Source organism: Pantoea sp. NPDC088449 (assembly GCF_044753225.1).
Taxonomy (GTDB): domain Bacteria; phylum Pseudomonadota; class Gammaproteobacteria; order Enterobacterales; family Enterobacteriaceae; genus Pantoea; species Pantoea floridensis.
In genome coordinates this window covers 461,719-519,389 of sequence record NZ_JBIVMT010000004.1, presented here as the reverse complement: position 1 = coordinate 519,389, position 57,671 = coordinate 461,719, and the positions used below count along the sequence as shown (strand labels likewise).

The 57,671-nt window shown below is 56.1% G+C and carries 43 protein-coding genes and 3 tRNA genes (1 of these 46 running past the window's edge); 13 read left to right on the top strand and 33 right to left on the bottom strand.

The window, feature by feature from the left end; genetic code table 11:
* The 3 genes in view from gudD to ACIP6T_RS19635 are tightly spaced (at most 10 nt apart) and all read right to left on the bottom strand, a layout consistent with a single transcriptional unit that may run on beyond the window.
* Nucleotides 1-589: the beginning of a glucarate dehydratase gene (gene gudD / locus ACIP6T_RS19645; RefSeq protein WP_400458498.1), read on the bottom strand. 743 nt of this gene lie to the left of the window's left edge; 589 of the gene's 1,332 nt are visible here — the first part of the coding sequence; it begins with the start codon at nucleotides 587-589; its stop codon lies beyond the left edge, outside the window.
* A gap of 10 nt (nucleotides 590-599) precedes the next feature.
* Entirely contained in the window at nucleotides 600-1,946 is a 1,347-nt protein-coding gene (locus ACIP6T_RS19640) for an enolase C-terminal domain-like protein (protein WP_097096226.1), read from the bottom strand.
* Nucleotides 1,947-1,955: 9 nt separating this feature from the next.
* Entirely contained in the window at nucleotides 1,956-3,302 is a 1,347-nt protein-coding gene (locus tag ACIP6T_RS19635) for an MFS transporter (protein WP_097096225.1), read from the bottom strand.
* Between the two features lie 508 nt (nucleotides 3,303-3,810).
* Here ACIP6T_RS19635 and garD point away from each other — a divergent pair.
* Nucleotides 3,811-5,370: a galactarate dehydratase gene (gene garD / locus ACIP6T_RS19630; RefSeq protein ID WP_400458495.1), complete on the top strand. Its 1,560-nt coding sequence runs from the start codon at nucleotides 3,811-3,813 to the stop codon at nucleotides 5,368-5,370.
* A 141-nt stretch (nucleotides 5,371-5,511) separates the two neighbouring features.
* Here the strand turns inward: garD and ACIP6T_RS19625 are convergent, their stop codons facing one another.
* From ACIP6T_RS19625 to syd, 4 genes are all read right to left on the bottom strand, one after another.
* Complete coding sequence (locus tag ACIP6T_RS19625) at nucleotides 5,512-5,958, bottom strand: flavodoxin (protein ID WP_097096222.1); 447 nt, start codon at nucleotides 5,956-5,958, stop codon at nucleotides 5,512-5,514.
* A 13-nt stretch (nucleotides 5,959-5,971) separates the two neighbouring features.
* On the bottom strand, nucleotides 5,972-6,751 hold the full coding sequence (gene truC, locus ACIP6T_RS19620; RefSeq protein ID WP_400458492.1) for a tRNA pseudouridine(65) synthase TruC: 780 nt from the start codon (nucleotides 6,749-6,751) through the stop codon (nucleotides 5,972-5,974).
* Nucleotides 6,751-7,077, bottom strand: a complete 327-nt coding sequence (locus ACIP6T_RS19615; protein ID WP_097096219.1) for a YqcC family protein — start codon at nucleotides 7,075-7,077, stop codon at nucleotides 6,751-6,753. The genes truC and ACIP6T_RS19615 overlap by 1 nt, the downstream gene beginning before the upstream one ends.
* Nucleotides 7,078-7,667: 590 nt before the next feature.
* Nucleotides 7,668-8,216 carry a SecY-interacting protein gene (gene syd, locus ACIP6T_RS19610; RefSeq protein WP_400458490.1) on the bottom strand — a complete coding sequence of 183 codons (549 nt, stop codon included), beginning with the start codon at nucleotides 8,214-8,216 and terminating at the stop codon, nucleotides 7,668-7,670.
* Between the two features lie 62 nt (nucleotides 8,217-8,278).
* Between syd and queF the strand changes: the two genes are divergently transcribed.
* The 3 genes from queF (at nucleotide 8,279) to xni (ending at nucleotide 11,472) form a co-directional block, all read left to right on the top strand.
* Nucleotides 8,279-9,124 carry an NADPH-dependent 7-cyano-7-deazaguanine reductase QueF gene (gene queF / locus ACIP6T_RS19605; RefSeq protein ID WP_097096216.1) on the top strand — a complete coding sequence of 282 codons (846 nt, stop codon included), beginning with the start codon at nucleotides 8,279-8,281 and terminating at the stop codon, nucleotides 9,122-9,124.
* A gap of 186 nt (nucleotides 9,125-9,310) precedes the next feature.
* Complete coding sequence (gene ppnN / locus ACIP6T_RS19600) at nucleotides 9,311-10,675, top strand: nucleotide 5'-monophosphate nucleosidase PpnN (RefSeq protein ID WP_345828479.1); 1,365 nt, start codon at nucleotides 9,311-9,313, stop codon at nucleotides 10,673-10,675.
* 38 nt (nucleotides 10,676-10,713) lie between these two features.
* Nucleotides 10,714-11,472: a flap endonuclease Xni gene (xni, locus tag ACIP6T_RS19595; RefSeq protein WP_400458487.1), complete on the top strand. Its 759-nt coding sequence runs from the start codon at nucleotides 10,714-10,716 to the stop codon at nucleotides 11,470-11,472.
* Nucleotides 11,473-11,889: 417 nt separating this feature from the next.
* Here xni and rlmM read toward each other — a convergent pair whose 3' ends face one another.
* From rlmM to ACIP6T_RS19575, 4 genes are all read right to left on the bottom strand, one after another.
* On the bottom strand, nucleotides 11,890-12,990 hold the full coding sequence (rlmM, locus tag ACIP6T_RS19590) for a 23S rRNA (cytidine(2498)-2'-O)-methyltransferase RlmM (RefSeq protein WP_097096211.1): 1,101 nt from the start codon (nucleotides 12,988-12,990) through the stop codon (nucleotides 11,890-11,892).
* Complete coding sequence (locus tag ACIP6T_RS19585) at nucleotides 12,983-13,378, bottom strand: DUF423 domain-containing protein (RefSeq protein ID WP_008109570.1); 396 nt, start codon at nucleotides 13,376-13,378, stop codon at nucleotides 12,983-12,985. Before ACIP6T_RS19585 ends, rlmM begins: the two co-directional genes overlap by 8 nt.
* Nucleotides 13,379-13,427: 49 nt before the next feature.
* The gene (locus ACIP6T_RS19580; protein WP_097096210.1) at nucleotides 13,428-14,345 is read right to left on the bottom strand and encodes a transcriptional regulator GcvA; all 918 of its coding nucleotides are present in this window, start codon (nucleotides 14,343-14,345) and stop codon (nucleotides 13,428-13,430) included.
* Nucleotides 14,346-14,678: 333 nt separating this feature from the next.
* Nucleotides 14,679-14,903: a YgdI/YgdR family lipoprotein gene (locus tag ACIP6T_RS19575; protein WP_097096208.1), complete on the bottom strand. Its 225-nt coding sequence runs from the start codon at nucleotides 14,901-14,903 to the stop codon at nucleotides 14,679-14,681.
* A gap of 206 nt (nucleotides 14,904-15,109) precedes the next feature.
* On the opposite strand from ACIP6T_RS19575, the gene csdA reads away from it, so the two are divergent.
* Nucleotides 15,110-16,315, top strand: a complete 1,206-nt coding sequence (gene csdA / locus ACIP6T_RS19570; RefSeq protein ID WP_400458573.1) for a cysteine desulfurase CsdA — start codon at nucleotides 15,110-15,112, stop codon at nucleotides 16,313-16,315.
* A gap of 4 nt (nucleotides 16,316-16,319) precedes the next feature.
* Entirely contained in the window at nucleotides 16,320-16,775 is a 456-nt protein-coding gene (csdE, locus tag ACIP6T_RS19565) for a cysteine desulfurase sulfur acceptor subunit CsdE (RefSeq protein WP_097096207.1), read from the top strand.
* Here the strand turns inward: csdE and tcdA are convergent.
* Nucleotides 16,763-17,569 (bottom strand): tRNA cyclic N6-threonylcarbamoyladenosine(37) synthase TcdA, encoded by an 807-nt coding sequence (tcdA, locus tag ACIP6T_RS19560; protein WP_400458483.1) that lies wholly within the window; start codon nucleotides 17,567-17,569, stop codon nucleotides 16,763-16,765. The genes csdE and tcdA overlap by 13 nt on opposite strands.
* Nucleotides 17,570-17,597: 28 nt before the next feature.
* Nucleotides 17,598-18,746, bottom strand: a complete 1,149-nt coding sequence (mltA, locus tag ACIP6T_RS19555; RefSeq protein WP_345828467.1) for a murein transglycosylase A — start codon at nucleotides 18,744-18,746, stop codon at nucleotides 17,598-17,600.
* Between the two features lie 204 nt (nucleotides 18,747-18,950).
* Here mltA and ACIP6T_RS19550 point away from each other — a divergent pair.
* The 3 genes from ACIP6T_RS19550 (at nucleotide 18,951) to ACIP6T_RS19540 (ending at nucleotide 19,286) form a co-directional block, all read left to right on the top strand.
* A tRNA-Met gene (locus ACIP6T_RS19550) sits at nucleotides 18,951-19,027 on the top strand.
* Nucleotides 19,028-19,080: 53 nt separating this feature from the next.
* Nucleotides 19,081-19,157: transfer RNA gene (locus ACIP6T_RS19545), tRNA-Met, on the top strand.
* Nucleotides 19,158-19,209: 52 nt separating this feature from the next.
* Nucleotides 19,210-19,286: transfer RNA gene (locus ACIP6T_RS19540), tRNA-Met, on the top strand.
* A 72-nt stretch (nucleotides 19,287-19,358) separates the two neighbouring features.
* Here ACIP6T_RS19540 and amiC read toward each other — a convergent pair.
* Nucleotides 19,359-20,594: an N-acetylmuramoyl-L-alanine amidase AmiC gene (amiC, locus tag ACIP6T_RS19535; protein WP_141400241.1), complete on the bottom strand. Its 1,236-nt coding sequence runs from the start codon at nucleotides 20,592-20,594 to the stop codon at nucleotides 19,359-19,361.
* A 214-nt stretch (nucleotides 20,595-20,808) separates the two neighbouring features.
* On the opposite strand from amiC, the gene argA reads away from it, so the two are divergent.
* Complete coding sequence (gene argA, locus ACIP6T_RS19530; RefSeq protein ID WP_176519152.1) at nucleotides 20,809-22,155, top strand: amino-acid N-acetyltransferase; 1,347 nt, start codon at nucleotides 20,809-20,811, stop codon at nucleotides 22,153-22,155.
* 97 nt (nucleotides 22,156-22,252) lie between these two features.
* On the opposite strand, the gene recD is transcribed toward argA, so the two are convergent.
* The 12 genes from recD to rppH all read right to left on the bottom strand — a co-directional run bounded on the left by recD (nucleotide 22,253) and on the right by rppH (nucleotide 40,568).
* Complete coding sequence (recD, locus tag ACIP6T_RS19525) at nucleotides 22,253-24,091, bottom strand: exodeoxyribonuclease V subunit alpha (protein WP_400458481.1); 1,839 nt, start codon at nucleotides 24,089-24,091, stop codon at nucleotides 22,253-22,255.
* On the bottom strand, nucleotides 24,088-27,627 hold the full coding sequence (recB, locus tag ACIP6T_RS19520; RefSeq protein WP_400458479.1) for an exodeoxyribonuclease V subunit beta: 3,540 nt from the start codon (nucleotides 27,625-27,627) through the stop codon (nucleotides 24,088-24,090). Before recB ends, recD begins: the two co-directional genes overlap by 4 nt.
* Nucleotides 27,624-30,521 carry a pitrilysin gene (gene ptrA, locus ACIP6T_RS19515; RefSeq protein ID WP_400458477.1) on the bottom strand — a complete coding sequence of 966 codons (2,898 nt, stop codon included), beginning with the start codon at nucleotides 30,519-30,521 and terminating at the stop codon, nucleotides 27,624-27,626. The genes recB and ptrA overlap by 4 nt, the downstream gene beginning before the upstream one ends.
* Before the next feature lie 106 nt (nucleotides 30,522-30,627).
* Nucleotides 30,628-34,008, bottom strand: a complete 3,381-nt coding sequence (gene recC, locus ACIP6T_RS19510) for an exodeoxyribonuclease V subunit gamma (RefSeq protein WP_400458475.1) — start codon at nucleotides 34,006-34,008, stop codon at nucleotides 30,628-30,630.
* A 115-nt stretch (nucleotides 34,009-34,123) separates the two neighbouring features.
* A complete protein-coding gene (locus tag ACIP6T_RS19505; protein ID WP_400458473.1) occupies nucleotides 34,124-34,465 on the bottom strand; it encodes a prepilin-type N-terminal cleavage/methylation domain-containing protein in 342 nt (113 codons plus the stop codon).
* The gene (locus tag ACIP6T_RS19500) at nucleotides 34,398-34,820 is read right to left on the bottom strand and encodes a DUF2509 family protein (protein ID WP_097096197.1); all 423 of its coding nucleotides are present in this window, start codon (nucleotides 34,818-34,820) and stop codon (nucleotides 34,398-34,400) included. Before ACIP6T_RS19500 ends, ACIP6T_RS19505 begins: the two co-directional genes overlap by 68 nt.
* Nucleotides 34,817-35,356: a prepilin peptidase-dependent protein gene (locus ACIP6T_RS19495; protein ID WP_400458472.1), complete on the bottom strand. Its 540-nt coding sequence runs from the start codon at nucleotides 35,354-35,356 to the stop codon at nucleotides 34,817-34,819. Before ACIP6T_RS19495 ends, ACIP6T_RS19500 begins: the two co-directional genes overlap by 4 nt.
* A complete protein-coding gene (locus tag ACIP6T_RS19490) occupies nucleotides 35,347-35,817 on the bottom strand; it encodes a prepilin-type N-terminal cleavage/methylation domain-containing protein (RefSeq protein ID WP_097096194.1) in 471 nt (156 codons plus the stop codon). The genes ACIP6T_RS19495 and ACIP6T_RS19490 overlap by 10 nt, the downstream gene beginning before the upstream one ends.
* A gap of 197 nt (nucleotides 35,818-36,014) precedes the next feature.
* On the bottom strand, nucleotides 36,015-36,809 hold the full coding sequence (thyA, locus tag ACIP6T_RS19485) for a thymidylate synthase (RefSeq protein WP_097096193.1): 795 nt from the start codon (nucleotides 36,807-36,809) through the stop codon (nucleotides 36,015-36,017).
* Nucleotides 36,806-37,687 (bottom strand): prolipoprotein diacylglyceryl transferase, encoded by an 882-nt coding sequence (gene lgt / locus ACIP6T_RS19480; protein ID WP_097096192.1) that lies wholly within the window; start codon nucleotides 37,685-37,687, stop codon nucleotides 36,806-36,808. Before lgt ends, thyA begins: the two co-directional genes overlap by 4 nt.
* Before the next feature lie 94 nt (nucleotides 37,688-37,781).
* The gene (gene ptsP / locus ACIP6T_RS19475; protein ID WP_097096191.1) at nucleotides 37,782-40,028 is read right to left on the bottom strand and encodes a phosphoenolpyruvate--protein phosphotransferase; all 2,247 of its coding nucleotides are present in this window, start codon (nucleotides 40,026-40,028) and stop codon (nucleotides 37,782-37,784) included.
* Nucleotides 40,029-40,040: 12 nt separating this feature from the next.
* Nucleotides 40,041-40,568, bottom strand: a complete 528-nt coding sequence (rppH, locus tag ACIP6T_RS19470; RefSeq protein ID WP_007890933.1) for an RNA pyrophosphohydrolase — start codon at nucleotides 40,566-40,568, stop codon at nucleotides 40,041-40,043.
* 683 nt (nucleotides 40,569-41,251) lie between these two features.
* Between rppH and mutH the strand changes: the two genes are divergently transcribed.
* The 3 genes from mutH to ACIP6T_RS19455 all read left to right on the top strand — a co-directional run bounded on the left by mutH (nucleotide 41,252) and on the right by ACIP6T_RS19455 (nucleotide 43,447).
* Nucleotides 41,252-41,938: a DNA mismatch repair endonuclease MutH gene (gene mutH, locus ACIP6T_RS19465; protein WP_097096189.1), complete on the top strand. Its 687-nt coding sequence runs from the start codon at nucleotides 41,252-41,254 to the stop codon at nucleotides 41,936-41,938.
* Nucleotides 41,939-42,043: 105 nt separating this feature from the next.
* On the top strand, nucleotides 42,044-42,262 hold the full coding sequence (locus ACIP6T_RS19460) for a YgdI/YgdR family lipoprotein (RefSeq protein WP_097096187.1): 219 nt from the start codon (nucleotides 42,044-42,046) through the stop codon (nucleotides 42,260-42,262).
* Nucleotides 42,263-42,406: 144 nt separating this feature from the next.
* Entirely contained in the window at nucleotides 42,407-43,447 is a 1,041-nt protein-coding gene (locus ACIP6T_RS19455) for an NADP(H)-dependent aldo-keto reductase (protein WP_097096186.1), read from the top strand.
* A gap of 81 nt (nucleotides 43,448-43,528) precedes the next feature.
* On the opposite strand, the gene lplT is transcribed toward ACIP6T_RS19455, so the two are convergent.
* From lplT to ACIP6T_RS19420, 7 genes are all read right to left on the bottom strand, one after another.
* Nucleotides 43,529-44,719 carry a lysophospholipid transporter LplT gene (gene lplT, locus ACIP6T_RS19450; RefSeq protein WP_097096184.1) on the bottom strand — a complete coding sequence of 397 codons (1,191 nt, stop codon included), beginning with the start codon at nucleotides 44,717-44,719 and terminating at the stop codon, nucleotides 43,529-43,531.
* Nucleotides 44,716-46,866, bottom strand: a complete 2,151-nt coding sequence (gene aas, locus ACIP6T_RS19445) for a bifunctional acyl-ACP--phospholipid O-acyltransferase/long-chain-fatty-acid--ACP ligase (RefSeq protein WP_400458467.1) — start codon at nucleotides 46,864-46,866, stop codon at nucleotides 44,716-44,718. The genes lplT and aas overlap by 4 nt, the downstream gene beginning before the upstream one ends.
* Before the next feature lie 201 nt (nucleotides 46,867-47,067).
* Nucleotides 47,068-48,471 carry an efflux transporter outer membrane subunit gene (locus tag ACIP6T_RS19440; protein ID WP_400458465.1) on the bottom strand — a complete coding sequence of 468 codons (1,404 nt, stop codon included), beginning with the start codon at nucleotides 48,469-48,471 and terminating at the stop codon, nucleotides 47,068-47,070.
* Nucleotides 48,472-51,576 carry an efflux RND transporter permease subunit gene (locus ACIP6T_RS19435; RefSeq protein ID WP_400458463.1) on the bottom strand — a complete coding sequence of 1,035 codons (3,105 nt, stop codon included), beginning with the start codon at nucleotides 51,574-51,576 and terminating at the stop codon, nucleotides 48,472-48,474.
* Nucleotides 51,573-54,746, bottom strand: a complete 3,174-nt coding sequence (locus ACIP6T_RS19430; RefSeq protein WP_345828442.1) for a multidrug efflux RND transporter permease subunit — start codon at nucleotides 54,744-54,746, stop codon at nucleotides 51,573-51,575. Before ACIP6T_RS19430 ends, ACIP6T_RS19435 begins: the two co-directional genes overlap by 4 nt.
* Entirely contained in the window at nucleotides 54,743-55,984 is a 1,242-nt protein-coding gene (locus ACIP6T_RS19425) for an MdtA/MuxA family multidrug efflux RND transporter periplasmic adaptor subunit (protein WP_400458461.1), read from the bottom strand. The genes ACIP6T_RS19430 and ACIP6T_RS19425 overlap by 4 nt, the downstream gene beginning before the upstream one ends.
* Nucleotides 55,985-56,126: 142 nt before the next feature.
* Nucleotides 56,127-57,527, bottom strand: a complete 1,401-nt coding sequence (locus tag ACIP6T_RS19420; protein ID WP_400458459.1) for an efflux transporter outer membrane subunit — start codon at nucleotides 57,525-57,527, stop codon at nucleotides 56,127-56,129.
* Between the last annotated feature and the right edge of the window lie 144 nt (nucleotides 57,528-57,671).

Below are 57,671 nucleotides of genomic sequence, written 5' to 3'. Positions count from 1 at the left end.
CGTATTTTTCGTAGGCCGCTTCCGCCAGACGCACTACCGTTTCCGGCGTGAGCGCCTCTTCATGACGCAGACGATACCAATCGCATTTGTCATTTTCCTGGCTCTGATACGGCAACGCGGTTTTCTTGCGATCGCCGACGTAGAACAGGTAGCCCAGCATCTCAACGCGATCGCGCTGCTGGCCATCGCCAAGCAGTGATGCAACGTTAACGCCTAAATGCTGACCCAGCAGATCGAGCAGCGCCGCTTCAATGCCGGTCACCACGTGAATGGTGGTACGCAGGTCGAAGGTTTGATTACCGCGCCCGCTGGCGTCGCGGTCGGCAAAGGTGCTGCGCACCAGATTGAGAATGTTTTTGTATTCGCCGACGGTTTTCTGCACCACCAGCGCTTCAGCCTCGACCAACGTCTGACGAATCTTTTCGCCGCCAGGGATTTCCCCCACGCCGGTATGCCCGGCGTTATCTTTAATAATGACAATGTTGCGGGTAAAGAACGGCGAATGTGCGCCGCTCAGATTGAGCAACATGCTGTCGTAACCGGCCACTGGGATGACCTGCAGCGATGTAATTTTCGGTGTCTGACTCATTTCCTGCTCCTTAGACTTTATCGCGACCGAAGGCCGGACGCTTGCGGTCGAATGACCAATTGGGCACCAGATACTGCATCGCAGTGGCGTCATTACGCGCGCCAGCCGGCAGTGATGTGTACAGCGCGTTAGCCTGATGCAGGCGATCCCAATCCAGCTCGACGCCAAGGCCCGGCTTATCGGGCACGGCGATTTTGCCGTTGCGAATTTGCAGCGGCTCTTTGGTCAGGCGCTGATCGCCTTCCTGCCAAATCCAGTGCGTATCAATGGCGGTGGGTTTGCCAGGCGCAGCCGCGCCCACGTGGGTGAACATCGCCAGCGAAATATCGAAGTGGTTATTGGAGTGACAACCCCAGGTTAAGCCCCAGTCATCGCACAGCTGCGCCACGCGCACCGCACCGCTCAGCGTCCAGAAGTGCGGATCGGCCAGCGGGATATCGACTGAGTTAAGCATTACCGCGTGGTTCATCTCGCGCCAGTTGGTGGCGATCATATTGGTAGCCACCGGCAACCCGGTGGCGCGGCGAAATTCAGCCATCACTTCACGCCCGGAGTAACCCTGCTCAGCACCGCACGGATCTTCGGCGTAGGTCAGCACATCGCCCATGCCCTTACATAAGCGAATCGCTTCATCGAGCGTCCAGGCACCGTTGGGATCAACGGTGATACGCGCATCGGGGAAGCGCTTTTTCAACGCCGCCGCCGATTCAATCTCCTGTTCACCGGGCAGCACGCCGCCTTTGAGTTTGAAATCTTTGAAGCCGTATTTGTCCTGTGCCGCTTCCGCCAGACGCACCACGGATTGCGGCGTCAACGCTTCCTGATGACGCAGGTGATACCAATCGTGGCTAGCCCCTTCGCCGGTCAGATACGGTAAGTCGGTTTTACGACGATCGCCGAGATAGAACAGATAACCCAGCACCGTCACTTCATCGCGCTGCTGGCCCGGACCAAGCAGCTCTGCCACCGGCACGCCAAGGCATTGGCCGAGTAAATCGAGCAGCGCCGCTTCCAGCGCAGCAACCGCGTTGACGCGCAGTTCGAAGGTCCAGGCGCCTTTGCCGAAGGTATCAAAGTCCGCCGACTGATTGCCTTTGTGCACCTGCTGCACCAAGCGATTCATGCGTGCCACCTGCTGGCCTTTAACCTGCGGAATCGCCTCAACCAGCGTTTGGTAGATGGTTTCGCCGCCGGGCGCTTCCCCCACGCCGGTATGTCCCGCACTATCGGTGAGCACCACAATATTGCGGGTGAAGCAGGCGCTGTGCGCGCCCCCGATGTTCAGCAGCATGCTGTCGTAACCGGCAACCGGAATCACCTGCATTTCGGTGATCACCGGCGTGCTTTGCGTAGTCATAGTCCGTCCTTATGCTCGGGTTTTCAGTTCGACGCGTTTGATATCGCCCGCAATCACCAGGAAGCTAAACGCGGCGACAAAGGCATGGATACCGACATAAATCAGCGCGCCTTCAAACGATCCGCTGGTGGCGATGATGTACCCGATGGCAATCGGCGTGACGATGCCGGAGAAATTACCGAACATGTTGAACAGACCGCCGCTCAGGCCACTGATCTCTTTCGGTGCGGTATCCGCCATCACCGCCCACCCCAGCGCACCAATGCCTTTCCCGAAGAACGCCAGCGCCATGAAGAACACCACCACCCATTCGGTGTCGGTGTAGTTACACATCACCATCGAAATGGAGAGCAGCATGCCGAGCACAATCGGCGTTTTACGTGCGATATTCAGCGAGCCGGTTTTACGCATCAGGTAATCGGAGATCACTCCGCCCAATACGCCGCCGAGGAAGCCGCATACCGCCGGAATCGAGGCAATAAAGCCGGCTTTCAAAATCGACATGCCGCGCGCCTGCACCAGATACACCGGGAACCAGGTAATAAAGAAGTAGGTTAAGGCGTTGACGCAGTATTGGCCGAGGTAGATGCCCAGCATCATGCGGGAAGTGAGCAGCTGTTTAATCTGGAACCACTTCTCGCTCCAGCTCACTTTGCGTTCGGCTTTTTTGGCATCCATGTTGATCAGCGCACCGCCCTGCTCCATGTACTCCAGTTCGGCTTTGTTGACGCCCGGATGATCGGTGGGATCGTGGATCACTTTCAGCCAGATGAAACTGAGGATGATGCCCAATCCGCCCATGAACCAGAACACGTGCGCCCAGCCCACTTCTGACACCAGCCAGCCCATGATTGGCGCAAAGATTACCGTGGCGAAATATTGCGCCGAGTTGAAAATGGCCACCGCTGTGCCACGCTCCTGCGCCGGGAACCAGGCCGCGACGATGCGGCTGTTGCCAGGGAAGGAAGGTGCTTCTGCCAGCCCCACCAGGAAGCGCAACATAAACAGCGAAACGATGATGCCAAAGCCGCTGAACACGTCGACAAACCCTTGCAGCAGGGTAAACAGCGACCAGGTAAAGATGCTCCAGAAATAGACGCGTTTCGAGCCGAAGCGGTCAAGCAGCCAGCCGCCCGGAATCTGACCGATAACGTAAGCCCATGAGAACGCTGAGAAGATGTAGCCTAATCCGACTGAATCGAGGCCGATCTCTTTAGACATCGCCGAACCGGCGATCGAAATGGTGGCGCGGTCACCGTAGTTGAACGAGGTAACGATAAATAACATCACCACAATCCAGTAACGGGCGTTGGTGCGCTTTTGCACCGCTTCCGCTGTCTGGCTGAAACTATTCATGATGCACTCCTGAAATATAGCGTGAGCTACATTCGCTCTGACTGCATACACATCGCGTTGGGTATCAGAGAGAAGTTGGGTTAAACACGGCGATTTTTATAGTGGCAATACGATGATGCGTCGTGACGAATAACCTAACGTTGAAGAACGAGAATCAGTATAGGAACAGCCAGGCGGCGATACACTGGAAGAACGCATGAGGATTTGGGGTGATTAGTACTGTTTTTGTGGCATCTGCACATAACGCTGCGGCGTGGCTCACGGAACGGTTCGTTACCCCGTAAAGTTGCTCATTAAACGCACAAGCTAACGATACTTTGTGAGTCCCTTCACTTGCTTTTGGTGAAACGAACCAAATTACCGTGATAAATCCCCTTAAAGCCAGTCAGTTGCACAATGCGTAGGCCAATACCCCTGCATATACTGAGGCTGGCAAAAAACGATGACGTGATGGAAGCATTCTTAAACCGCGCCGCTATGTACCGCGCGACGAACTGGAAGGTGAGCAATGAACCGTCCTCTGACTGAAAAACCGCTCTATATCAAAGTACACGATGCCGATAACGTGGCGATCGTGGTCAATAATCAGGGATTGCCGTCCGGCACACGTTTCGACGACGGACTGCAGCTAACCGAACATGTGCCGCAGGGGCATAAAGTCGCGCTGAGCGATATCCCACAGGATGGCGCTATCCTGCGCTACGGTGAAGTGATTGGCTACGCGCTACGCCCGATTGCACAAGGCAGCTGGATTGAAGAATCGCTGGTGGCGCTACCCGAAGCGCCGCCGCTCAACAGTTTGCCGCTGGCAAACAATGTGCCGCCCGCCCTGCCACCGCTGGAGGGTTATACCTTTGAGGGTTATCGCAACGCCGATGGCAGCGTAGGAACACGCAACCTGCTCGGTATCACTACCAGCGTGCACTGCGTGGCTGGGGTAGTGGATTACGTGGTGCAGATCATTGAACGAGATTTGCTGCCGCGTTATCCCCATGTCGATGGCGTGGTGGCGCTGAATCATCTGTATGGCTGCGGGGTCGCGATCAATGCGCCTGCCGCGGTGGTGCCGATTCGCACCATTCATAATCTCGCGCTCAATCCTAATTTTGGCGGTGAAGTGATGATCGTCAGCCTCGGCTGCGAAAAATTACAGCCGGAGCGTCTGCTGACCGGTACGCCGGACGTGCAGGCCCTTTCGCTCGATGATAACGACATTGTGCGTCTGCAAGATGAGCGACTGGTGGGCTTTGGAGCGATGGTGGATGAAATCCTGCAGGTCGCCGAACGTCATCTGAAAAAGCTCAATCAACGCCAGCGGGAAACCTGCCCGGCCTCTGAGCTAGTGATCGGCACGCAGTGCGGCGGCAGCGACGCCTTCTCCGGTGTAACGGCGAATCCGGCGGTAGGCTTTGCTTCTGATTTGCTGGTGCGCTGCGGCGCGACGGTGATGTTCTCGGAAGTGACTGAAGTGCGCGATGCTATTCATCTGCTGACGCCACGCGTGGTGGATGAAACCGTTGGCAAGCGGCTACTGGAAGAGATGGCGTGGTATGACGATTATCTCAGCCAGGGCCAGACCGATCGCAGTGCAAATCCCTCACCGGGTAATAAAAAAGGTGGGCTGGCAAACGTGGTTGAGAAAGCGCTGGGATCGATTGCCAAATCGGGCCGCAGTCCGATCGTCGAGGTGTTGTCGCCAGGCCAACGTCCAACCCAGCGCGGGCTGATTTATGCCGCGACGCCCGCCAGTGATTTCGTATGCGGCACGCAGCAGATGGCATCGGGTATTACGTTGCAAGTGTTCACTACCGGGCGCGGCACGCCTTACGGTTTGGCGGCGATTCCGGTGATTAAAATGGCGACGCGCAATGCGCTGGCCGAACGCTGGCATGATTTGATGGATATCAATGCCGGAACCATTGCGACGGGCGAAGAGAGTATTGAGCAGGTCGGCTGGCGATTGTTTGAGTTGATTCTGGATATTGCCAGCGGGCGCAAACAAACGTGGTCAGATCGATGGGGGATCCGCAATCAGCTGGCGGTGTTTAATCCTGCGCCGGTGACGTGATTGCCCCTCACCCCAGCCCTCTCCCGCAAGCGGGCGAGGGAGCAGTCCGTGCGAAGTCGAAATGAAGTGCATCTCTCATACCAATCCGCGATCGGTTCCCTCTCCCGCCTGCGGGAGAGGGTTAGGGTGAGGGCAAAGCAATTACAGCAACTTACCCCAGCTCTCCACCCACGGTGACGTTACCGATTCTGGCTCAGGATGTTCCGTCGCATCCACCAGCAACACCTCTCCAACACGCTTGGCGCTTTGATCCTGCAAGGTGACATCGAAGGTTTTACCGGCACCGCAGAAATTGTCATAGCTGCTGTCGCCCAGCCCAATCACGCCATAACGTAGCTCAGGCTGATAACCGAGATCATCACGCACCGCGACATACAGGCGGGCAATGTTGTCCGGGAAGTCGCCCTGACCGGTGGTTGAAGTCACGATCAACACCACGTCTTTGCTGTAAGCCTGCCAATCCGCCAGCGACGGATCTTCAAATACCTTCACCTCGTGGCCCTGCTCTTCCAGCACCGTCTGTGCTTCTTCAGCCACCAGCAGCGCATTGCCGTAAACCGTACCTGTAAAAATGCCAATCTTTGCCATCTTGCCGCTCCCTTTATTCTGTCGGCTTATCCTGGACTGCATCAAGGGCAAACTCAACCCTGGGAACATCAGGGATCTGATCCTGCCAGCCAAACTGCTCGAGCATCTGCTGCCAGACGCGGTCCAATCCGGCACGGATTACTAGCGGCTCACCGGTTACCGGATGCGTGAAGCTGAGCGCGCTAGCATGCAACATCAGACGGTTAAGCCCAAAATGCGCCGCCGCGCCACGATTCTGCCGCAGATCGCCATGTGCACTGTCGCCAATAATCGGGTGCCGCAAATGCACCATATGACGACGCAGCTGATGCTTGCGGCCGGTATGTGGCGCCATCTCCACCAGCGTATAGCGCGCGGTGTTATAACGACTGATTGCGACCGGCATCTCAACGTGCGCCAGCGCCTGATAATCCGTTACCGCTGGTTGTGCTACGGGTTCTTGCGTGGCGAATTTGTCGGCAATCTTATCCAGCTCTTCCACCAGCGGATAATCCAGCGTCGCACCACCTTCAAGCCAGCCGCGCAGCACCGCATGATAGGTTTTCTGCATGTGATGCTGCTCAAACTGTTGCGCCAGTAAATGGGCAACCTCGCTTGATAAGGCCATCAGCAGCACGCCGGACGTTGGGCGATCGAGACGATGCACAGTGAAAACGTGCTGACCAATCTGATCGCGCACCGTTTGCATCACCACCACTTTTTCGTTGCGGTCGAGCCAGCTGCGATGCACCAGCCAACCAGCCGGTTTATTCACCGCGACCAGCCATTCATCTTGATAGAGGATTTCGAGCATCAGACAGCAGCGTCCTGGAAGAGCGCATCAAACTCATTGAGAACCAATAATAACGCAGCATAACCGGGCGTATCGTTCGGCAGTGCCACTTCATAATAGGGTGCGATAGCGAAGTTTTGCGGCAGTGGAGCACCGCTCTCGAGCAGCGCATAAAAACGCGGCATCAATACCCATTGCAGCCACTGCAGCGGCTCCATGGTGTCGAGACAGAAAGGCTCGGTACTGGCGAAGGCATTCGCCTCAGGCGATTGCGTCTGCCAATGGTCGTGCTCGCGCATCACCGTTTCGACCTGCTGCAGGCGCTGAATAATCATTTGCGACGACATGCGCCACCTCCAGAGAAAAATTGGGCGGCAAGCATATCATCAGTCACGCGATGCGCAAAAAACGCATAAAAAAAGGGAGCACTGTTGTTACAGTGCTCCCGGTTTTCGTTCGCAGCATTCCAGCCACCGCAGTGCTCCCTGCTCATCCATGACAACTTTTCCTGCGCTATCCATCGCTTGTCATCATGACATGAATCCTTAGCATCCTGGCCCGCCACAATCCGCGTGGCTCTCATTCTCCGTCCTGGAGGTGTCCCTGACTCAATCCTGAGTGTCCTGCTTCATCCTGAAGCCTTCCATGTGCCGTAAACTCCGTTACGTTCCCGCCTCCTGGCTGACTTTCTCCTGAACGTCTCTTAATCCTTAGCATCCTGCCAGTGGTGACTATTCTCCCAGAAACCATCACAATAACAACCAGGTAAGAGGTGTTAATGGATCAAGTCCTGTCTTGTTTTTCAGATTGATACCATAAGTTCATGATTCACAATCTTTTTACATCTCCGGTTTCCGGAAGTCTGCAGAATGATCAAGCGATCTCTTACACCTCACGTGAGAGATCTCTCACAGCAGCCACGCGAAAAATCTGTAACTCATCCACTAACCGGTTGTAAATCATTAAGAAATGTCTTAATGCTTTGTGACAATACCTCACGCTTTTTAGTACCAGGCTCTTCTAGAATGACCTCCCCGGTAAGATTACACAGGGCAATCACCTCACTCTCTGAGTCGGTTGTAGCGACAAATAGGGTTGGCGCTTGTCTTAAGCGGCGCTTCATAACCAAGTGCCCAATCAGATTCTCCTGCAAGCGAGTGAAATCAGCCTCGCTCCATACCTGCAGCAGCGTCACCGGCTGCTGCTCAAATGTGGCCGTCATATCGCCGGCAAATTGCGTGGTATAGAACGCCGTGATTTCGGGCTGCAGCTGAATATCCAGCGCACGCTCTACTGCTTCAAGCGTAGCGGGCAGAGTAAAGGGCTGCGGCTGCCACAGCACGCGATCGTTCAGCGTGCTGATAATACATTCGGAAGGAACGCCAAGTAGATCTGTGCTGGCAGGTAAATGCCCTGTGTGTTGCTGCCAATGGCTAACGTAGCGGGCGGTAAACTCACGCAGAGCCTCTGCGGTTTGCTGCATCATTCATATTCTCGTCGGTGTTGGGTTACACTTATCCACTTTGATGAAATTTAGTGGTAACCGTTATGTCTTCTGAAAACCGCGATCCGGCACTAAGCGGCCTGACCTTAGGCAAGCCCACGGCTTATGTCGATCGCTACGATAACACGCTGCTGCAATCCGTACCGCGCAGCCTGAACCGTGAACCGCTAGGACTTTACCCTGATAGTCTGCCTTTTACGGGCGCAGATATCTGGACGCTGTATGAACTCTCCTGGTTGAATAGCAAAGGCGTACCGCAAGTGGCCGTAGGTGAAGTGGTACTGCGCGCCGATAGCCAGAACCTGATCGAGTCCAAGAGCTTCAAGCTTTATCTTAACAGTTTTAACCAGACAGTTTTCGCTGACTGGGGCGAAGTACGCCAGACGTTAGAGCGCGATCTCAGCGCCTGTGCCAACGGCGACGTCAGCGTGGCACTGTTTCGTCTGAACGAAGTGGAAGGCCAGCCTATTGGTCACTTCAGCGGTGAAGTGATTGACGAACAAGATATCGAAATTCACGACTACGCTTTCAATGCGGATTATCTGGCGCAGGCAACAGGACGCGAGAGTGTCGAAGAAACGCTGGTCAGCCATTTGCTGAAATCCAACTGTTTAATCACCAATCAACCCGATTGGGGATCGGTGATGATTCGCTATAAAGGTCCACGTATCGATCGCGAAGCACTGCTGCGTTACCTGATCTCCTTCCGCCAGCACAATGAGTTCCATGAACAGTGTGTTGAGCGCATTTTCAATGATATTCAGCGCTTTTGTCAGCCAGAAGCTTTAACCGTTTATGCGCGCTATACCCGTCGTGGTGGCCTGGATATCAACCCATGGCGCAGCAACGTGCCCTTCTCTCCGGGATTTTCCCGCCTGGTTCGCCAGTAACAGATTGCGAGACGCCTCGCAGGCCGCTGCACGGATGCGCGGTTCCTCTTGAGCATTCACGGCGGACAACGTTACTCTGGTGAAGGCGCGATCGTTACAGCAGGCGCGACCAGGGATTTTCGTCACTGCGCTCAATACGTTAAGCGTAGCGTCATCAGTCACGCATTTGCGTGTAAAGGAGTTCTCTTGATTACACATATCAGCCCCCTTGGCTCGATGGATCTGCTTTCACAACTTGAAGTCGATATGCTGAAGCGCACGGCGAGCAGCGACCTGTATCAGCTTTTCCGCAACTGTTCTCTTGCGGTACTTAATTCTGGTAGCCAGACCGATAGCAGCCACGAATTGCTTTCACGCTTCGAAAACTTTGATATCAATGTGTTGCGCCGTGAACGCGGTGTGAAGTTAGAGCTCATCAACCCGCCGGAAGAAGCCTTTGTTGATGGCCGTATCATCCGTTCGCTGCAGGCCAACCTCTTCGCCGTGCTGCGTGACATTCTGTTTGTAAATGGTCATCTCTCCGCGATCGAGCGTTTCCAGCCAGAAGATACCGAAGATTCCGCGCACATCACCAACCAGGTATTCTCGATTTTGCGTAACGCACGCGCACTTCATATCGGCGAATACCCGAACACAGTGGTGTGTTGGGGTGGCCACTCCATTAATGCGGTGGAGTATCAATATTGCCGTAATGTCGGCACCCAAATGGGCCTGCGCGAACTCAACATCTGTACCGGCTGCGGGCCGGGTGTGATGGAAGCGCCAATGAAAGGTGCCGCGGTTGGCCATGCACAGCAGCGCTATCATGACAGCCGCTTTATCGGCCTGACTGAACCTTCAATCATCGCCGCTGAGCCACCGAATCCGCTGGTTAATGAATTGATCATTATGCCGGATATCGAAAAGCGCCTCGAAGCCTTCGTGCGTATCGCCCACGGCATCGTGATTTTCCCCGGCGGCGTAGGGACGGCCGAGGAGCTGCTGTATCTGCTGGGTATTCTGATGAATCCGCACAATCGCGATCAGGTATTGCCGCTGATTCTAACCGGACCAAAAGAGAGCGCCGATTACTTCCGCGTGCTGGATGACTTCATTGTTAACACGCTGGGTGAAGACGCGCGTAAGCATTACAAAATCATCATTGATGACGCAGCTGAAGTGGCGCGTTTGATGAAGAAGGCCATGCCGCAGGTGAAAGAGTATCGTCGCGAAACCGGCGATGCATACAGCTTCAACTGGTCAATTCGTATCGCCCCCGATCTACAGGTGCCCTTCCTGCCAACGCACGAGAACATGGCTAACCTGAAGCTGTTCCCGAATCAACCTGCCGAGCAGTTAGCGGCAGACTTACGTCGCGCCTTCTCCGGGATTGTGGCCGGTAACGTTAAAGAGGTGGGTATCCGCGAGATTCGTGAAAAAGGGCCGTACAAGTTGCATGGCGATGCGGATCTTATGCACCGCATGGACGAACTGCTGCAGGGCTTTGTTGCGCAGCAGCGTATGAAGCTGCCGGGCAGTGCTTACACGCCCTGCTATGAAATCATCAAATAACCTCTCAGGAAGGCAGCCTGCGGGCTGCCGCTATCGCTATGTCGCTTCATCTTCTTATCATTGATGCATTAAACCTGATTCGTCGCCTGCATGCCGTTCAAGGCTCGCCGTGCCGTGATAGCTGTGTTGCGGCTTTGCATCAGCTATTAGGTCACACACAGCCCACGCACGTGGTGGCGGTTTTTGATGGCGTTGAGCGTCAACCGGGTTGGCGTCATCAACTTCTGCCGGATTACAAAGCGGGCCGCCCGCCAATGCCAGACGATTTACATCATGAAATGCCGGCCTTACAGGAAGCCTTTCGCGCCGCGGGCGTCAGCTGCTGGGTAGCCGATACCGATGAAGCCGACGATCTCGCCGCTACGCTGGCGGTAAAAATGGCGGATGCCGGTCATCAGGCGACGATTGTGTCCACCGATAAAGGCTACTGCCAGCTGCTGGCACCCAATATTCGCATTCGCGACTACTTCCAGAAGCGCTGGCTGGATGTACCTTTTATCGAGCAGGAGTTTGGTGTCTCACCGGTGCAGTTACCGGATTACTGGGGATTATGCGGCATCAGCAGCAGTAAAATCCCGGGCGTTCCAGGGATTGGCCCAAAAAGCGCGCGCGAGTTGTTAATGCAGTTTGGCTCGCTGGATGCGATCTATCAGCAATGGGAAAAAGTACCGAGCAAGTGGCAGGGAAAATTGCAGGAACAGCGGGAAATGGCAGAAATTTGTCGGCAAGTATCAACGTTAAAGCGGGATTTGGTGTTGCAGGGCAATCTCAACACGTTGAGATATCAAGCTAAATAGCGGTCGCCATAAATGGCGACCCTACGAAACAGTTCGTTATCAAACGCATCCGGGGGTTTCGTTATCAAACGCATCCTGGCGTTTCGTTATCAAACGCATCCTGCGTTTCGTTATCAAGCGCATCCTGCGTTTCGTTATCAAACGCATCCTGACGTTTCGTTATCAAACGCATCCTGCGTTTCGTTATCAAACGCATCCTGCGTTTCTTTATCAAACGCATCCTGGCGTTTCGTTATCAAACGCATCCTGCGTTTCGTTACCAAGCGCATCCTGCGTTTCGTTATCAAACGCATCCTGCGAAATAATTTGCGCTACAGCAAGGCGGCAAGTGCGCGAGTCCCCGGGAGCATACATCAGTATGTGACCGGGGCGAGCAAACGCAGCCAACGCGGCTGTAGCGCAAAGTATGAAGCAGGATTAGCGCTCGTCGCGACGGCCGCCAACTGCCGCCCAAAGACGACGTACATGAACGGTGACTTCTTCGCGATCGTGATACAGCTGGCGTGCCTGGATTTGCGCATTGATGCCCTGCGCTTTCAGCGCGTCATCAATCATTGCCAGGTTCTGCGTAACCTCTTCGTAACGCTTCTTCATCGGCAACTTGAGATTGAAGATGGCTTCACGACACCAGCCATTCACCAGCCATTCGGTCATCAGACTGGCCACGCGCACCGGTTTTTCCACCATGTCGCACACCAGCCAACTGATGTTGGTACGCGGCGGACGAAATTTAAATCCGTCTTCACGGCAGTGAGTGACCTGTCCGGTATCCATCAGGCTTGGCGCCATTGGACCGTTATCGACCGCAAAAACCCACATGCTGCGTTTCACCAATTGATAGGTCCAACCGCCCGGGCAAGCGCCGAGATCGACGGCGTACATGCCGCTGGCTAAACGCTCATCCCACTCATCGGCGGGCACGAACACGTGAAAAGCTTCTTCGAGCTTCAGCGTCGAACGGCTCGGTGCATCCGAAGGAAACTTCAGACGCGGAATGCCCATGTAGAACGGCGAGTTGTTTTCTGGCAGCGAATAGCCAACATAACAGGTACCTGGCGCAATAAAGAAGACGTGCACTACCGGGCGTTTCGCCGTTTCATAGTTAAGCAGGATTTTGCTTTCACGCAGGCTGGCGCGCAGCGGTACGGTTAATTTACGGCAGAACTTGGTAAGTTCCTTCGCTTCATTGGTGTCTGGCACTTCAACCCGCAGTTCCCCGCCTTTCTCCACCACGCCGGTCAGCATACCGACAATCGGGGTGATGCGATCTTCCTGGGGTAAATCACGCAGCAATTCGCCAACCACTAACATCTGACGCGCAAAAATCAGCTCAGCAAACGGCAACGTTTGGATCAGCTTCTCCGCGTCTTCCGGTTGATAGCATTCATACAGCACATAACCCGAGTCATCTTTTACGCGTGGAAAACCGTAAACTTCGCGTTCAGCCGCTTTCGCGCTGATTTCTGCCGCACACTCTTTCTCAAATCCCGGACGGCAATAGAGTAAAACTTTATTCATGGCGATCTGCCTTTCGTTTCAGACGCAGTGCGCCAATCAACATCAAGAACCAGCCAATCAGGAAGCACAAGCCGCCCACTGGCGTAACAAAAACCCAAAACTTCATATGCGACAGCGCCAGACAATAGAGACTGCCACTGAACAACACGGTACCCAACGCCATCGCGGCGCTACTCCAGTAAAACCAGATATTGGCGCGGCGCAGCATAGCGGCTCCCAAGCCAATGACCGCAAGCGTGTGATAAGCCTGGTATTCAAGGCCGGTATGTATCCACGCCATTTCAGCAGGACCGAGCGATTTGCTCAGCACATGCGCCCCGAAAGCACCAAATGCCACCAGCAGAAACCCGCTAATGGCAGCAAAAACAAACATGGCACGACTGGACATCAAAGAATCCTCAAGGTATTGCGCACGTTACCGTGCAGCCATTAACGCGTTAATGATCGTAGCGAAAACGGAATTTTTCTTGTTCATTGGCCGCTTTTTCCAGGATCCACTGGCGAAAGGCGGCTATTTTACCCAGTTCTGCCTGGCTGTCATGACAAACCAGATAAAAAGCATTTTTACTGACCAATACATCGTTAAAAGGACAGACCAGACGCCCGGCTTCGATTTCACTCTGCGCCATCACATTGTTGGCCAGCGCCACGCCCTGGCCATGAATGGCCGCCTGTAGCACCATTGCACTGTGACTAAAAATCGGCCCCTGCTGCACATTAATATGCTGCAGGCCGAGCTGGCGAATATACGATTGCCAATCACGGCGCGACGCATCATGCAGCAACGTGCAGTGCGCCAAATCCGCAGGCGATTTGAGGGGGTGATCGCCAGTGAGCAACATCGGAGAACAAACCGGCAGCAAATATTCGGCGTACAATTTTTCCACGCGCAGGCCCGGCCAGTTACCGCGACCATAGAAAATTGCCACGTCAACATCGTCGGCTAATTTCTCTTCGTCGCGGTCCACCGCCTGGATGCGTACGTCGATGCCCGGATAAGCCATATTAAAGCTGGAAAGGCGAGGCACCAGCCACTGAATGGCGAAGCTTGGTAGCAAACTGACGGTCAGCGCGCCCTTAGCGCTACGCGCTTGTAACTTGCGCGTTGCATCATTCAGTGCGGAGAAAATCTCCTTGATATCCAAATAGTAGCTTTGCCCTTCTTCCGTCAGTAAAAGCGAACGATTCCTCCGGCGAAACAGCTTTAGACCAAGGAAATCCTCCAGAGATTTAATCTGATGGCTGACAGCAGCCTGGGTAACAAACAGCTCTTCGGCGGCTTTGGTAAAGCTTAAATGACGGGCAGCAGCATCAAAGACGCGTAAGGCATTGAGCGGCGGAAGGCGTTTAGACATGGTTTTCCGTATCCGGATTGATAAGGTAATACTTCAACTTATACAAAGTCGCTACGTATTAGTTTTTTTAATCCGAGACATTATAATTTGTCCGTTGAGGAAGCTCCAGCAAATACCTATAGTTGCCGCACTTCCTAAGCCGGAACGAAAAGATTTCTAGAAACGTGCGAGAGATCGCAGACTTTTGGAGAGCTTTTGGCTTGTGGTCGTGATGTTGTGTTTGCATTTTGATCTGACGCTTGCAGATCAAGCTTTTAATTCCTGTAGATTTACCCTGTCTGTCCATAGTGATTTTAAATAGCACCGCAAATTGCGGTGCTTTTTTTTACGTCTTTACTGACCCATCTCTACCATCTCTTTGACATCAGAGCGGTTAATCTGCTGCTTGTTGCCATTGGCATCCTTATAGCTGATCATACCGGTTTCATCATCAACTTTGGGTTTGCCATCGGCTACGATAGTGCGACCATCGTTGGTGTGCATGACATAATTGCTGGAACAAGCGGTCAGGGTAAAGGCCATGGTGCACACGGCCAGCACTGCGGTGAGTTTATTCATCTTCTATCTCCTTGCAGATTGATTGCATTAAACCACCCGCATGCGCCAACCAGCGGTGGCACTAGTGAAATCGACCAAGAATCGCGACTCGATATGCGGGTTTCGGTTCAAACCTTGCAATAATTAGCATAACGCGCTTTTCCAGCTTTGCCAGGCAACCGGCCAGCTTTCGTCCTGGTCCTAACATGATTAAGAGTGGGCTGAGTATGACCATTTTTTCCCCTGGCGCCTTTCGCCAGCAGTTTCCCGCGCTGAGCGATGCCGGTATCTATCTTGATAGCGCTGCCACTGCATTAAAACCGCAGGCCGTGATTGACGCTACCACGCAGTTTTATAGCTTAAGCGCCGGCACCGTACATCGCAGCCAATTCGCGGCTGCCCGCGCACTGACGGAAAAGTATGAGCAGGCGCGCGGTCTGGTTGCTGGCTGGCTTAACGCGGCTGACGATCGTCAGATTGTCTGGACGCGCGGCACCACCGAGGCCATCAACCTGGTCGCCAATGGCTGGCTGGCACCGCGCCTGCAGGCGGGTGATGAGATTGTGGTGAGCGAAGCCGAGCACCATGCCAATCTGGTACCGTGGCTGATGGTGGCGCAGGCCTGCGGCGCAAAAGTGGTGAAATGGCCGCTGGGTGCCGATCGCCTGCCGGATATCGCTCAACTGCCCGCTTTGCTCAACGCCCGCACCCGATTACTCGCCGTGGGTCAGATGTCGAACGTCACCGGTGGCTGCCCCGATCTGGCGCAGGCGATTCGTTTAGCCCATGACGTGGGCGCGAAAGTGATGGTCGATGGCGCGCAGGGCGTGGTGCATTGCCCACCCGATGTACAGGCGCAGGATATCGACTTCTATGCGTTCTCAGGTCACAAGCTTTATGGGCCAATGGGCATCGGCGTGCTGTATGGCAAGGCTGAATTGCTGGAGGCGATGCAGCCATGGCAGGGTGGCGGCAAGATGCTGACGCAGGTTGATTTTAACGGGTTCACACCGCAGCCGGTGCCGTGGCGCTTTGAAGCTGGCACGCCGAATGTGGCGGGCGTGGTGGGATTAAGCGCTGCATTGGAGTGGCTGGCGCAACATCATGCCGAAAAGGCCGAAATGTGGAGCCAGCAACTGGCAAGTCTGGCTGAAGAGCAATTGAGCGAGATCCCCGGCTTCCGCAGCTTTCGCTGTGGCAATGCCAGTCTGCTGGCGTTTGATATAGAAGGTATTCACCACAGCGATATCGTTACGCTACTCGCCGAGCAAGGTATTGCGTTACGCGCCGGGCAGCACTGTGCGCAACCCTTAATGGCGGCGCTGGGCGTCACTGGCACATTGCGCGTCTCATTCGCCCCCTATAATAATCTGCAGGACGTGGATGCGCTGGTGCGCGCCATGCACCACGCCATTGACCTACTGAGTGAATAATCCCATGACATCATCCCTGCTCGCTCCGCATCCGTTTGGCGATTTGATTACTGAAGCCAGCCTGACAGAGAAATTTACCCATTTTCATCAGTGGGAAGATCGCTATCGTCAGCTGATCCAGCTCAGCCGCCAGCTGCCTGCATTATCGGAAGAATTAAAGACAGCGGAAATCGAGCTAAGTGGCTGCGAGAACCGCGTCTGGCTCAGTAGCCAGCTGCTGAACAACGGCACGCTGCACTTTTACGGCGACAGTGAAGGACGTATCGTGCGTGGTTTACTGGCGGTGTTATTGACGGCGGTAGAAGGCAAAACGCCAGCCGACTTGCTTGAGCAAGATCCGCTGGCGCTGTTTGATACGTTAGGTTTGCGCGCGCAGCTGAGTGCATCGCGCAGCAGCGGTTTACAGGCGCTGGCGGATGCGGTGCAACGCGCCGCACGCGAGCACACTCAGGCCGTTTGACGCGCCGCCTTAGCAAGAAACTTCTTCAGCGCATGAGCAACCGCCACAAAGCCAAAGGTGGCGGTCACCATGGTGGCAGCCCCAAACCCGGCGGCACAATCCATGCGTTTTGGCCCTTCGGCGGTACTCCGTGAGGTACACACGCAGCCATCGGGCTGCGGATACATCAGCGCTTCCGTCGAAAACACACAGTCGATGCCGAGCTTTCCTTTACTGTTCTTCACCACGCCAAAATCGCCTTTCAATCGTTCGCGCAGCTTGGCCGCCAGCGGGTCCTGAATGGTTTTCGCCAGATCGCTAACCTGGATCTGCGTGGGATCGATCTGACCGCCTGCGCCGCCAGTGGTGATCAGCGGGATCTTGTTACGCCGACACCAGGCAATCAACGCCGCTTTCGGACGCACGCTATCAATCGCATCAATCACATAGTCAAACCCCGCGGACAACAGTTCAGCGGTATTCTCCGGCGTGATGAAATCATCAATGCAAATCACTTCGCATTCAGGGTTGATAGCACGCATCCGCTCCGCCATGACCTCAGTTTTCGCCTGGCCGACTTTACCCTGCAGCGCATGAATTTGCCGGTTGGTATTGGTGATGCAAACATCGTCCATATCGATCAGGGTGATTTTACCGATGCCGGTGCGCGCTAGCGCTTCCGCCGCCCACGAGCCCACGCCGCCAATACCAATCACACAAAAATGGGCGTCGGCAAAACGCTGTAACGCATCCTGCCCATATAGACGCGCCGTGCCGCCAAAACGTTGACGCCAGGCATCACTTACCACAGCCATAACAAACCTTTCTCAACAAGACGGAACATCAATTAGACCCCAATAGCAGTGAACCATTGTTGCCATTTTGTGGGTTGCTAAACACCGGCTGACCGGTGCCCGGCGCGGCTTTCAACACCCAAACGCGACCATAATGGTTGTAAAATCCGGCCAGATGCGCGGCATCCGGGCCCACGCCCTGATAGATATCGAAGTGCTGGCCTTTAATCGCGCCGCCCACATCTAGCGCCACCATCAAGCGCATCTCATATTTTCCGTTGAATTTACCCTTCTCGTTCAGCTGCGGCACTTCCGCTAATAGCACGGTCCCGGCAGGGATCAGCGACCGATCGGATGCAACCGAAGCCTTAGCGATTAGCGGCACCGCGCTGGCACCGCGAACCGGCACGTACTCTTCTGGCTTGAAAAACACGAAGGATTGGTTGGTTTCCAGCACCGAACGCACTTCCTGCGGCGAATGTTCTTGCGCCCACTGACGAATTGCCTGCATCGACATATCTTCGCGCTTCACTTCACCGCGATCGATCAGCTCTTTTCCAACGCTGTGGTACGCCCAGCCATTTTTGCCGCCGTAGCCAAAGAAGCGCAGCGGGCGACCATCACCAAAATCAACATAACCGCTGCCCTGCACATCCATCATAAAATTATCGATCAGCGAATTGCTGTAAGCGATCACGTAGCGCTCATCAAGGCCGCCACTATAGATAGAAGCGCGGCTCGGCAGTTTCTGTCCGCGCGGACGCGGTGGCATGCGATAGATTGGATACTGGAACTCGCCCTGACGGGTATAACGCGCTTCCACTACTGGCGTGTAGTAGCCAGTGAATTGCACGTTGCCATAATTGTCGGTCCCTTCCATCTGATAAGCATTCAAACCAAACTGGTTGAGCTGGCGCGTATCGGCACCGGACAGCAGCCAGTTTTGCACCGCGCTATAGGTGCCATTGTTGCGTCCGAACAGACCGGAAGAGGCCGTTTGAATCTGCACAACCTGATCGCTAAAGTCTTTACCGTTGACCGGACGCCCTTTGGCATTGGGCTGATTCACCAGCCCGAGCGGCTGCTCCAGCTTGCCATCGATATATTGCTGACCACGATCGGTCGGTTTAGAACTACAACCCGCTAACAGCGCGAAAAATGCGCCAGTCAGTGCATACTTCGCCCAATGTCCTTTCATACCCTTCTCTTTTTATCGATGGTTTGCCCGGCGACGATAGCAAACGGGCGGAGATAATGAAATCCACCACAACCTGCCTTGCTCACATCTGTATAATAAAGCGACGATTGGCGACTTTATTCATCAACTAACTGTAAATTTAGTGATTTGTCTCAAAAAGGAGTTGCATCGCCGCGCGTCCAGAGTATAGTGCGCATCCACGGACGCGGGGTGGAGCAGCCTGGTAGCTCGTCGGGCTCATAACCCGAAGGTCGTCGGTTCGAATCCGGCCCCCGCAACCAATTCTTCTTAAGTGAAGAGACAATGTGAAGTGTCGTGTAACGCGTCAGACGGACGCGGGGTGGAGCAGCCTGGTAGCTCGTCGGGCTCATAACCCGAAGGTCGTCGGTTCGAATCCGGCCCCCGCAACCAATTGTCTATAAGAAGAATACAATGTGAAGTGTCGCTTAGCGCGACAGACGGACGCGGGGTGGAGCAGCCTGGTAGCTCGTCGGGCTCATAACCCGAAGGTCGTCGGTTCGAATCCGGCCCCCGCAACCAATCATTTAAACACCTTAACGGGTGTTTTTTTGTTTCTGCCATACGCTAAAAGCGGCATTTCTGCCGCCCGCTTCAACGATGCGCCAGCGCCGCCCCTTTATCAAAATACGCCTTGATGCCATGCAAAATCGCCTCAGCCACCTGATGCTGATAGCGCGCGGTACGCAGCTTACGCTCCTCCTCCACATTACTGATAAACGCGGTTTCTACCAGAATGGAAGGAATATCAGGCGCTTTCAGCACGGCAAATCCAGCCTGATCAACCGTGCGCTTATGCAGATGATTAATGTGCCCCATACGCGCCAGCACCTCTTTGCCGAACTTCAGGCTGTCGCTGATCGTTTGACGCTGCACCATATCGAACATGGTGTGATCGAGATAGCGATCGCCGCTCATGCTGACACCCCCAATCAAATCGGCTTCATTCTGCGTCTGCGCCAGGAAGCGCGCTGCCGTCGAGGTTGCGCCCCGCGTTGAGAGTGCAAACACCGATGATCCACGCGCCGCCCGGCTGGTGAAGGCATCGGCGTGGATCGAGATAAACAGATCAGCACGCTGCTTACGTGCTTTCGCGACCCTTACACGTAATGGAATAAAGACATCTTCGTTACGCGTCATGTAGGCTTTCATGTTGCGCTCTTTATCGATCAGCGCCTTCAGATAGCGCCCGATTTTCAGCACGATATCTTTCTCACGCGTTTTATATTTACCATGTGCGCCCGGATCTTCACCGCCATGCCCAGGATCGATCATGATAATAATTGGCCGATCGCGCCCTGCTTTGCCCGGCAGCGCAGCCTGCACGGGCTGATCGCGTTCGAGATCGCCCTGATTGTAATCCTGCAGTAACGCCAGAAGCGGATCCTCTTCCTGTGACTTTTGGCTGGGATAGAGATCCACGACTAAACGATGCTTAATGCCCGCCACCGGCGCCAGAGTGAAGGTCTTCGGCGCGATACTGCGCTTGAGCTCCAGCACGATGCGCACCGTATTCGTATCGAATTGACCAACGCGCGCGGTTTTGATGTAGGGATCGTCCATACGCACCAGCTTATCCACGCCTTTTAGTACCGGATTGATGTGCATATTTTCGATATCAATAACCAGACGATCGGGATTACTCAGCGTGAATTGCTTGTACTTGAGGGGAACATTCGATTCCAGTGTAACGCGGGAGTATGTTGAGGATGGCCAGATGCGCACCGCCACAATATGCTGGCTGGCTGCCACTCCAGTGCGCGTGACGCTCAACAGCCATAATGCCCCAGCGCCCTGTAATAATCGTCGTCGTGTAAAAGCTTCGGACATGCCGCTCCACTTGCTATGTTATGTCTAAAAAAACGTCAAATGATGGCAAGAAAGCGAAAACTTTGTTCGGTCAGAAATGTCTTGTCTTGCCGGAAAAACCAGATAATGCAGTCTGTTAGCGAGTGTTGCATCAGGAAAATCGTAAAGTAACGTCAGGCCGGGCACTTGCATTAATTTGCGAAAGAGCATAAAAATACGAAAATTACGAATAAAAATGCAAAGAGGGTTTGCCGTGAAGGAACGCAGTACAGAACTGGTTCAGGGTTTTCGCCATACCGTTCCCTATATAAATACCCACCGCGACAAGACCTTTGTCATCATGCTGGGTGGTGAAGCCATCGAGCATGAGAACTTCTCAAGCATCGTAAATGATATCGGCCTGTTGCATAGTCTTGGCATTCGGCTGGTGGTGGTCTACGGTGCCCGTCCGCAGATTGATGCCAGCCTGGCGCAGCAACAGCTGGAACCGATTTACCATAAACACACGCGCGTCACCGATGCGCAGTCGCTCGAGCTGGTCAAGCAGGCAGCTGGTCGACTGCAGCTGGATATCACCGCGCGTCTCTCGATGAGTCTCAATAACACGCCGCTGCAAGGTGCTCATATTAACGTCGTGAGCGGCAACTTTATTATTGCGCAGCCGCTAGGCGTGGATGATGGCGTCGATTACTGCCATAGCGGCCGTATCCGTCGTATTGATGAAGAGGCGATTCATCGCCAACTGGATAATGATGCGATCGTGCTGCTGGGACCAGTGGCCGTTTCAGTGACCGGCGAAAGCTTTAACCTGACGTCAGAAGAAGTCGCGACGCAGCTGGCCATCAAATTGAAGGCTGAGAAAATGATTGGTTTCTGCTCCGAGCAGGGCGTCACCGATCGCGAAGGTAACATCATATCCGAGCTGTTTCCCAATGAAGCCCAGGCGCGCATTGACGAAATGGAGAGCGATGGCGATTTCCTTTCGGGCACCGTACGCTTCCTGCGCGGTGCGGTTAAAGCCTGCCGCAGCGGGGTGCGTCGCAGCCATCTGATCAGCTATCAGGAAGACGGAGCGTTACTGCAAGAGCTGTTCTCCCGCGACGGTATCGGCACGCAGATTGTTATGGAATCGGCCGAGCAGATTCGCCGCGCCAACATCAATGATATCGGCGGTATTTTGGAGCTGATTCGTCCGCTGGAGCAGCAGGGCATTCTGGTGCGCCGTTCACGCGAGCAGCTGGAGATGGAGATTGATAAATTCACCATCATCCAGCGCGATAATCTGACCATTGCCTGTGCAGCGCTGTATCCGTTCCCGGACGAGCAGATTGGTGAGATGGCCTGTGTCGCGGTACATCCGGATTATCGCAGCTCATCGCGCGGCGAATTGCTCTTAGAACGCGTAGCGCTGCAGGCGCGTCAAATGGGGCTGAAAAAGCTGTTTGTGTTGACGACCCGCAGTATTCACTGGTTCCAGGAACGCGGTTTTACGCCGGTGGATATTGAGTCGCTGCCCGAGAGCAAAAAGCAGATGTACAACTACCAGCGCCGTTCGAAAGTGCTGATGGCAGACTTGGGTTAGCACTTGCTGGTGGGCATTTATGCGCATCGGGAAGAGGTCGCCATGAATGGCGCCCCTACGGTGCATTTGTAGGAGCGGCATTTATGCCGACCTGGGTTTATTCCCCGCTCAACCGCTCGAGCAATCCGCTGCGCCGTTGGGTACGCAGCTGCACCGCCCGGCGGAATACGCTTTCATCGCTGTACAACGTCAGCTGCTTTCGCGCACGCGTAATGGCGGTATAAATCAGTTCACGCGTTAGCACCGGTAAAAACTGCGCCGGCATCACTAACGCCGTATGATCAAACTCCGATCCCTGCGATTTGTGCACCGTCATTACCCATGCGGTATCGTGCGTGGGTAAACGACTTGGCTGTACCGCTTTGATGCTGCCATCTGGCAATGGGAAAAACACTTTCAGCAGACCTTCATCATCAAACAGCGTAATGCCGATATCGCCGTTAAACAGGCCCAACGCGCTATCGTTGCGCGTCACCATCACCGGACGTCCCTGATACCAACGACTGCCGCCGGTGGGACGACGAATCAGTTGCAGCTGCATCAGCTTCTGTTCAATACGTTGATTCAGCCCCTGCACGCCAAAAGGCCCTTCGCGTAGCGCACACAGCAGCTGATAGCGACCAAATGCCGCGATAATCTCTGCCGGATCTGCTCGCTGGCTAATCAGTTTCAGGAAAGGCTGGTAGCCTGCTGCAATCTCCGCCAGCATCGCCTGATAAGCCTCCGCATCATTTAAAGGTTTACGCGCGATATCACTAAACCCTGCCTGCAATGCCGCCTCGACTGCTTTCGCATCACCTGCGTTAACGGCGCTGGCCAGCTGCCCGATGCCGGAGTTGGCGTCAAAGCGATAACTTTTGCGCAGCAGGCAAATAGAGTCGCGCACAGGGGGAGCGCTGTGCTCATCATTGCCCGCCACTGCACAGCCAGTAATTTCACTGAGTTGTAACGCACGCGCGGTACTGTAACCGGCCTCAGCGCAGCGGCAGATATCGCCGAGCACCGCGCCCGCTTCAACGGATGCAAGTTGATCGCGATCGCCCAGGAAAATGACTCGCGCCTGCGGGGGCAACGCGGCGATAAGATTGGCCATCATACCGAGATCGACCATGGAGGCTTCATCCACCACCAGCACATCCAGATGCAATGGATTTCCCGCGTGATAGCGCAGACGCTGCGTTTCCGGTTGTGCGCCTAAAAGACGGTGCAACGTAGTGGCTTCAGCCGGAAAGCGTAGTCGTTCCGCCTCGCTAACCGGCAGCTTTTGCAGCGCCTTACCCAGCGATTCGGTGAGACGCGCCGCGGCCTTGCCGGTTGGAGCAGCCAATTGAATACGAAGTGCGTCCCCACTCAGGCGAATGAGCGCTGCCAGCAGTTTTGCCACCGTAGTGGTTTTTCCGGTGCCGGGGCCGCCAGAAATAACCGCGGTTTTTTGCGTCAATGCTACTGCGGCCGCAATTTTCTGCCAGTTATCCGGCGCGATACCAAACAGCTGATCCAGTACTTCTCTTACCTGCTCAGATGCAAACTGCTGCGCTGTGGCCTGTGACTGGAAGAAGCGTGCCACCTGCCCTTCGTTGTGCCATAAGCGATGCAGATAGAGACGATTCTCGCTCAACACGATCGGCGCCGCCCGATCGTGACTGTGCAACGCAGGCCAGTCACTCAGTTCTGCGTGCCAATCTTGCGGCTCCCCGGCAGCTTGCCAGATAGCGTGCGCCAGCTCCGCATGACGACCATTAAACAGGTTGTCGCGGCTCAGCTGCGTCAGCGGTAAACAGACATGCCCATCCCCTGCTTCTGCACTCAGGCATGCTGCCAGGAGTAATCGCGCCGGATAATCATCATCGGCCAACAGTTGGGCAAACTGGACATCCAGCGGCCGCAGCAAGCGCAGCTCAGCCGCCTGTGCCAAAAGCGCCGTCATACCGCTCATGCAGACTCTCCTGGCCCGCGAAACAGGCTGTCCAGTTGTGAAACAAAATCGAAGCTTGGACGCGTATGGAACACGCCATTATCGGGTGAGCTACCATCCATGCCGCGCAGGAAAAGATAGAACACGCCGCCAAAGTGCTGTTCATAATCGTAATCAGGCACACGATGCTGTAAATAGCGATGCAGCGCCAGCGTATAGAGCAGATACTGCAAATCGTAGCGGTGGTCGATCATCGCCTGCGCCATCGCCTGCGGTGTATAAGCTTCGTGGCTGTCACCCAGCCAGTTGGATTTATAATCCAGCAGGTAGTATTTACCCTGCCAGCGAAACACCAGGTCAATAAAGCCTTTTAGCATGCCCTGCACCTGACGGAAATCAAGCGGCGGAGCCTGTGCCGATAACGCATCCTGAGCGATTAATGCACTGAGTTCATGCGCCGTCAGCACGTTATCAATTGGCAGATAGAAGGCCATTTCAACCAAACAATCGTGACGGTGAACGCCCGCCAGATGGATGCCCTGCGCATTCAGCGGCGTAGTGACCACGCGTGCAATCCACTCGCTGAGCATCGGCTGCCAATGGAGCGGGTAACCGTTTTGCTGCAGATGCTGCGTCAGTTTCTCTGCGGAGGGCGGCTGTGGGAAATCCAGTGATTCAAACAGCTCATGCAAAAACGTCCCCGGTGCAGCACCGCGCGGGAAATGGTGGGGTGTTAACGTCGCTTCCAGCGTCTCCTCATGGTTCTCCTCGCCCGCTGCTTCAACATCGAAGTTTGGCATCACATCCAACAGGCGATGAGTGCCATGCTGCTGTAAACCGGAGTAGCTGGTTACCCGCCACGGATCGGCCAACACACGCGTTACGGCACGCGCGGCAAGTTCGCTATCGGCAACGGCATCATTCTGCCAGCGCTCGGCATGGATATCATCCGCCAGCACCACATCGGTGCCTACTGCCTCCATATCATTGAGCAGAATAGCCAACTGCTCTGCCGTGGCGGCTTCACCACGCTGCAGCAAGAACCCGAGCGCGCTTTTGTGCACATCGCTCTCGCCCTCTTTCTTACGCGTGCCACGAAACAGCGGCGCCACCCCAACGCTGCAGTGATAAATCGAGCGGGTCAGCGCCACGTACAGCAGACGCAAATCTTCCGCGAGACGCTCCTGCTCGGCCAGCGCCAGACTCGCCTCATCCGCTTGCAGATCCAGCACCGCTCCAAAACTTTCACGATCGTGATACAGCGCGGTATCGGCTTCGCGGAAACCGGCGGCGAATGGCAGCCACACTAACGGATATTGCAGTCCTTTGGACTTGTGAATGGTGACAATCTGTACCAGATGGCGATCGCTCTCCAGACGCAGCTGCTGGCTGGCAGACTGACTATCCGGACGTGCGATCTGCTGCGCCAGATGGCGCACCAGCGCATGTGGACTATCCAGCTGTGCTGCCGCCTCCTGTAACAGTTCGCCCAGATGCAGTAAATCGGTCAGGCGACGTTCACCGTTGTCTGATGCCAGCAAATTCTCTGCCAGCTGACGCTCCAGCATCATCTCGCGCAGCATCGGCAACACGCCACGCTGCTGCCACACCAGCTGCCAGCGAGCAAAGGTATCGACCAATTCATCCCAACCACGCGCATCCTGATCCAGCGCATCCAGCTGCGAGGCATCAAAGGCAAACAGCGAGGTAGCCAGCGCCGTACGCAGCATACGCTCCTGTTCCGGCGCCAACACCGCCTGCAGCAGCCACAACAGCTCGCGCGCTTCCGGCGTGGTGTAGACGCTGTCGCGGTTAGAGAGATACACCGACGGAATCCCCAGCAGATTTAACGCTTCGCGAATCAGATTAGCTTCGTTACGGCTGCGCACCAGCACGGTGATATCTGAAGCTTGTACCGGGCGCAGTGCAGGAGCTTTGCCCAGCATCGCACGCTGTTGCTGCCCAGCCTGTAGCCAGCGGCTTATGTCGGTCGCACACTGCTGCGCCATCCGTTGCTGATAGTCTCCCACGCTGCAACCTGTCCCGGGTTGCAGCCAGAAGCGCAATGCCGCTTGCTCAACCTGATCGATGCTGAGCGACAGGCGCTGATTAGGTGGCGCGAACTGCACCGGCTGGAAGGGAATGTCGGCGAACAAAAATGGCGCTTCAAGACGCATAAACAGCTGATTGACGCTGCTAACCATCGCCGGCGATGAGCGCCAGTTGGTATCCAGCGTATAGTGCGCGCTGACCTCACTCCGTGCCCGAATATAGGTAAAAATATCCGCGCCACGAAACGCGTAAATCGCCTGTTTTGGATCGCCAATCAGCAGCAGCGCATGCGCCGGTTGATTAATGTAAAGCGTGCGGAAAATGCGGTATTGCAGCGGATCGGTATCCTGAAATTCATCAATTAACGCCACCGGAAAACGCTGACGGATGGCCTGCGCCAGCTGTTCACCACTGGGCTGCTGCAGCGCTTCGTCCAGACGGCTTAGCAGGTCATCAAAACCTAGCAGTGCCTGCTGGCGCTTTTCTTTACGTACCGCAGCACGCACCTCAACCAGCGCACGGGCAATTACCAAATCACGCAGCGACAGCGGCTGCGCGATAAAGCTATCAATGGCGTCAAATAAGCCATGCTGTGGCGGAAGGCCCTTTTTGGTCTTTTCTATCAGCACCTGCTGGCCAAAGCGCGCCAGCTCGGCAGGAACCTGATAATCGCACGTTTCGCTTTGTGCCCAGAAGCTGACCTTGTTAACCCAAACCGGCAAATTTTTACTGCTGTAGCTACGCTTATCCACATCCGATTGTCCAACCAGCGTCAGCACCTCTTCGCCGACCGCCAGCCACTGCGCTTTCATGGCGGCGATACGCGCCAGATTTTCACTGTGGCGTGAGGCCAGCGTTTCACCCTCGGCAGGCGGAAGACGCAGGCTGGGAGACTCGCCCTGTAACCATGGACGCAAGGTTGCCAACAACTGCTCCGGGCCGCTCCACTCGCTGACAATCACGCGCGCAACATCCAGCGTCAGTGGATAGCAGTGGCGACGCCAAAAATCGGCCGTCGCCTGTCGCAGCAGAAGCTGTTCATCCTCAATCAGCTGCTGTTCAAACAGCATCCCTGACTCAAAGGCATTGAGATTGAGCATGCGCTGGCAGAAGCCGTGAATAGTGAATATCGCCGCTTCGTCCATCTGGCGCTCGGCAGCAAGCAGCAGTGAAGCCGCATCGGCAGGTTGCGGAATCTCCTGCAACAGTTGCATCAGCATCGGGTTGCCGCTGACGCCGCGCAGGCAGGCCAATCGCAGTTCGTGAATATTGGCACGAATACGTCCACGCAGCTCGGCGGTAGCAGCCTCGGTAAAGGTCACCACCAGAATTTCTTCTACCGACAGTGGGCGGGAATATGCATTTTGTCCACCTAACCCGAGCAGCAGGCGCAGATAGAGCAGACCGATGGTAAAGGTCTTGCCTGTTCCGGCTGAGGCTTCAATCAGACGCTCACCGCGCAGCGGCAGCGTCAGGGGATTGAGGGTTTCAGGTAACAAACTCATTGCGCATCACTCTTCACTGGCAATGATTGCTGCAATTTCTGCACCTCATCCCACGTTGTCCAGTCCGGCAATGGCGCGTAATCATCTTTGGTCGCACCATCATGGCTACCGCCAATCTGCGAAATCATCGCCATGCCCTGCTGCGCTAACACCGCCTGATGGAAGAAGTCGGCCAGACCCGCTGGCGTCAGCTTTTGAATTTGCTCAATCGCTTTTTCACGCGTATCGAAAGCAAAATTCTGGCGATTGAAGTCGCGGTTAAAGCGGTTCGCCTCTTCATCCAGCGTTTGCGGGCGCTGCTTCATATCGTTGATCAACGCCTGCTGATACTGGGCGAAATCTTCCGGTTTCATGGTGCGCAGACGCTGTTCAGCCTGCGGATAAAAGGCCTGGAAGCGTTGCAGTAAGAAGGCGGGTTGTTTGCTGTTACTTTGCAGTAAGAAACCGATACCCCATTGGCGACCAATCGGCATCTGATAGGCAAACACCGCATAGCCGAGTTGCTCTTCGGTACGCAACTGATTGTAGAACCACGGCTGCACTATCTGGCTGAGCATGGTGCTGTTAGCCATGCTTTGATACTCGCTGTAGCCCAACGGCACATACAGCGCCGCCAGCGCGGAATCGGTGCTGCTACCTGCTTTCTGCAGGTTGGCCTTCATCGCCTTATCGACGACCACATAATCACTGTGCCAGTAGCCGTGGCCATCGCTCTGCAACTGCTGTTTAAGTTCATCACCCAACTGTATAACGCGATCGGCTGATAGATTCCCCACCACCATCATCTCTGGTGTTGCGTGATGAATCAGCGCATCACGATAGTCAGTGACCTCTTTCAACGTGATCTCTTTGACCAGCTTGCGGCGCGTTTCGCGCTGGGTATAGGGCAGCTGCGAGAGCATTTGCATTGGCTGAATGGCTTGCTCAAACGCTTTGCCTTTTTCAGCCGCCTCCAATCGATCCAGATACCAGGATTTGGCCTGTTCCAGCTGCTGTTGATCCGGAGTAAACGTGGCGTAGCCTTCCACCAGTTTTTTCAGCAGTTCCGGCAAGCGTTGGGTAAAGCCGCTGGCGCTAAACACGATGCCATCATCTTCACCGGTGGAGAAGCTGATGCCGCCAACCGATGCCTGCGAGTTGAGCTGATCCAGAGCCAGACTGGAGAGATAGTCATTCAACCCAAACAGCACCTGCTGGCGGGCATCGCTAATTGCGGCTTTGTTACGCAGTGCCAGGGTGATCGCGGCTTTGGGTTCACTGGCAAACATCTGGCTTGGCATCCAGTAGATGCGCATGCTGTCACCGCTGGTGAGCGCCACGGGATGATCGTAGGTTTTACCTGTGGAAGGCATGATGGTGAAATCAGACGGAATATAGGGATTCAGGGCCGGCATCGATAGCTGCAGCTGAGTGGCACGCTGCTGCCAGTCACTGAACTGCGCGGCGCTGATTTTATCCACCTGGTAAGGCGCGTTCACAAAATAGGCTTCTTTGTTGTGCGGCTCCTGCGGACTGATGTACCAGATACGCGCGTTCTGCGGCGTCATCTCATCAAGACGTGATTTGATGGCGGCTGGGTCGAATTGATCGGCCAGATATGGCGCGTCCAGCGTATGTTCAACCGGCACACGTAGCATGGTGTCCACTAACCATTCGATGTAATCCATATCGCGCGTGATTGATGGATAGCGGAAATCCAGTGCCAGTACATGAGAGACTTCATCAAAGTACTCTTTGCTGATGCCTTTACTACGCAGCAGATCCAGGTAGCTAAATACTGCGGCTACGACCTCATCGCGCTGTGCCAACCCTTTATCGGTGAGCGATACGCTGATAGCAAACACGCCGCTGTTGCGCTCGGTCATCGGATCGGCACCCGCGCTGACACCGTCAGCCAGCCCCTGCTTTTGCAGCCAGTCATTAAGGGTATTCTTGCTGCGGTTGCCCAGAATATAACTAATCAACGTATCCGTTTTACTGCGGAACTGGCCGCTGTTATTGGCAATACGGAATTCGATTTTTAACTGCTTGCGCGGCTGTGCAGGCACGTAATGAATAATGATGCCCTTTTGTGCATCGGTGACCACGGGGACATCTATCTCAGGCACTGCCGTCTGATGATTGGCCACTCGACCAAAGGTCTTTGCCGCAATGTCGGCCATCTCTGGCAGCGGCTTGTTGCTGTAAATCACCGCCTTCATCAGATTCGCCGAATAATGGCTGTGATAAAAATCGGTTAGCGCCTGATGTAATTTGCTGTCGGGCTTATCACTCAGCGTATCAAGGTTACCGCCGGAATAACGTGAACCCGGATGTGCAGGGTTCAGGGTTTCTGCACCCACTTGCGACATACGCAAACCATCACGCGAGCGGGCCATGGTGAGCTCAGCGTTAACAGCGTGGCGTTCACGGTCAGCATTGATCGGATCCAACAGCGGTTCAGCAATCGCATCAGCCAGGCGATCGACAGCCGGCTGCAGTGCATCGTTCTCCACTTCAAGATAGAACGCCGTACGATAGGAGGCCGTACTGGCATTATGGCTACCGCCGTGCTTCTTCAGAAATTCTGCAAGATTGTCAGGCTGCGGATAAAGCTTAGATCCCATCAGCACCATATGTTCCAGATAGTGCGCCAGGCCCAGTTGCTGATTAGGATCATCCAGCGAACCTATCGGCAACGTCAGCGCCGCCAGGGATTTCGGTGCTTCTGCGTCCGAGACCAGCAGCACGGTCATGCCGTTACTTAAGGTAATCGCCTGATAGCTGCGTGGATCGTGATCGCTTTTACGAATGGTGTCATTAATGGGTTGCCAGCCGCGATCGGTATCGGCAAAGGCATTCAGCGCCAGCATGCTCAGCAGCAGCGCTCCAATCCAGCGTGCGTAAATCCGCATTTAAACCCCTTACGTTACCCTTTTCCGCTGTCTGTGTGCCCAGCGGTGAAATAGAAAAACTTTTTTATAGTAGTGAGAACAGCGTTAACGAGGCTGTTCCCGATTGCTATTCATCATGTTGATGCGCAAGGCGCACCGGCAAATACCATTGCCGTGCGGCAGCGGTAATCGCCTGGATAGCCTCTTCATCAAGTGTTCGGCTAAGGCGCTGAAGATAGGGATCGCTGCCCTCGCCTTCAACCTGGAAACCACCCTGCCAGGCTTGCAGCAGTTTGTTAAGTGCCTTTTTCTGCGTTGCTTCGTCTTCCAGCAGCAGGTGCGCCTTGCTATCAAAGCTGGTCTCCAGCCAGGCCCCACCCGATTTATTGAGCAGCATCAGCGGCTGCACTAACCCCGCCTGATAACCCCCAACATACTCGCTCAGCAAAACTAATGCCCGATCGGCATCCAGTGCCGTAAAACGCCAGTGACTCTGTTTACGACCGTACATACGGCTTTCACCCGTACCGCCTAACGCGCAATACACCAGATGTTCGATCCATAACAACAGTCCATCGTTCATATTAAGCACGCCCGGACGCCAGCGCAGCAGCCCATCAGCTTGCACCTGGGTCAGCCAGCCGGTCAATTGCACATCGCCCAGCTTCAGATTGATCTCCCAACTCTCCGCCGGCTGGCGTTGACCGCTCACCTCCGCCGCCACTTCCTGCATCTCTTCGGTCTGGCTCTGCCAGAAAATTTCCCCAAAAGCGCCGTACGGTAGATTGCCTGCGGCACGATGGCGAGCATACAGCTGCGCCGGATCGTCACCGTTGACCAGCGTATTTAACAGCTGGGCGTTGATTTGATAACGCTCCAGACTGTCGGGAGCGAAGGGTTCGCTGTCGGGCAGTTCGCTCTCTTCCATCCAAAATGCGACGCCTAAGCGCTGCTGGAACCAGGCGCGCACCGGATGGCGCCAGAAACGCAGCAGTTGCTCCAGCGACAACGTTTCCAATGGCACAGGCGGTAAAGGCTGGACAAAATCAGGTTGCGCGACCCCGCTGCCGGTTGCGGCAGGTAGCCATTCCGCCGCAAAACTTTGGCCATATGCGCCCGGTTGGAAGTTCTCCGCCGCAAAAGGCATTCGGCTATGTAGCGTTTGTAGATGTTCACGCACATGCTGCTCGCTGACGTCAGGCTCACAGGCTTCGTCGCCGGGTAAACAGAAACTCTGCCCAAGATAATCCACCAGCTCACTCACTAATACTGAGGGATAGCGCTCGGTGTTGTCCTGAATAGCGCGGCCGATATAGCTGATATACAGCTGCTGCTGCGCCGAAATTAACGCTTCGAGGAACAGGTAGCGGTCATCATCACGGCGACTGCGATCGCCCTTACGCATCTGCTGCTGCATGAGGTCGAAACCAAGTGGCGCTAATGTGCGCGGGTAAACCCCGTCGTTCATGCCCAGCAAACACACCACCTTGAAGGGAATAGAGCGCATTGGCATCAGCGTACAAAAGTTGATCGGGCCGGCAAGAAAACGTTGGCTAATCCGCTGCTGATCGAGGCGCGAACGCAGCTCATCGCGCAGCAATGTGACCGGAATCGGCTGGTGATAAGCCGCTTGCATACCCTGTTCAATAATCTCCTGCCACTGCGTTTCCACCAGCAGTAGCGCGGCGTCACTTTCGGCATCACCGCTGAAGAAGCTGGTGATCAGCTCGCGACATAATGGCAACCAATCCTCAAGCGTGCGCTCTTGCGCCAGGCGCGCGCGCCACTCTTCAAGCCGAGAGAGTAATTCGGCCAGATGTCCCGCCAGCTCAGCGATGAGGCCACTGGACTCGTCATACGGCAAAATACCCTGCCAGTCGCCGTTGCCACTTTCTAGCGCGTAGCCCAGCAGCATGCGCTGCAGACCAAAACGCCAGGTATGTTGTCCGGTCACCGGCAGCGCCAACGCTTCCACACTGGCATCATCCAACCCCCAGCGGATACCGGATTCCATCACCCAACGGCGTAGCAGTCGCAGCCCGCTTTCATCCACTGAGAAGCGTTGCGCCAGCGCTGGCACTTCCAGCAACGCCAGTACATCTTCCGAAGCAAAACGGCTTTCCGGCAATGCCAGTAAACCGATCAACGCCAATATAGCCGGGTGCGCCTGGCTGGCGCGGCGGTCTGAAATGGCAAAGGGTAAATAGCGCTCACTCGGCGCGCTGGCAAAAGCGGCCTGAATAAAGGGGGCATAACTGTCAATGTCTGCCACCATGACAATGATGTCGCGCGGCTTGAGCTCGGGATCGGCTTCCATTAGCGTTAGCAGGTGATCCTGCAACACTTCAACTTCACGCTGCGCACTATGGCACACCTGCAGCGTGATCGAGCGATCGTGCGGATCAAGCTGGCGTTTCTCACTGCTGTCGGCCAGTTCACCGGCGTTCAGTCCAATCACCGCTTTATCGTCGAGATTGAGCAGGTCCGACTGCAGACTGTGCAGCAGATTGTCTTGGGGCAATTCCACAAAGGCATCAATGTCGTTGGCGGCGGATTCCATCTGGCTCAGTAAAAACAGATTATCGCGCCCCAACTTGCCCCATGACGCGAGCAGTGGATTGGTGAGCTGTTGCTCGCCGAGATCGTTAAATAACGACGTGGCGCTAGCCGGATCGCGAAACAGCGGCTGTAGCTCATCTGATTGTAAACGACGCCGCTGGCGGCTTTGCAGCTTCGCCAGGAAGGCATAATCCTGAATGTCACCCCAATAGTGGCGACATGGATTGGTGAACAGCAGATGGATATCGATATGCCGTCCCAGCGCTTCTAACGCCTGAAGATAGACCGGCGGCAGCGCGGAAATACCGCAAATGAATACGCGCTGTGGCAGACCTGGCGGCGGCGTGTTTGCCTGTTCCAGTTCACGGATAAAGCGCGCATAAAGATTGGCACGATGCCACATCGGCTGGCCGAGGCTCTCCGTAAAGCTGACCAGATCGCACCACAGCGGTGCCTGCCAATGCTGTGATTCGCCTAAGCCATCAATTCGTTCACCGCGCTCCCAGCTATTGAGCCAGTCCGAGCGGTACACCAGATATTGGTCAAACAGGTCGGCGACGCGGGCGCTGAGCTGATACAGCTTACGCTTATCATCGTCGTCATTGAGATAGTGCCGCAGCGGCTGGAAGGCCTCCTGCTCCAGCAAGGTCGGCAGCCGATGCATCAGCTTCCAGCTCATGCTGGCTTTGGTGAAGGCGCTCTCTTCAGGGATATCGGGTAGCACCTTAACGAACATGTTCCAGATAAAACTGGCGGGCAAAGGAAACTCGATGTTGGCGGCGATACCGAAACTGTTAGCCAGCTCCATTTGCAGCCATTGCGCCATACCGGGACTCTGTACCAGCACCTGTTCAGCAGCAAGCGGATCGGCTAGCGGCTGGTTTTCAATCAGAATACCTGCCAGATTTTTCAACAGATCGAGCTGATTGGAATGATAGACCCGGAACATAACTCTCCTTCAAAGATATACCCACCCTACTTCAAGCTGCAGGTGCGTTAGCTGCACGCACTCAGCCGAGCCACTCTACCGTTTATCGCCATTGATGCCTACCGCTGAGGCCATCTCAGCGGCAATTGAGCTGTCCTAATGAGGCCGAGCGCTGTTGCGGTCCCGTCACCGTGACCTGCTCAAGTGTACAGCCGCCTGCGATTCTTTGCTGCTGGCGCTGGCTCTGCCAGCCCGCTACGTCATGACCAAGCAGCGCCTGCCCTGCAGCACGCCATGCCTGCCGCTGCTGCCACTGCTGGCTAAAACCCAGTGCCAGCGCCCGATGATATTGCAACAAAGTGCTGATGGTCATTGCCAGCAGCAGCATCGCCACCAGCGTTTCCGCCAGGCTAAAGCCCTGTTGCTTCTGGCTGACACAGCTCCGGCTGCGAAAGCGGGCAATAATCGATCCAGCCATGTTCTTGCCGCTGGGTCTGCGAGTTACGTAGAGAAACCCAACGATAGAGCCACAGCGCTCGCCCTTCTCCATGTGCTGATAACAACGCATTGTCATCCTCCATACGTAATAGACAGCTTTGCCACTGCTCTGCCGCCCACTGCTGGCACTGCCAGCCGGTCGCCTGCGGCCAGTTTTGCACGCTCCCCCACTCCAGTGCGGACTGCGCCTGCCAGAAATCCTGGTGATGCTGCTGCTCGTCCGCCACTGATACCATCCCTTGCGACAGCTGGCTGCGCGTAGCATGCAACGTCAGTCCACCCATGATTAACATCATCAGCACCATACCCAATGTGCTGTTGCCGCGTTGCTTCATAGATTGATTCCTTCAATCCAGTGTTCCCACGTCACGCTTTGGCTAGCCGCATGCCCTGCCAGTTGCAGGATAAGGCGTGTTCCCTGTCGTTCAAGTTTGAAGGTGTCGAGGGTGAGAAAGGCCGGATCGGACACTCTCTCCCACCCGCTGCTGCTGCACTCATCCACACCACGCTGCATTTCCAGCTGTCCACTGCGCAGCCGATAGCCGTAATAGTCACTTTCGTTGTGCCCCACACCTTCCCAGCGCCCGTTGCTGTTCTCATCCCAGCGCAGTAAAACGCAGCTGCCATTCGCCGCAAGCGTTAGCGCAGCACCGTTGCACTGCCCGTGACAATAGCCCGCTCGTCGCAGCGCCTTCTGTAAGGTATTGGCGATCTGCTGCAGTTCCTGTTGCAGCTGCACACGCTGCTGCAGGCGCAGATTCTGCTCCAGTAGCAGGGGCAAAAAGCGCCCTACGCTGAGCATCAAAATGGCACCAATCGCCATAGCAATCAGCATTTCCAGCAGGCTAAAACCCCTTTGCGCTATTCGCATCCTTTCTCTCCCGGCTGACAGGCTCGGATACGCGCTCTGGCGGAGATGATTAGACGCCAGTGTCCGGCATCGCTAATGAGATCGATACTGCCGGGGCGCGCCACATCACGTCGCCCATAAAACCCCACTTCACCCGTCATGCCGGCAATGCGCACGCTGGCATGTGGCGGCCTGAATAGCCAACGAGATGCCAACGCACAGCCTTCCACAGGCTTTTGCCCCGCGCCAAGGCAGCCGTTTTCCCCTGGCTGCAACCACAGAACAAGATCGCGATTGTGCCAGCTCGCGTAAGCGCGGGCCCGCAGCAGAAATCCCTGCAGTTGCGCAACGCTTTCGCGTAGCTGTTGATAGTGCTGCCAGCGCTGCCAGCCTTGTAAGGCACCCACGCTGAGTATGCCGGCAATCACCATCACCAATAACAGTTCAGGCAAGGTGAATCCGTGGTGAATGTTTCTGTTCATGCCGGGTAATTTGCCGGTTGGGATGACGCTCAACAAGCGGAGGATTAGTGCTTTGGAAAATGCTGCGCAGGAAATCGCTGAGAGGTGCAGAGAGATACAGATTTTTGCGAGGCGGATTCAGAACTGAGGTGTGGTTGGGAATTGAGCTGCGGTTGGTAAGTGGTCGCCATAAATGGCGACCCTACGGATAAATAGCGTTAAATCGCTACGGGTGCTTTAATCGCCGGATGCGGATCGTAGCCTTCGATGTCGAAATCTTCGAATTGATAATCGAAGATGGAGGCCGGTTTGCGCTTGATCACCAGCTTCGGCAACGGACGCGGTTCGCGCGTCAATTGCAGGCGTGCCTGTTCCAGATGGTTGCTGTAGAGATGCGTATCGCCACCCGTCCAGACAAAATCACCCACTTCGAGGTCGCACTGCTGCGCCACCATATGCACCAGCAGCGCATAGCTGGCGATATTAAACGGCAGACCGAGGAAGATATCGCACGAGCGCTGATACAGCTGGCAAGAGAGCTTGCCGTTAGCGACGTAGAACTGGAAGAAGGCATGACAAGGCGCCAGCGCCATCTGGTCCAGCTCACCCACGTTCCACGCCGAAACGATGATGCGGCGGGAATCCGGATCGCGCTTCAGCTGCTCAATCACTTTGCTAATCTGATCGATTTCTTCGCCCGAAGCGTTGCCCCAGCTGCGCCACTGCTTACCGTACACCGGGCCAAGATCGCCGTTCTCATCGGCCCACTCATCCCAAATGGTTACCTTGTTCTCTTTCAGATAACCGATGTTGGTTTCGCCTTTGAGGAACCACAGCAGCTCATGAATAATTGAGCGCAGATGCACTTTCTTGGTCGTAACCAGCGGAAAACCGTCCTGCAAATTGAAACGCATCTGGTGGCCAAAAATGGAGAGCGTGCCGGTTCCGGTACGGTCGGCCTTTTCTGCGCCTTCATTCAGCACATGTTGCATTAAGTCCAGATACTGTTTCATTTTACCTCACGCGTTTGTTGCTGCGGGCGACGACGATACGCCCAAACCATCATAATCACACCGGCCAGAATCATGGGGATTGAGAGAATTTGTCCCATGCTGACGCCGCCTTCGAACAGACCAAGCTGCGCATCAGGCTGACGGAAGAACTCAACGATGATGCGGAATGCGCCGTAGCCAATCAGGAACAGGCCAGATACGCTGCCCATCGGACGCGGCTTGCGAATAAACAGATTCAGAATGATGAACAGCACAATGCCCTCGAGGCACAGCTCATACAGCTGCGAGGCATGACGCGGCAGCACGCCGTAGGTGTTCAGCAATTCCTGGTATTGCGGATTATTGGCCGCCAGCGCGATATCTTCGCTACGCGAACCCGGAAACAGCATGGCGAATTTGAAATCTGGCGCCACGCGGCCCCACAGTTCGCCGTTGATGAAGTTGCCCAGACGACCGGCACCTAAACCAAACGGGATCAGTGGCGCAATAAAATCGGCTACCTGGAAGAAAGTGCGTTTGGTACGACGTGCAAAGATCAGCATCACCACAATTACGCCGATTAAGCCGCCGTGGAACGACATACCGCCATCCCAGACCTTAAACAGATAAAGCGGATTCTCCAGGAACAGCGGCAGGTTGTAGAACAGCACATAGCCAATACGTCCGCCGAGGAACACGCCGAGGAAACCTGCGTACAGCAGATTCTCCACTTCCTCTTTTTTCCAGCCGCTGCCAGGTTTGTTAGCACGGCGCGTCGCCAGCCACATGGCAAAAATAAAGCCCACCAGATACATCAAACCGTACCAGTGAAGCGAAATCGGTCCGATTGAGAAAATCACCGGATCGAATTGGGGAAACGAAATGTAGCCGTTAGTCATCTTTCACCATCGTTCTTCTGCCCTTAAACGGGACAATAAAAGGCTGCGCATAATAGCACAGCCGGGTTGTACACAGGTCGGCAAGATGTAACCGTTAACGCCCGCCGCGAATCAGGCCGCCTAAACCGCGACGCTCCATAAAGGTTGAAACCAGGTGACGTACTTCTGATGCCGTATGCGCCGCCAATCCATGCTCGCTCAATTTCTGCGCTTCCTCGAAATCGAGATGACGCAGCAGATATTTCACGCGCGGCACGTTCTTGCCGTTCATGCTGAGGTGGTGATAGCCCATGCCCACTAACAGCGCGACACACATCGGATCGCCGGCCATTTCACCACACAAGCAGAGCTCCAGTTTGGCCTCGCGGGCTTCGCTGGCAATGGTGTGCAGCGCCCGCAGCATTGCCGGATGCAGCGAATCATACAGGTTCGCCACGCGCGTGTTGTTGCGATCCACTGCCAGCAAATATTGCGTGAGATCGTTGGTGCCCACCGAAATAAAATCAATGCGATCCGCCAGATGCGGGATCATAAATAGCATCGAGGGCACTTCGATCATAATACCAATCCGCGGCTTGGGAATCACATACCCCAGCATCTCTTCCACTTCACGACCAGCACGATCAATCAGACGACGCGCTTCATCGATCTCATCAATATGGCTAATCATCGGCAGTAAAATGCTCAGGTTGCCAGACGCCACATTGGCACGCAGCATGGCACGCACCTGCACCAGGAAGATTTCCGGCTGATCGAGCGTTAAACGAATGCCGCGCCAGCCAAGGCAGGGATTCTCTTCACTGATCGGCATATACGGCAGCTGTTTATCAGCCCCCACATCCAGCGTGCGTAGCGTGACCGGCTTATCGTAAAACAGCTGCAGCATGCCCTGGTACTGCGCCACCTGTTCCTCTTCGGAAGGGAAGCCGTTGTGCAGCATAAACGGGATTTCGGTGCGATACAGGCCAATGCCGTCAACCCAACTGTCGAGCGCCTGTTCATGTTCCGGGCTGAGGCCTGCATTCAGCATCACCTGCACGCGCTCGCCGCTTTTCAGCTCACCGGATTGCTCAACCACGCCTTCAGCCATTTTGCTCAGCGCGTTCTCTTCACTGATCAAACGCTGATATTCCTGTACCAACACCGGTTCAGGATCGATCAGCACTTCGCCGCGGTAGCCGTCAACAATCAGCAGCCGTTTGTTAAGCTGCGCGGGCAGGATATCCGCGCCCATCACGGTTGGAATGCCCATCGCGCGCGTCAAAATCGCCGCATGCGAGTTGGACGCACCGTCGCGGACCACCACGCCGGCTAAACGCTCCTGCGGCAGTTCGGCCAGGGTGGTGGCTGTGAGTTCATCGGCAACCAGTACGAAGCGTTCCGGCCAGGCATTGGTGCCCACCAGCGAATCATCGAGGTGAAAGAGCAGACGCTGACCGAGCACGCGCAAATCGCCGGCGCGCTCGCGTAAATATTGATCCTGCAGATTAGCGAACTGTTCGGCGAACTTCTCGATTACCGTCTTGACTGCCCATTCCGCGACCGATCCGCGATCGATCTCGTCAAAAAGATCTTTTTTCAGCCGCGCATCCGTGAGCAGATGCGAATAGAGATCGAAGATCGCCGCACTCTCTTTCTGCACGCTGGCGGCAAAGCGTTTACTGAAGCGGCGAAATTCGTTGCCCGCCTCACCCATTGCCAGCACCAGGCGCTCGCGCTCGCGCTGCACGTCCAGCGTGGAAGCGGCAGTGACCTGATCGAGCAGCGGCTGGGTTTCATCTACCCAACCTGGCGCAACCGCCACGCCAGGCGCAGCGGCAATCGCTTTGACGCGCGTCTGGCGGAATTGGCCAAACAGTTGGCCAAGCTGCGATTGCGACAGTAAGCCGGCCATTTGCGTGGCAAGCGTGACGAGAAACGACTCTTCGCTTTCATCGAACTGGCGGTGTTCGCGCTGCTGCACAACCAACACGCCAAGCAGCTGGCGGCGGCTGATAATCGGGACACCGAGGAAGGAGCGATAACGCTCCTCTTTAACAGAAGGAATGTATTTGAAGCTGGGATGGCTCTGAGCATCGGCGAGGTTGATCGGCTCGGCTAAGCGTCCGACAAGGCCAACAATGCCTTCGTCAAATGCCAGCGTGACCGTACGACCACGCGGCTTTTTTAGTCCGCGTGTCGCCATCAGGTAGTAGCAACGACGATCGTGATCGGCGAGATAAACCGAGCAAACCTCGGTTTCCATCGCAAGGCAAATTTCGTTTACCAGAATGTCGAGTGCTTCATTCAGACGTGGAGCACTCGCCACTTTTTCTACTATTTCGCGCAACTGAGTGAGCATAAAGGGCGTGGCCTATCCTCTTTTACGTCGTTGGGCGGCGTTATTGCGCTGCCCCGCACTCTCCTGCATAGACATCACCACGCCAGCGAATTCTTTCATTACGCGGCGATAAACATCGCGCTTGAAAGAGACGACCTGACGTACCGGATACCAGAAGCTAACCCAGCGCCAACCATCAAACTCGGGCGTGCTGCTGTGCTGCACATTGATCTCCGCGTCACTACACATTAACTGCAGAAGAAACCACTTTTGTTTCTGGCCGATACACACCGGCTTTGTGTCCCAACGCACCAAACGTTTTGGCAACTTGTAACGTAACCAGTTACGGGTTGAAGCAAGTATTCGAACATCTTTGCGGTGTAAGCCCACTTCTTCGAACAGTTCGCGATACATCGCCTGTTCAGCAGTTTCACCCGGATTGATGCCTCCCTGAGGAAATTGCCAGGAGTGCTGTCCAAAGCGCCTGGCCCATAACACTTGTCCTTGCCTGTTGCAGATTACGATACCAACATTCGGGCGGTAGCCATCATCATCGATCACTGGACTACCTCAAAGCTAAATTTGAATAGCCTGATTGTTTCACACTCCTTACAGGCGGTAAACCACTGGATACTGAGGGTGATAACGGAATAAAAACAGGATAACTCACAGAGATAAGCCAAGTTATAAACAGCAAGCGGGAATTATGGGCGATCTTATTCACCTTTTCTGTGGATAGCGTTGTGCAGAACACGGGAATGAAGTGAATAACCACTTCAGAAAACTCTTACAAAACAATAAGTGAAACGCACAAAAAAAATTATTTTTCAGCGAGTTATTAAAAAATCGTCGACTAAATCCTAAGAGGATCGTCCTTTACTCACATTTGCTTTTTGGCGATCGGTTAAAGATCCATCAGCGGCGTTTTTATCCACAGAGAATGCCCTAAACCTGGTCAAAGAAAGGAAAAAAAGCGTTCAAAACGCGAAAGTCAAGGCTGTAAATGGAAACAGGTATCTTCATAACCAGGGGTTATCCCACTTTTCTGTGGATAACTAGGTTCAACATCTGTTCATTGTCGATAACAAGCTGGGATAACCTTAATAGCACTTCTGCTGTTAACGGGCATCAATCTAAAAAAAGCACGCTGAATCATGCTATTATCACACTTATTCACGTATCTGCCATGTGGACAAATTCAGCCAGCTTTTACTGTTCACTCTTCAACCAATGTGAGTTTTACCATGCACTCCTCACCGTTATTGCCGTCGCCACCGGAAAATGAAGCGGAATTACTGCAGCGCGCACAGCGACTGGCCGGCCAAACATTTGCCGCGCTGGCGGCACAGCTTAACCTGCCCATTCCGCCAAACCTGAAGCGTGACAAAGGCTGGGTGGGTATGCTGTTAGAGCTGCATCTGGGCGCCAGCGCGGGCAGCAAAGCCGAGCAGGATTTCGCCCATCTCGGCATTGAATTGAAAACCATACCGGTGGATGCGCAAGGCAAACCGCTGGAAACCACCTTCGTGTGCGTTGCGCCGCTTACCGGTAACAGCGGCGTCACCTGGGAAACCAGCCATGTGCGCCACAAACTGGCGCGCGTGCTGTGGATCCCGATCGAAGGCGATCGTGGCATACCGCTAGCCGATCGCCGCGTGGGATCGCCTTTGCTGTGGCATCCCAGTGAAGAAGAGGAACAGCAGCTGCGTGAGGATTGGGAAGAGCTAATGGATATGATTGTGCTGGGTCAGGTAGAGCGCATCACCGCACGTCACGGCGCCTGGCTACAAATCCGTCCTAAAGCGGCGAACAGCAAAGCGTTGACGGAAGCCATTGGCCAACACGGCGAGCCTATCATGACGCTGCCACGCGGTTTTTATTTAAAGAAAAGCTTCACCGGTCCTTTGCTCGCCCGTCATTTTCTAATGTAAATGCACTTTTCTGCCGATAAATTTTAGGAATGATGCGATTACTCCTAACGGCGAAAGCATTTATTACTACACTTTTGCTGTTGAAGTCGTTGGAAGGAGAGAAGAATGAAAGGGTTGGTAAGTGCAGTGGGTGTCATGTTGGCTGCGGTATTGATGAGTGGTTGCAGTAGTGATTACGTGATGGCGACCAAAGATGGTCGTATGATTATGACCGATGGTAAGCCCGCCATTGATAAAGAGACCGGTTTAGTGCAGTACACCGATGAGCAAGGCCATCAGATGCAGATCAATGGTGATGAGGTCTCGACCATCATTGAGCGTTAAGTGCCAAATTACATCGCCTGCACACGTTTTCTCCCTGTGCAGGCGATTTCCCGAACTTTCCCCCCTTCCTTCCGCGCCGCTTCACACGCTATAGTCCCACAGGACACAACATTCCCTTTCATAATGAAAATAGGATGCCGGCACATGCACTATCACCGTATTCCCCATAGCACGCTGGAAGTGAGTCAGCTGGGGCTTGGAACCATGACGTTTGGTGAGCAGAACAGCGAAGCCGACGCCCACGCACAACTCGATTACGCAGTTAGCAGCGGCATAAATCTGATTGATACTGCGGAAATGTATCCGGTGCCGCCGCGCCCGGAAACCCAGGGTTTAACTGAACAGTACATTGGTAGCTGGCTGAAAAAGCGCGGCAGCCGCGACAAAATCATTCTGGCTAGTAAAGTGGCGGGGCCAGTGCGCGGTGCCGATGCATCGATTCGCCCGCACCAGGCGCTGGATCGCAAAAACATCCGTGAAGCGCTGGATGCCAGCCTGAAACGCCTGAATACCGACTATCTCGATCTTTATCAGCTGCACTGGCCGCAGCGCCAGACCAACTATTTTGGCAAGCTGGGCTATCAATATACCGATTCCAGCGTGCCAGTGACGCTGCTGGAAACGCTTGAAGCGCTGACGGAACAAGTGCGCGCCGGTAAGATTCGTTACATTGGTGTATCGAATGAAACCGCGTGGGGCGTGATGCGCTACCTGCAGCTGGCGGAAAAGCATGAGCTGCCGCGTATCGTCACCATCCAGAATCCGTATAGCCTGCTGAACCGGAGTTTCGAGGTGGGTTTGGCAGAGATCAGCCAGCATGAAGGCGTTGAGCTGTTGGCTTACTCCAGCCTGGCGTTTGGTACCTTGAGCGGTAAATATCTGAACGGGGCAAAACCGGCCGGTGCGCGCAATACGCTATTCAGCCGCTTCACGCGCTACAGCGGCGATCAGTCACAGCAGGCGATTGCTGCCTACGTGGATCTTGCGAAGAAGCACAACCTGGATCCCTCGCAGATGGCGCTGGCCTATGTGCGTCAGCAGCCGTTTGTCGCCAGCACCCTATTGGGCGCCACCACGATGGAGCAACTGAAGGTTAACGTGGAGAGTTTCAATCTGACGCTGAACGCCGAGGTGTTAGAGGAGCTGGAAGCGATTCACCGCCAGTTTACTTATCCCGCGCCTTAAAACCAGGTGCGCATTAATGCGCACCCTACATGTCAATCGTAGGGTCGCCATTCATGGCGACCCATTCATTTACCGCACGATTTAACGACGGCTTTTCCACCATAAGAGCGCAATCGCCACGGCGAAGATCGCACCGAATCCTACGCCGGTCGCCACTGCTGGCGCACCCAGCTTGATCGCCACGGTGTACAATCCCAGCATCAGCAGCATGGCGGTGTTCTCACCAAGGTTCTGCACCGCAATCGCGTTACCCGAACCCACGGTATCCTTGCCGCGCTCCTGCAGTAGCGCATTGAGCGGCACCACGAAGAAACCGCCCAGTGCACCAATCAGCATTAATATCAGATAGGCATTCAGCAAACTCTGTTGCAGCGCGAACACGACCACCATCACCCCAATCAGCACGCCGGCTGGCATGCAGCGGCGCACGGTTTGCAGCGTCACCAGTTTCGCCGCTGCGGCGGCGCCAATCACAATGCCAATCGCCACCATTGCATTCAGCGTGGTAGGGGTTTTATTGTCGCTGATGCCGAGCGCCACCGGCACCCACAGCACCAGCAGGAAACGCAGCGTCACGCCCGCGCCCCAGAACAAGCTAGTGCCGAGCAGCGAGAAACGCGTCTCGCCGTTGCGCCACAGTATTTTAGTCGCCGCCACGAAACTGCGCAGCATCGCGCCAAAGTGCCAGCTCTGGCCCGGACGCGCCGCCGTTAGTCGCGGAATAAAGATATTCGCCACCACCGCCATCGCATACGTCATGGCGCACACCACCAGCGCAGCGACCAGGTTCCAGTCCGCCAGAATACCGCCTGCCACGGAGCCCAGCAGAATCGCCGCTATGGTCGACCCTTCCATTAAGCCATTAGCTTTTACTAAGCGTTCACCGTGGGTGATTTCCGTCAGGATGCCGTACTTAGCGGGTGAATAGGACGCCGCACCAATTCCCACCAGCGTGTAGCCGAGGAACGGATTGAAGCCAAAGCAGATGATTAGCGCGCCCAGCAGCTTGAGGCTGTTGGCAAACATCATTACCCGGCCTTTGGCGAAGCTATCCGCCATCTGACCGACAAACGGTGCGAGCAGAATGTAAGTCGCCACAAACAGCATTTGCAGGATCGGCTGGCTCCAGTCCGGATAGTACTGATTTTTCAGCACCGCCAGCGTCACGAACAGCAGCGCGTTGTCGCCAAACGCTGAGAAGAACTGCGCCACAATTACCGCCAGCATGCTGCGCGATAGCAGCGGTGCATCCCTATTTAACGGCTGGCTCATACCTGCTCCTCTTCCGCCAGCTGTCTGAGGCTGACATAGTCCGGTTTGCCGCTGCCCAGCATTGGCAGCTGCTTCATCACGCGGATGTCGCGCGGCACCGCCAGCTCCGGCGCACCAATCTCACGCGCGGCTTTCAGCAGCGTGTCGCGGCTCAATAGCGTGTCGGTGGTGAACAACACCAACGCTTCACCACGATTGCCGTCCGGACGCAACGATGCGGCATGCTGCTTCTCATGCGAGGCTTTCAGCGCAATCTGCTCAACGATTTCCAGCGATACCATCTCACCGGCAATTTTTGCGAAGCGCTTCGCACGGCCCTGAATCTGACAGAAACCGCCTTCATCAAAGCTGACGATATCGCCGGTGTCGTACCAGCCTGCTTCCATCTCGCCTTCGCCGTTATCGGCCACCGGCACTTCCAACACGCCTGGATTCTCTACGCGCAGATAACCGTTCATCACGTTTGGACCACGCAACTGCAGGCGACCGCCCTGCTCAATGCCCGGCACCGAAATCAAACGCGAATCCATGCCGGGCAGAATACGGCCTACCGTGTGACTTTTTGCCGCCATCGGCACGTTGATCGCCACTACCGGCGCGCATTCCGTCACGCCGTAGCCTTCAAGAATGCGGATGCCGTACTTATCCATGTAAATCTGGCGCGTCGCTTCCTGCAGTTTCTCTGCGCCGGCTACCACATAGCGCAGCCGCGCAAAATCATACGGGCTGGCGAAGCGCGCGTAGTTGCCAAGGAAGGTCGAGGTGCCAAACAGCACGGTGCAGTTACGGTCATACACCAGCTCCGGCACAATGCGGTAATGCAGCGGGCTCGGATAGAGAAATACCTGCGCGCCGGTCAGCAGCGGCGTAAACAGGCCAACGGTCAGACCGAAAGCATGGAACAGCGGCAGCGCCGACATAAAGCGGTCACGCGGCGTGAAGTCCGCCACGGTACGAATCTGCTCCACGTTCGCCAGCAGGCTTTTGTGTGAATGCACCACACCTTTGGGATTGCCTTCCGAACCCGAGGTAAACAGCACCATCGCCGCATCTTCCGGCTGCTGCTGCACCTGCGCACGGCGCGGCATCAGCAGATGCGCCACAATCCACAGCTTGTCTTTCAGCGTGACGGTATCTTTCAGATCTTCCAGATAGATCCACTGCACGTCGCTGAGGCCCTGCGGCAAGTGCCACAAGTTGCCCTTTTCGAGGAACTGGCGCGAGGTGAAGACGGTTTTCACCTGTGAAGCGGTGAGCGCCGCGCGCATACCTTTTACGCCAGCGGTGTAATTCAGCATGGCCGGAATACGTCCGCGCAGCGACGCGCCAAGAATCGCGGCCGCGGTGACGGTAGCGTTCGGCAGCAGCAGGCCCACGTATTCGCCTTGCTGGCTATAGCGTTCAAGAATGCGACCCACGCCGAGCGATTTCTTCAGCAAGCCGGTATAGCTGTCGGGCTTGAAATTGATGTCTTCAATGCACGGTTTCATCAGCCCATAACGCTGGCGCGCGCTGAGGAACGCTTCGAACAGCGTTTCACGCGGACGCACCGCCATGCGCGCCTCCATCATCACATGATGTAAGTGCTCACCCGCCAGCGTACGACGATCGCGCGCGCGTTTGGCTTCAGGCATCGGAATCACCGTCGCCGGTAGCACCGTTAAGGTGATGCGCGGGAACAAGCGACGTTTAAATACGCCCGCCAGCCGACCAAACGGCGTATATTCCGCTCCTTCGATACGCATCGGTACCACGGTCGCGCCGGATTTTGCCGCCACAAAACCCGCACCGCTGTAGATCTTCATCAGCGAGCCGGTCACGGTAATGCGCCCTTCCGGGAAGATCACCACCGGACGGCCTTCGTTAATCATCCGCACCAGATGTTTGACTGACATCGGCCTGGTAGGATCGAGCGGCACGAAGTCGATAATCGGCTTCAGCAGGCGCATGTACCACTGTTCGCTGATCGACGAGTAGACGGCGAACACCGGTTTGATCGGCAGAAACAGCGCCACCAGCACCCCATCAAGAAATGACATGTGGTTAGGGGTGATCAGCACTTTTTCTTTGTGTAGTGCAGTAAGGTCGCCACGCAGTTCCACGCGCCACAGCAGGCGGAACAGGAAACGGAAAAAGGTGAGTAGCATGCCAGCTCCCTAGCAATCGTAAAAAATGGCTCTTACGATGCAGGATCTGGGGATATTCGACAAGTGGCGGGATGATTTAAACACAGTTGCGCTTTGCGAGCAGGTGCGCATAAATGCGTCATCAAAATTTCTGCGCGTTGCGGGACGGTGCGCATAAATGCGCACCCTACGGCGTAGGGTCGCCATTCATGGCGACCTGGGTTACTGCGGATCCGCCTGCCAGCCGCCGCCCAGGGCGGCGATCAGCGCCACGCTGCTGACCCACTGCGTGCTCTGCAATGACAGCAAACTCTGCTGTGCGCTCAGGCTGCTGTTTTCGGTAGTGGCGACGTCGAGATAATCGATCATGCCCGCCTCATACTGATTGCGCGTCACGCGCGCCGATTCCTGCGCCGCGTCGGTGGCGCGCTGCTGTGAGGCGATTTCGCCCTGCAGGGTATTCAGCTGCACCAGATAATCCTCCACTTCCTGCATCCCTTCCAGCACCGACTGGCGATAGCTGGCGACGCTGGCATCATAAGCCGCACGCGCCTGCTCCACCTTCGACGAGGTGGCACCGAAGTCTAACAGCGTACCGCTCAGCTCCGGCCCCAATGACCAGAAGCGATTGGGCAGTGAGAACAAGCTATTAATCGCCGATGAACTCACGCCGCCGCTGGCGCTCAACGTCAGGTCGGGATAGTAACCGGCAATCGCCACGCCCACCGCCGCATTGGCCGCCGCCACGTTACGCTCGGCATAGGCGATATCGGGACGGCGCTGCAGCAGCTGCGAGGGCACGCTATTGGGGATTGCAGGTAACGCGGCATCCAGCTTCGCCACCGGCAGGGAAAAATCGGCTGGCGCGCGGCCCAGCAGCAGCGCAATCGCATGCTCCATCTGGGCCCGCTGCCATTGATAATCCTGCGCCGAGGCGCGCGCGCTCTCCAGCTGCATCTGCGCCTGCGCTAAGGTGGCGCGTGATTCGCTGCCAGCGGCATATTTGTTTTCAATCACCGTTAGATAGCGCTGATACGCCTCGATGCTGCGCTGATACAGCGCAATTTTCTCGTCGATGATGCGCAGCTGGAAATAGTCCTGCGCCAGTTCGGACTGCGCGCTCAGGGTGATATTCGCCAGTTCAGCTTTGCTGGCTTCGGCGCTGGCGTTGTTCTCCTCCAGCGTGCGGCGCAGTTTACCCCACAAATCCAGCTCCCAGCTGGCGCTGAGATCGGCGGCATGGCTGTTGCTGACGCTGCGCTGTCCGCTGGTACTGGCGCGGCTGCCGCTGCGCGTGCTGCTGGCGTCGTAGCCAACGGACGGCAACAGTGCGGCGCGTGACTGCGACGTTAGCGCCTGCGCTTCACGGTACTGCGCGGCATAGTTGGCGACATTCTGATTGGAAATGCTGACCTGCTTCAGCAGGCTATCCAGCGTGGCATCGTGATACACCTGCCACCACTCGCCTTTACTCACGGCATCCTGCGGCGTGGCCTGCTGCCAGCCTTTGGCTTCTTTAAAATGGGTCGGCATCGCCATGGTCGGGCGCTGATAATCGGGGCCAACGGCACAACCGGCCAGCAGCAATACCAACAGTACGGGGGTAATTTTCAGGGACATTTTCATCTATCGGGATTCCACATGACGCAACCGCAGCCATTGACGCTGCGTGGCACGGCTTAAACGATCGAGCCAGAGATAAACCACCGGCGTAGTAAACAGCGTCAGCAGCTGGCTAAGCGCCAGACCACCGGCAATCGCCAGCCCGAGCGGGCTGCGCAAGTCGGCATCGCCACCGCTGCCCAGCGCCAGCGGCAGCGCGCCGAAGAAGGCGGCCAGCGTGGTCATCATGATCGGGCGGAAGCGCATCAAACAGGCTTGGGTGATCGCCTGCTGCGGCGACATGCCCTGCGTACGCTCGGCGTGTATGGCAAAATCAATCATCATAATGGCGTTCTTTTTCACGATACCGATCAGCAGGATGATGCCGATCAGCGCGATTACCGTCAGCTGCGTATTGGTGAGCAGCAGCAGTAACAGCGCACCGACGCCCGCCGACGGCAGCGTCGAGAGAATAGTGATTGGGTGGATATAGCTCTCATACAGCACGCCGAGCACGATATACACCGCCGCCAGCGCGGCGATAATCAGCCATGGCATGGTGGCAGTGAGCTGTGAAAACGCCGCGGCGGTGCCGGCAAAACCGGCCTGAATGGTGGACGGCAAGCCGAGCTGCGCCATCGCCTGCTTGATCAATCCCTGCGCCTGCTCCAGCGATACGCCATCATTCAGGTTGAACGCCACGGTGCTGGTGGCCGATTGCCCCTGATGCGCCACCGACAGCGGCGCGTTGCCGCCTTTGAAGCTGGCGAACGCCGCCAGCGGCACGCGATCGCCGCTGTCGTTGATCACATACAGCTGCTGGAGAATCGCCGGATCGCGCGTGTAGCTGTCCTGCAGCGACATCACCACATGATACTGATTGAGCGTGTGGTACAGCGTGGCGACCTGGCGCTGGCTGAAGGCGTTATTCAGCATGGTGTCGAGCATCTGCACGTTAACGCCCAGCCGCATGGCGCGATCGCGATCGATGTTGATCACCACCTCCTGACCGCCGGTTTGCGCATCGGAATCCACGCTGTTGAGCTGCGGGATCGCCGCCAGCGCCGCCTGCACTTTCGGCGTCCACTCGCGCAGCAGATCGAGGTCGTCGGCCTGCAGGCTGTACTGATAGGTGGCGTTGGCGCTGCGCCCGCCGATATGCAAATCCTGCGCCGCCATCAGGAACATCTGCGCCCCGGCGATGTGGCTGGTTTTCATGCTCAGGCGATTCGCCACTTCGGTGGCGGTGGCATCACGCTGATCAAAATCCTTCAGCCGCACAAAAAAGTTGGCGCTGTTGCGCGAACCGAACATGCCGCTGCCCATCGACGACATCACGCTTTCCACCGCCGGATCGGACTGGATGATGTGGGTGAACTGCAGCATTTTCGGCTTCATCGCCTGGAAGGAGATGTTCTGATCGGCACGCAGCGCGCCCATCAGCAGGCCGGTATCCTGATTGGGGAAGAAGCCTTTTTGAACCACCGAAAACAGGAACAGATTGAGCAGCACGGTCAGCACCAGGCTAAACATCGTCAGCTTTTGGTGCGCCATCACCCAGCTTAAGCCGCGCGAGTAGGCCGCCAACAAACCATTAAGCTGGTTTTCGATAAACTGATACAGCGGATGCGGCCGCTGAGTGACTTTCGCTTTCGGCTTGAGTAAGCGCGCGCACAGCATCGGCGTCAGGCTCAGCGACACAAACATCGAGATCAGCAGCGACACCGTCAGCGTCACGGCAAACTCGCGGAACAGGCGGCCGACAATGCTGCCCATCAGCAGAATGGGGATAAACACCGCAATCAACGACATGGTCATCGATAGCACGGTAAAACTCACTTCCTGCGCGCCACGCAGCGCCGCACGCAGCGGACTCAGTCCCTCTTCGATATGGCGGGTGATATTTTCCAGCACCACAATCGCATCATCCACCACAAAGCCGGTGGCGATAATCAGCGCCATCAGCGACAGGTTATCGAGGCTGTAACCGAGCAGATACATTACCGCGCAGGTGCCAACCAGCGACACCGGCAGCGCCAGCGCCGGGATCACCACCGCCTGTACGTTGCGCAGGAAGACAAACACCACGGCGATCACCAGCAGCATCGCCACCAGCAGCGTCTCTTCGGTGTCGTACAGCGACGCGCGCACCGTTGGCGAACGATCCACCACCACTTTCAGCTGGGTATCGGCGGGCAAATCTTTCTCCAGCGCCGGCAGTTGCGCTTTGATGGCATCGATGGTGTCGAGCATATTGGCGCCGGCCTGGCGCTTAATGCCCACCATCACCGACGGCTTCGAATCCAGAAAACCGGCCTGATATTGATCTTCTACCGAATCGTACACCGTGGCGACATCGTGCAGGCGCACCGCTTTGCCGTCCTGATAGCTGACGATCAGATCCTGGTACTGCGCGGCTTTATCCAGCTGGCCGTTGCTGTCCACCACCCAGGATTGGCTGCTGCCCTGCAAAATGCCCTTCGGCTTATTGGTGGTGCCGTTGGCGATGGCGCTGCGCACCGTATCCAGAGAAATGCCGTATTGCGTCAGCTTCAGCGGCTGCAAATCGATACGCACCGCCGGCAAGGCGCTGCCCATCAATGACACTTCGCCCACGCCTTGCACCTGCCCCAGCGCCTGCTCGATTTTGCTTTCAGCAAGGTCGTAGAGTTCGCCCGGCGTGCGCGTGGCGGACGTCAGCGCCAGCATCACAATCGGCGCATCCGATGGGTTAGCTTTGCGGTAGGTCGGCAATGACTCCATCGCGCTTGGCAGCAGGCTGCGCGCGGCGTTGATCGCCGCCTGCACGTCACGCGCCGCGCCGTTGATGTCGCGATCGAGATCAAACTGCAAAATCACGCTGGTCGATCCCTGCGAACTGGTCGAGGTCATCTCGGTGACACCCGCGATCTGCCCGAGCGAACGCTCCAGCGGCGTCGCCACGGTGGCCGCCATGGTTTCCGGGCTGGCACCCGCTAAGCTGGCGCTGACCATGATGGTGGGGAAATCCACCTGCGGCAGCGGTGCCACCGGCAGCAGCCGATAGCCCAGCGCACCAAGCAGCAGGATCGCCAGCGTCAGCAGCAGCGTGGCGACCGGACGGAAGATAAACAGCCGGGTTAAATTCATCGATCGCCCCGCGCCTGTTGCTGCTTGCGCTGCATATAGCGCTTGCCGCGCTGGGCGATGCCATCAAACCACAGGTAAATCACTGGCGTGGAGAACAGCGTTAGCACCTGGCTGACAATCAGGCCGCCAACAATCACCAACCCGAGCGGCTGGCGCAGTTCGGCACCGGAACCGGACGCCAGCATCAGCGGTAGCGCGCCGAGCAGCGCCGCCATGGTGGTCATCAAAATCGGGCGGAAGCGCAGCAAACAGGCTTGATGAATTGCCTCGCGCGCGCTCATGTGCTGTTTGTTCTCCGCTTCCAGCGCGAAGTCGATCATCATAATCGCGTTCTTTTTGACGATGCCGATCAGCAGGATCACACCAATCAGCGCAATCAGGCTGAACTCGCTGCCGGCCAGCAGCAGCGTCAGCAACGCGCCAACCGCCGCCGACGGCAGCGTCGAGAGAATGGTTACCGGGTGGATAAAGCTCTCATACAGAATGCCGAGCACCACGTACATGGTGATCAGCGCCGCCAGAATCAGCCACAGCGTGTTGCCGGTAGCGCTCTGGAACGCCGAGGTTTCGCCCTGATAGCGCAGGGTGATGCTCGACGGTAGATTGAGCTGCTGCGTCACTTCGGCAATCGCCTTCTGTCCATCCTCCAGCGAGTAACCGCTGTTGAGGTTGAACGACACCATCACCGCCGGGAACTGGTTGAGGCGCATGTGCATCAGCGAGCCGGTACGCTGATGAATAGTGGCGATGGACGTCAGTTTCACCATGCCGGTCGTTGTACTGGCGTCATCCGACGATGACGACGACGTGCTGCTGTCGTCGCTGGACGAAGTGCTGCTGCTGGTCACCGGCAGATAGACATCATCAAACGAGGCTGGCGATTGCTGGTACTGCGGCGCCACTTCCAGCACCACGCGATACTGATTAGCCTGGGTAAAGATGGTGGAGACCAGCCGCTGGCCGAAGCTGTTATACAGCGCGGTGTCGACATCAGCGGCGGTGATGCCGTAGCGCGCCGCCTTATCACGGTTCAATTCCACGTAGGCCACGCGGCCCTGATCCTGCAGGTTGCTCACCACGCCGTTGAACTCCGGACGCTGCTGCAACGCGGCGACCATCTTCGGCGTCCAGCTCACCAGATTTTCACTGTCGGCATCATCGAGCGTGAACTGGTACTGGCTCGGCGAGACCTGATCGTTAACCGTCAGATCCTGCGCCGGTTGCAGATAGAGCTGAATGCCCGCCACCTGCGCCGCCGCCTGCTGCAGCTGCGTGATCACCACATCGGCTTTGTCATCACGATCGCCAAACGATTTGAGGTTGATCTGGATGCGCCCGCTGTTCAGGCTGGTGTTGCTGCCGTCGATGCCAATGGTCGATGACAAACTCTCCACCGACGGGTTGTGCAAAATCACTTGCGCCAGCGCCTGCTGACGTTTCGACATCTCGCTAAACGACACATCCTGCGACGCCACGGTAACACCCTGAATCAGGCCGGTATCCTGGGTCGGGAAGAAGCCTTTCGGGATGGCGATATACAGCAGCGCGGTGAGCGCAAAGGTCGCCAGCGCCACCAGCAGCGTCAGCTTCTGATGATTCAACACCACCGTCAGCAACCGGTCATAGCCGCGCACCAGCTTGTCGAACACCTCGCCGCCTTTGCGTGAAAAGCGTGACTGTTTCTCCGGCGGAATATGCTGCAGCAAATAGGCGCACAGCATCGGCGTGAGCGTCAGCGACACCACCATCGACACCAGAATGGATACCGCCAGCGTGATGGCGAATTCGCGGAACAGCCGCCCGACCACATCGCCCATAAACAGCAGCGGAATCAGCACCGCAATCAGCGAGAAGGTCAGCGAGATGATGGTGAAGCCAATCTGCTGCGAGCCTTTCAGCGCCGCCTGCATCGGCGTTTCGCCCTCTTCCAGCCGCCGCGAAATGTTCTCCACCACCACGATGGCATCGTCGATAACGAAGCCGGTGGCGATGGTCAGCGCCATCAACGACAGGTTATTCAGGCTGAAGTCGGCCAGATACATCACGCCGAAGGTGCCAATCAGCGACAGCGGCACCGCCACGCTCGGAATCAAGGTCGCCGCCACGTTACGCAGGAACAGGAACGTCACCATCACCACCAGCGCTACCGACAGCATCAGCTCAAACTGCACGTCGCTGATGGAGGCGCGAATGGTTTGCGTACGATCCGACAGAATGCTCATCTTCACGCCGTCCGGCAGCGCCGCCTGCAGCTTCGGCAGCTGCGCTTTGATGCTGTCCACCACCTGAATCACGTTAGCGCCAGGCTGACGCTGCACGCTAACTACAATCGCCGGGCTGTTATTCGCCCACGCCGACTGGAAGCTGTTCTCAGGGCCCTGTTCGATATGCGCGATATCTTTCAGCCGCAGCGCCGCACCGTTCTGATAAGTGATAATCAGATTGCCGTACTCATCGGCGGTGCGCAGCTGGTCGTTAGCGTCGATGGTCACCGAGTGATATTTACCGTCAAAGCCACCTTTCGAGCCGTTAACGTTGCTGTTGCTGATGAGCGTATTGACGTCTTCCAGCGACAGCTTGTGCGCCGCGAGCGCTTTCGGATCCATCTGCACGCGGATCGCTGGCTGATGGCCGCCTGCCAGCGTCACCATGCCGACGCCGTTAATCTGCGACAGCTTGAGCGCCACGCGGGTATTGACCAGATCCTGTACCTGCGTCAGCGGCAGCGTGTCGGAACTCACCGCCAGCGTGATCACTGCCGTATCGGCCGGGTTAACCTTTTTATACGTCGGCGGATTCGGCAGATCGCTCGGCAGCAGATTATTGGCGGCGTTGATCGCCGCCTGCACTTCCTGCTCGGCGACATCCAGCGACAGATCGAGGCTGAATTTCAGCGTGATGATTGACGATCCGCTCGAGCTGGTCGAGGTCATCTGGCTTAATCCCGCCATCTGCCCCAGCTGGCGCTCCAGCGGCGAGGTGACGGATGACGCCATGACATCCGGGCTAGCGCCGGGATAGAGCGTGGTGACCTGAATGGTCGGGTAATCCACCTGCGGCAGCGCCGAAGTCGAGAGAAAGCGGTAGGAGAAGATGCCGGCGATCAGCACGCCGACCATCAGCAGAATGGTGGCGACCGGACGCTGGATAAACAGGCGAGACGGATTCATTGGCTCGCCGCGCCCGCGCTGGTTTTGCTCTCATCGGACAGCTGCACTTTGCTGCCGTTGGTTAGACGATCAATGCCTTCGGTCACCAGACGATCGCCCGGTTCCACCCCTTTCAGAATCGCCTGCCGATCGTCACCAAAGCTCGGCCCGGTGGTGACGGCTTTGCGCGTCACGGTGTTGTCTTTATTGATGACAAACACGAAGCTGCCGTCACTGCTCAGTTGCAACGCCTGCGCCGGGATCACCGTGGCATTTTTCAGGATGTTGATTTGCAGCCGCAGATTAACAAACTGATTGGCAAACAGCGTTTCATCTTCATTCGGGAAGGTGGCTTTCAGCGCGATGGTGCCGGTCGCGGTATCGATCTGGTTGCTGATGAACTGCACCTCGCCCTGCGCCAGCGGTGTGGTGTTGTCCTGATCGAAGGCGGTGGCGGGCAGGCTTTGTCCACCGTGCAGCGCCTTGGTCAACTGCGGGATGTTGCTCTGCGGCACGCTAAACGTCACGGCGGCGGGTTGCATCTGCGTCACCACCACAATGCCGGTGGTGTCGGTGGTTTGCACCATGTTGCCGGGATCGACCAGGCGTAAACCGACGCGTCCGCTAATCGGCGAAGTGATGCGCGCGTAGTCGATATCCAGCTTCGCGCTGGCGATCTGCGCTTCATCGGCGGCCACCGCGCCTTTGTATTGCCCGACGGTGGCGGTTTGCGTGTCGAGATCCTGACGCGACAGCGAATCCTGCGCCGCCAGTTTCTGATAGCGCGTTAAGGTTAACTGGGCGCTTTTTAGCAACGCCTGATTTTGATTGAGATCGCCCTGATATTGCGCCAGCGTCGCCTGATAGCTGCGCGGATCGATCTGTGCCAGCAGCTGACCGGCGCTGACTTTCTGCCCTTCGGTAAAGAACACTTTTTCCAGCTGACCGGCCACGCGGCTGGTGACCGTGACGCTGGCGTTAGGGATCACCGTGCCGAGCGCGTTGAGATACTGCGGCACATCCGCCGTGCTGGCTACGCCGCTGTGCACCAGCGTCGCACCGCCCGTCATCGCCATACCAGGCCTAACGCCCGCGCCACCGCGATGTCCGCCGCGTGCGCCCTTCTCCGCGCCTGGCGGCATGCCGCCGTGTCCGCCCACCACGCGCCAGACCACGCCAGCCACGATCAATAGCACAAGCAAAAGAAGCAGCCATTTCAGCCAGCGGAAAGAGGAGGAGCGGGAAGCGTTGTTAGTCATCAGAGTCTTCAGGTTAACAAGGAAATGGAAAATCCCCTGCAAAACAGGGGATTATTTCAATGGGAAATCATCACTTGCCGCATTATCGGCTGAATGCCCGCGCGAATTCCATACGCGAACCGTAAGGGTTTCGTTAAGATTGTCAGGATTGCCAGCCGCCGCCCAGCGCCTTGTACAGGGTAATTTTCTGGCTGAGCTGGCCCAGATGCGCGCTAATCAATGACTGCTGCGAACTGTAAAGCGATCGCTGGGCCACTAACACATTGAGATAATTGTCGACGCCCTGCTTAAAGCGCAATTCAGAATAGTCGTAGTCGCGTTGGTTGGCGCCCACTTCCTGCTGCAGCGCCGTCAGCTGATCCTGCCAGGTATCCTGGCCGGCCAGCGCATCATTAACCTCTTTAAACGCGGTCTGGATCGTCTTCTCGTAGTCAGCAATTTCAATACGTTTCTCGATATGCGCGATATTGAGATTAGCCTCGTTTTTACCACCGTCAAAAATCGGCAGGTTAATCGATGGCATAAACGACCACGCGCCGGTGCCGCCGCCCAGTAAACTGCCGAGTGAACTGCTGGTCGAGCCGCCGGATGCCGTCAGCGTGATGCTGGGGAAGAAGGCGGCACGCGCCGCGCCGATATTGGCGTTGGCCGCTTTCAGTGAGTGCTCGGCAGCCATGATATCCGGACGACGCGTCAGCAGATCCGACGGTAAACCAGCGGGTGTGGCCGGGAACTGCCAGTGGGCATCAAGCGTGGCGTGCGACAGCAGCGTGGCGGGCAGATCGGTGCCAACCAGCAGGCGCAGCGCATCAACGTCCTGCCGCACCTGACGGGTATAGCTCGCCACATCCGCCTGCGCCGCACGTACCGTACTTTCGGCCTGCGCCAGATCCATCGCGCTGCTGGCGCCGCCGTCATAGCTGAGTTTGGTGATGCGATACGATTCCTGCTGGCTGTTGGCCGTGCTTTGCGCCAGATGCAGCAGATCGTTATCTGAACTCAACGTCAGCCATGCCGTCGCCACTTCCGAGATCAGCGAAATGCGCGTGGCGCGCTCGGTAGCCGCGCTCGACAAATAGGTTTCCTGCGCCTGATCGCTCAGGCTCTGCAGGCGGCCAAAGAAATCCAGCTCCCATGAGGTGACGCTCAAGCCGCTGTTGAGTTCGTGATAGGTCACCGCGCCGGTGCTTTTGGTGTTATAGAGATTGGCCGGCTCATGCGCTGAGGTCTGGCTGGCAGTGGCGTTGATCGACGGCATCATCGCCGCGCGCTGCACCGTGACGCCCTGCTGCGCCTCTTCAACATTCAATGCCGCCACGCGCAGGTCGCGGTTGTTGTCGAGCGACAGCTGAATCAGGTTGCGCAGCGTGGCGTCGGTGAAAAAGTTCTGCCACGGCAGATCGGCGACGTTGCCGACCGACGTTGGCTGGTCGTATTTAGCGTCTACCGGCATTGCCGGACGCTGATAGTGCGGCGCCAGCGAGCAACCGGCCAGCACCAGTGCCAGCGGCAATAGCGCCAGACGAAAATTTTTACTGTTCATTGTCAATATTCTCAATAGGTTATGCCGTGCAGTTTGCCAGGTGCGCATTAATGCGCACCCTACTAATACAAGCAGGCTTCCGTAGCGGCGCGATTCATCGCGCGCCTTGATACCCGCATCTTGCCCATCCCGGCATTGCGCAAT

What these genes read in the sequence shown, in the direction of transcription:
- ACIP6T_RS19640 (WP_097096226.1), bottom strand. Translation starts at nt 1,946, where the DNA reads ATGACTACGCAAAGCACGCCGGTGATCACCGAAATGCAGGTGATTCCG.
- ACIP6T_RS19635 (WP_097096225.1), bottom strand. Translation starts at nt 3,302, where the DNA reads ATGAATAGTTTCAGCCAGACAGCGGAAGCGGTGCAAAAGCGCACCAAC.
- garD (WP_400458495.1), top strand. Translation starts at nt 3,811, where the DNA reads ATGAACCGTCCTCTGACTGAAAAACCGCTCTATATCAAAGTACACGAT.
- ACIP6T_RS19625 (WP_097096222.1), bottom strand. Translation starts at nt 5,958, where the DNA reads ATGGCAAAGATTGGCATTTTTACAGGTACGGTTTACGGCAATGCGCTG.
- truC (WP_400458492.1), bottom strand. Translation starts at nt 6,751, where the DNA reads ATGCTCGAAATCCTCTATCAAGATGAATGGCTGGTCGCGGTGAATAAA.
- ACIP6T_RS19615 (WP_097096219.1), bottom strand. Translation starts at nt 7,077, where the DNA reads ATGTCGTCGCAAATGATTATTCAGCGCCTGCAGCAGGTCGAAACGGTG.
- syd (WP_400458490.1), bottom strand. Translation starts at nt 8,216, where the DNA reads ATGATGCAGCAAACCGCAGAGGCTCTGCGTGAGTTTACCGCCCGCTAC.
- queF (WP_097096216.1), top strand. Translation starts at nt 8,279, where the DNA reads ATGTCTTCTGAAAACCGCGATCCGGCACTAAGCGGCCTGACCTTAGGC.
- xni (WP_400458487.1), top strand. Translation starts at nt 10,714, where the DNA reads ATGTCGCTTCATCTTCTTATCATTGATGCATTAAACCTGATTCGTCGC.
- rlmM (WP_097096211.1), bottom strand. Translation starts at nt 12,990, where the DNA reads ATGAATAAAGTTTTACTCTATTGCCGTCCGGGATTTGAGAAAGAGTGT.
- ACIP6T_RS19585 (WP_008109570.1), bottom strand. Translation starts at nt 13,378, where the DNA reads ATGTCCAGTCGTGCCATGTTTGTTTTTGCTGCCATTAGCGGGTTTCTG.
- ACIP6T_RS19580 (WP_097096210.1), bottom strand. Translation starts at nt 14,345, where the DNA reads ATGTCTAAACGCCTTCCGCCGCTCAATGCCTTACGCGTCTTTGATGCT.
- ACIP6T_RS19575 (WP_097096208.1), bottom strand. Translation starts at nt 14,903, where the DNA reads ATGAATAAACTCACCGCAGTGCTGGCCGTGTGCACCATGGCCTTTACC.
- csdA (WP_400458573.1), top strand. Translation starts at nt 15,110, where the DNA reads ATGACCATTTTTTCCCCTGGCGCCTTTCGCCAGCAGTTTCCCGCGCTG.
- csdE (WP_097096207.1), top strand. Translation starts at nt 16,320, where the DNA reads ATGACATCATCCCTGCTCGCTCCGCATCCGTTTGGCGATTTGATTACT.
- tcdA (WP_400458483.1), bottom strand. Translation starts at nt 17,569, where the DNA reads ATGGCTGTGGTAAGTGATGCCTGGCGTCAACGTTTTGGCGGCACGGCG.
- mltA (WP_345828467.1), bottom strand. Translation starts at nt 18,746, where the DNA reads ATGAAAGGACATTGGGCGAAGTATGCACTGACTGGCGCATTTTTCGCG.
- amiC (WP_141400241.1), bottom strand. Translation starts at nt 20,594, where the DNA reads ATGTCCGAAGCTTTTACACGACGACGATTATTACAGGGCGCTGGGGCA.
- argA (WP_176519152.1), top strand. Translation starts at nt 20,809, where the DNA reads ATGCAAAGAGGGTTTGCCGTGAAGGAACGCAGTACAGAACTGGTTCAG.
- recD (WP_400458481.1), bottom strand. Translation starts at nt 24,091, where the DNA reads ATGAGCGGTATGACGGCGCTTTTGGCACAGGCGGCTGAGCTGCGCTTG.
- recB (WP_400458479.1), bottom strand. Translation starts at nt 27,627, where the DNA reads ATGAGTTTGTTACCTGAAACCCTCAATCCCCTGACGCTGCCGCTGCGC.
- ptrA (WP_400458477.1), bottom strand. Translation starts at nt 30,521, where the DNA reads ATGCGGATTTACGCACGCTGGATTGGAGCGCTGCTGCTGAGCATGCTG.
- recC (WP_400458475.1), bottom strand. Translation starts at nt 34,008, where the DNA reads ATGTTCCGGGTCTATCATTCCAATCAGCTCGATCTGTTGAAAAATCTG.
- ACIP6T_RS19505 (WP_400458473.1), bottom strand. Translation starts at nt 34,465, where the DNA reads ATGGCTGGATCGATTATTGCCCGCTTTCGCAGCCGGAGCTGTGTCAGC.
- ACIP6T_RS19500 (WP_097096197.1), bottom strand. Translation starts at nt 34,820, where the DNA reads ATGAAGCAACGCGGCAACAGCACATTGGGTATGGTGCTGATGATGTTA.
- ACIP6T_RS19495 (WP_400458472.1), bottom strand. Translation starts at nt 35,356, where the DNA reads ATGCGAATAGCGCAAAGGGGTTTTAGCCTGCTGGAAATGCTGATTGCT.
- ACIP6T_RS19490 (WP_097096194.1), bottom strand. Translation starts at nt 35,817, where the DNA reads ATGAACAGAAACATTCACCACGGATTCACCTTGCCTGAACTGTTATTG.
- thyA (WP_097096193.1), bottom strand. Translation starts at nt 36,809, where the DNA reads ATGAAACAGTATCTGGACTTAATGCAACATGTGCTGAATGAAGGCGCA.
- lgt (WP_097096192.1), bottom strand. Translation starts at nt 37,687, where the DNA reads ATGACTAACGGCTACATTTCGTTTCCCCAATTCGATCCGGTGATTTTC.
- ptsP (WP_097096191.1), bottom strand. Translation starts at nt 40,028, where the DNA reads ATGCTCACTCAGTTGCGCGAAATAGTAGAAAAAGTGGCGAGTGCTCCA.
- mutH (WP_097096189.1), top strand. Translation starts at nt 41,252, where the DNA reads ATGCACTCCTCACCGTTATTGCCGTCGCCACCGGAAAATGAAGCGGAA.
- ACIP6T_RS19460 (WP_097096187.1), top strand. Translation starts at nt 42,044, where the DNA reads ATGAAAGGGTTGGTAAGTGCAGTGGGTGTCATGTTGGCTGCGGTATTG.
- ACIP6T_RS19455 (WP_097096186.1), top strand. Translation starts at nt 42,407, where the DNA reads ATGCACTATCACCGTATTCCCCATAGCACGCTGGAAGTGAGTCAGCTG.
- lplT (WP_097096184.1), bottom strand. Translation starts at nt 44,719, where the DNA reads ATGAGCCAGCCGTTAAATAGGGATGCACCGCTGCTATCGCGCAGCATG.
- aas (WP_400458467.1), bottom strand. Translation starts at nt 46,866, where the DNA reads ATGCTACTCACCTTTTTCCGTTTCCTGTTCCGCCTGCTGTGGCGCGTG.
- ACIP6T_RS19440 (WP_400458465.1), bottom strand. Translation starts at nt 48,471, where the DNA reads ATGAAAATGTCCCTGAAAATTACCCCCGTACTGTTGGTATTGCTGCTG.
- ACIP6T_RS19435 (WP_400458463.1), bottom strand. Translation starts at nt 51,576, where the DNA reads ATGAATTTAACCCGGCTGTTTATCTTCCGTCCGGTCGCCACGCTGCTG.
- ACIP6T_RS19430 (WP_345828442.1), bottom strand. Translation starts at nt 54,746, where the DNA reads ATGAATCCGTCTCGCCTGTTTATCCAGCGTCCGGTCGCCACCATTCTG.
- ACIP6T_RS19425 (WP_400458461.1), bottom strand. Translation starts at nt 55,984, where the DNA reads ATGACTAACAACGCTTCCCGCTCCTCCTCTTTCCGCTGGCTGAAATGG.
- ACIP6T_RS19420 (WP_400458459.1), bottom strand. Translation starts at nt 57,527, where the DNA reads ATGAACAGTAAAAATTTTCGTCTGGCGCTATTGCCGCTGGCACTGGTG.